This is a genomic window from Pseudomonas sp. LBUM1646, from assembly GCF_059716165.1.
Map to the genome: position 1 here is coordinate 4,919,766 of NZ_CP166810.1, position 57,671 is coordinate 4,977,436.

A 57,671-nucleotide genomic window follows, 5' to 3' on the forward strand; every position below is an offset into this window, starting at 1 on the left:
GCTTGCAAGCAAATTTCATTCTGTAATGAAATCAACCCTCCTAAGAAGACCGGCCCTGACAGGAAGTGCCGGCAACGCGGACAATTTTGCCGCCCTAGATAACCATTTTGGACTGGACTCCTCACTCCAGTTTGACCAACAAAATCTCCACCATCATTACATCTGCTACCTGCAAACGGACAAACGCCGTAATCTCGAAATAAAAAACCACCAGAGCCGCTCTTACTCAGACGAATAAGTGATTCTTCAGAATTTGAAACAAACTCATGTTGAATTTCGTCCACTCTATTCTGTTCAAGCATCGACTGAACCGTCATGGCCTTATTTTTAAGCGCCAACTTCTCCCCCTCATCAAAGCGCTTTCGCAACGATTCGGAATTAACCTTCACGTAATAAATACCCATAACAATAGAGGAGTGACCTGCGATTTTCATCACAATCGACATAGGTAACCCGAACTCCAGTATGTAAGCAGTAATTAGGCTTACCCTCATACTGTGGGGAGTATAGATACTAGAATATGACCCCAAAGCTCTTGGTGAACCAATACAACTAGCTAATTTAATCCCTCTCTGTTGAACATTAAACAAAGCAGCCGCCAGACGATTCGATATACGACTTGAGAAAAAACCACATTCCTCGGAGCCAACGTCTCGAAACAAAAAACAGTTCGCCCCTTTAGCCCTGCGTTGCTTTTCGTTCAGTGTTGTACGGTTACACTCAACCCAAGGCATTGCTCTGGTGATCGGATTATACTTCGATTGCCATTTTCGGAGTTGCACCAACCAATAAACCAACTCGACGGGTATCCATGGAACATCTAACCCGGCGTCGGAGGCACTCGTCTTGTTAGTGGTAAAGTGCATACCAAGTTCCTGCCCTGGATAACTTCTGATAAAACTTTGGTTGTTAGTTACACCTGATAATGCATGGTCATTTTTTATCCAAATGGCTTGGCCGTCTGATGAGATATCCAGTACTTGTTCATCTCCTTCCCCTGAATCATTGTAAGCAATTTGCCGCCCCCGAGCTGGTACTGCGGTACACACATAAGCGTGCATCCAATAGATCGGGCACCAAACTCTCACCTTCCCTGCATACTGGCGGATGACACAGTTAGGATCATTTAAATCAATGAGTTCCTCATCCACATCGACCCAGTCAGCATCAAACTCATGCAAATGCTTTAGATCTGAAAAGCTCTTTGCCTCAGGAGGCAACATCCAATTTTTGATCTCTGTCACAAAATGATAAGCCAGCGCAGGCTTGTTTGACTCATCAAGTGTTTTAGATGAACCCTCAAGTTCCAACTCAATTGTTAAAAATGGATTTTTCGCATTCAAAGCGACTACAAGCTCACCGGTTTCTTCATCTTCTTCAGTCAAATAACTCTTAATTACAAAATTCAAAAAACCATTTACAGAGGTTAACATCTTCCTTTCGCCGCCTGGCTTACATGCCTGCGCCATAAATAGCATAAATGGACGGCGGTCCGTATTCATACGAGTCAAAAACAGTTCTGGCGTATCACCCAAGTTTTGCTTCTGAACATAATCCCTGACAAACCTACACAGGGTATTTTCCTTACTACCCCCACCCCTCGCAATTTTTTTATACTCGACTATAAGTTCACCCCATCTCAAAAATGGCGTCCTAATATTCACTGAAATATAAGGCTCAGGCTTACCAAGAAAAATATGCCAACTAGTCCATTCGGAGATATATACTTCAGCCGGAGTTCGAGGCAACCGTCGATCTCCAGTTTTTTTAATATAAGCCACATAGTCTGCTTGTGTGGTTATACCTGCAAGCTGCGCCACTTCACTTGCGTCAACATAACTATAAAACGGCTCCACCCCTAGAAAATCACTCCACCCTATCCACTCATCAGAAAACACTCTTTCAGGATGGGCAGGCAATCTTGGGCACAATTTATATTTTTTCCGGTAATCGAGAGCGCTCTTAATGCCCAATACCTTTGCAGCATGTGCAATATGATCGAGACAATCCAATTTAAGCGGGATCAAATAAGAAATCCAGCCAGACCACTGATTTCTATAAAAACGGGATGGTGCCGACGGCAACGCTGGGTCAAACTTATGCGCATTACGGTATTGGTGCGAAGACGTAATGCCTAGTCGATAATTTGCACTCTGGGCATCTTCAATAACATGATACTTTGGGTTGGAAGTCGAAATTTGTAAAAAACGGTTCCAGCTTACCCAAACTTTTGAATAAACCTTGTCTGGCCTAACCGGCAACTTAGGATCTTGAGAGAAAAACTCAGTATATTGTGCACGCGTTTTAATTCCTATTTTCTGCACTGCCTCCTGCGCTTCTATAAGCGTTGAATATATCCTGATGCTACCCATTATTATAAAATGGATCCAGCCCTGCCATTCTGATTTATATGTTACTTCAGGAAACTCAGGCAACCATGGGTCCGCCGTATATTTTTCACGATAATCCGATTCGTTATGAATATTTAAAGAACGAACCGCGTCGCTTGCTTTACTTAATGTTTCATACACAACAACAGGAATCGTACCAGAAAGAAAATCACTCCATCCAACCCAATAATCACGGTAGTAAAGAGCCGGATAACACGGGAGCCCTGGATCCAAATAATAGTTTTTTTTGTAATCCTGGGCTCCCTTTATACCAAGCTTCTTTGCAGCATGGGATGCCTCATAAATAGTAAAATAATGATTACGATGCTTAGGCTTTTTTACATCTAAAAATTCATACCAGTCAGTCCAATCAGGGTAATATTCGTTTGGTCTACGATGCAGTCGCGGGTCTTCTTTATATATAGCCACATAAGCCTTTCGACTTTTTACACCTAACATTCTAACTGCTTTTGCGGCATCACTGAGCGATTCGTAATATCCCCTTCCGCAAAAATCCCTCCAACCTTTCCACTCTGCATAAACCATTTCCGGCTTAGAAGGCAATTTTACATCTTGCCTGTATCCTTTTTTATATGTTGGAGCATCGACTATACCTAAAGCAATTGCGGCCCGACTAGCATCTGCCAGAGTCGGATAAAATTCCTTAAAACCTCTCACAAGCCCACCCCCCTCATTTTATTTCTAATTTCTTCGGATGTGTTCTCAATATAAATCAAACAAGAGTCTGGGCTTTTGTGATGCATTGCCTTTTGAATTTCGATCTGACTAAATCCATGATCAGACAAACGATAACCATAACTATGTCGATGTCCGTGTTCAGTCGTACCGTGGTACTTCTTATGCTCTAAGCCAATTCGCTGCACCGCCGCAGTGTGAATTCGCTGATAATTCTTTAGAGTTTCAGGTGCTCCGTCACTATTTGTGAATGCATACGGGTGATCTGCCCATTCCGGCGGATCGACTCGTTGAAACATTAGATAGTTACGAAATGCAGCCAGAAATAATCGAGCTGCGCTGGGAGGGAAAAAATTCACCTGAAAACACCCTCTTGAGTCCGTTAGAAGAGGAGCTTTCCATCCTGCGTGCAAACGCTTGCTCTTAGGATACTCATTGCGAGGCAACAATCTGTATCGAGCGGCTAAAAATTCTCTCCTGGTTCGGTAAGCAGGGTCTGGCGACTCACCATCAGCTGGATGAAATACACGGACTATCGCTTCGTTCCGCAGATGATCTATCTCAATATCTGAGAGATACAACGGCGCAAATTCACTTTTCCTCAAACCACCATAATGAAGCAAAATAGCAATTGCTTGGCTTTTATAATCAGGTTGCGGTCCATCAAAATTACCCCTTGGGTTTTTTTTAACTACAAACCCATTAGAAAGGAGTCTCTGAATTTGAGACTCTGGAAACCGCTTAACCTCGACTATTTGTTTTTTAGACCCCAAAGAAATTTTAACTGCTCTCGTGTACACAGCTCTCTTGGCTGCCTCTTCGTCACTCATCAAGTGATTAAGAAACACGTTGTATTTTTTATGATAGTACGCGCACCAATTGAGGCGCTGCTCGACAGATGTGGCCTTACGAAAAGGGTTGATTCTAAAACCGGAGTACCCATCTTGATTAGTTAGCCAATCAGTATAAAAAGTCACCATCTTCAGAATATCTTCCGCGTCCTTGGACTTGCGTGGAGACCAGTACAGACCGCTAGGATCAAATGCATCCTCCAATCTAATTGATCCAGTGACGAGGCACGCTGAAAAATTCTCCAGCAATGTAGTTGCGTTCACAAATCTTCCAACATTAGCGTTGATATACTCAATTAAAAGCCTGACGGAAAAAACGCACTTCTCGCGCCATGATTCACTCATTCGCTTGGAGGCCAAGTATCTCAGCAGTGAGATCAGAATCCCAGTTTCGGTAAATAACGCAGGCAGGCGTATATCACGACCAGTAGCATCGCTGCGGTAGCGCACCCGTAACTTGATCACATACGCCATAGCGTTCACCATGCGAGCTGTTACCTTCATTCCGCCAGAAGGCGCACAGCTTTTACAACATGGTTTTTAAGCAGTCACGGCAAATTATTAGCATATATCCCCACTTAGTATCCTCGACATACTATTCTTCGCAGCGCAGCGCGGGGGAATTGTCATAAATTTTTAGGTATTTTTCCTAGGAACTACCTTTCATCGGAAAACTTTACTTCCCCTCGGAGCCTAACTGCTTATCCAAGCTCATTCTTCCAGTCAGCAACCTCTATACCTACCGATAGAAACTACAACCGGAACATATCTTGCGTATCAGACATAGGATTAAAATAGTATTGATGGCATGGGGTGCTAATACACCTACGGCAAAAAAATGCTGCGCGAAATCGACAGCCGCGTGCGTTTTCTCACCAAGCGACTGGAAGCCCTGAAAGTCGTCAGCGAAAAACCCAGCGATCCGAACAAGGTGTATTTCGGTGCCTGGGTCACCATTGAAGATGAAGAGGGCAAGGAATCGCGCTATCGCATCGTTGGCCCGGATGAGCTGGACCTGAAACTGGGATTGATCAGCATTGATTCGCCATTGGCGCGGGCACTGATCGGCAAGGCGCTGGACGCTGAAGTTCGGGTCCAGACGCCTACCGGCGAGCAATGCGTATATATCGTGGCGATCGAGTATCCCTAAGCCTCAGCGGCGAGTAATCAGCCCCTGCCGAGCGACACGGGTTAATTGTTTGATCACTTCGGGCGCGTCTTCGAGGCTCGGCGATTGAATCACCGCCAGGTCAAAACAGTCGTTGGCAAATCGCGTCAGGGACTCGCCGTCTTCGACAAACTGGATCAGGAACGCGGCAGGACCGCCGGTGCGACGTGGCCAGCCATCGAGATAACGCAGGAGCGTCGGCTGATGATTGCCGCCAAGCAGGATTTTTGGATTGCGCTGGGTGAGGTGTGCCGTGATCGGCGCGGGGCGTACAACTGGGCTTAGTGCATTCATTGGGTCGTGTCTCTGCCTCAAAAGTCTGCATGGCAGGTGAGAGGCAACACCGAACCAGCGCTTTAGCGGTATTTCGAAGCCTGTTTCAGGCTTCTATCGGCAACTGAATGAGTCACCTGGCGCCCCGCAAGTAGCTGTTTAAATCGGCGCATGAGCAGCATCCTAGAGAACCTGACCGGACAGTGTCAAGAATGACGCGCAACAAAAAAGGCCCGCACAATGCGGGCCTTTTCGTTGAGCCAGAGCGGTCAGCCGGCGATGGCGCGGTCTATCGAAAGCTTGCCGGCACCTTCGATCAGCACCGCGAAGCTACCACCGAGCAGGGCCAGGGCGAACTCGTAACCGTTGTTGGCCATGAACAGACCGTTAGGCAGGTGCACGGTGAAGATCGCCACCAGCGAGAGGAAGATCAGCCCCAGCGCGGCTGGACGTACCAGCAGGCCGATGATCAACGCCAGGCCAGCGAAGAACTCCGTGCCACCGGCCAGGATCGCCATCAGGTGACCCGGCGCCAGGCCGAGGCTTTCCATGTACTGCGCGGTACCGGCGATGCCGTAACCACCGAACATACCGAAGAGTTTCTGCGAGCCGTGGGCTGCGAAAATGATGCCGACAAAGATCCGCAGAACAGTCAGGCCGTAGCCAGCGCGGGTAAACAGTACCTTGTTGATCAGTGTGCTCATGCTGTGTCATCCATTGAGTGTGTGTTGGTTGGCCGCTATATTAATCAGTAAATCGAATGTTAAAAGCGCAAAAATTCCGCTATAACAATCAGTTTAGTCGATCATTTCCGTGAGGCCACTTTTTGCCCCTGGGGCTCCAACGACTCTCGCTCCCGATCGAACGCCAAATAATACTTGTTCACGCTATTAACATAGCTGACGGCGCCCATCCCCACCTGCTCCATGGCAATGCGCTCGACCTGGAAGAACCATTGATTTGGATTCAAGCCCCGCCGCCGGGCTTCGGCGCGCATGCCTTGAACCCGCTCCGGGCCCATGTTGTAGGCCGCCAGCACGAACGCCATGCGCTCACGCTCATTGAGTTTGGGGCTGGAGAAGAACTTGCGGCGGATCATCGCCAGGTACTTGGCCCCGGCCTGCACATTGGCATCGAGGTTCTGAATATTGTTGACACCGACCCGCTGGGCCGCGGATGGGGTGATCTGCATCAAACCAGTCGGGCCACTGCCACTGCGGGCCCCGGGTTGCAACGCCGATTCCTTGAACGCTAGCGCCGCCAGGTTCAACCAGTCCATGCCTTGCGCATCCGCGTGCTTCTGCAGCACCGGGCGAAGTTTTTCCAGGCGCTGTCGATCAGCCTTGGCCAACGGATAGTGCACTTGGTACAAGCGTCGGTAGATACGCAGGAACGCCACGTCCTCATCCGAAGGCTTTTTGTAGGTGGTCAGGAACCGATCAATGCTCGCCCGCAGCATCGAGGCATCGCGGCGCACGAACCAGTATTCCTCACCGGGCTCGCTGATCAGCACTTGTCGATCAAAACGTAACTTGGGCAGGATCTTGCCCCAGCGCTCGGCGATCGGTTGCTCGACGATGGTCAGGTGGAAGATACCGCCCTGGACCATCTCCAGAACATCTTCGACCGCCAGGCTCGGATCGACCCACTCGACTTTCACCGGCGCCAGTTTGTGCAGAGCGAGTTTTTGATTGATCTGACTGACCGCATCCCCGGCGGCGCTCCCCGTGGGCAGCGCCAGGGTTTTGCCGGAGAGTTGTTCGAGTTTCGTGTAGCGACGCTCACCCTTGATGCCGACCAGAATCAGCGGCACGTTGCTGGCAATCGGTTCACTGGTACTGACGGCGTGACCGGATTGCGGATCGAGCAATTCCCCCGGCGCCACCAGATCGCCCTCCCCGCGCTGTAACGCGCCGAGCAATTGATCCTTGGCTTTAGGGATGATCTTGAGGGTGATTTCCTGGCCGTCGCGCGCATGGCCGTTGAGGTATTGCTCGAAGGCTCGCAGGCGATGGTATTCGACGCCGATGGCCTGGCCCTGGACTTCGCCGGAGCTGTTGCGGCTCTGGTTGACCAAGACCTTCAGCACGCGGCTGCTGCGGATTTCCGCCAGGTCGCGCACTTTGGTGGACGGCACGGCTTGCAGCGGTCCGGCCAGACGCGCAACCGCCGGCATCGGCAGCAGCAACGAACAACACAGCAGTAGCAAAACCGAGGGACGTGTCATCCACTCTCCGGAAAGAATACTGGCCGACCTCACGAAAATTCATGACATCGAACGACAGAAACAGAGCGCCTTGAGCGCTGGCAAAGTGCGAAAGACTGGCACAGTGATGGCAGTTTCACCAACCCGACCTGTCTCGCGGCATCAAGAGACAGCTTTAACTCGTTGTAGTTCTTGGCTTTTCTTATAAATCTACAGCTCTGATATGCTTTCCGGCCTTTGGTCCGAGGTAGCACCATGCAACTCATCGATATCGGCGTCAACCTGACCAACCCCAGTTTTGCCGAAAAACACCAGGCTGTACTTGATCGCGCGTACGCCGCCGGGGTCTGCCAATTGGTGCTCACCGGCACCAGCGTCGAGGGCAGCGAACAGGCTCTGGAGCTGTGTCGACAACTGGACGAAGGCGCGCAACGACTGTTCGCCACCGCCGGCATTCACCCCCACTCCGCCAGCGACTGGAACGCCGACAGCGAGCGAAGCCTGCGCAGTTTGCTCAAGGAGCCGAACATGGTGGCCGTGGGCGAATGCGGGCTGGATTTCAATCGCGACTTCTCGCCGCGTCCGCAGCAGGAAAAGGTCCTTGAGCAACATCTGGCCATGGCGGTGGAGTTGCAATTGCCGGTATTCCTCCACGAGCGCGATGCCAGTCAGCGCTTGCTGGAAATCCTGCGTGACTACCGCGATCAGTTGCCCGCCGCCGTGGTGCATTGCTTCACAGGTGAAAAGAAAGCGCTGTTCAGTTACCTCGATCTGGATTTACACATCGGCATCACCGGCTGGATTTGCGACGAGCGTCGGGGCACGCATTTGCATCCGCTGGTGAAAGAAATCAAACGCGGCCGCTTGATGCTTGAAAGCGATGCGCCTTATCTGCTGCCGCGCAGCCTGCGGCCGAAACCGAAGAATGGCCGTAACGAGCCGGCGTATTTGACTGAGGTGTTGCGTGAAGTGGCGCTGCATCGCGGGGAGAGCGAGGAAGACCTCGCGGCGCACACCACTGCCTGTGCGCGAGCATTCTTTGGGCTGCCTTCAATCGATTGAAACCGTGCCGACGCTATCGCGGGCAAGCCTTGCTCCTACGGATTGATGTCGTCCGCCCGGTAGGAGCAAGGCTTGCCCGCGATGGCGTCCTTGCGCCAACCCCTCACTCAAACTTGACCCATATCAAAACCTCCTGACCTGCATAGCGGCACAATGCTGGCACCTTGCCAATGCTGTTTCCGCTATCAGAGAAGACCTTCCTATGGGTGCCTGGCTTAGCAACATCTCGCTGAAATACAAATTCTGGGCGGTCAACGCGGTCGCCTTCGTCACCACCCTGCTGTTGGTGTTGTACGCCGTGCAACTCGAACAACAGGCCCGCAGCCATGCATCCCAGGCATCGGCCCAGGCCCAGGCGCGTTTGCTTAACGCTTGGCCCGCCGGGCAACCGCTGCCCAAGGCCGACAACGTGCTGACCTTCAGCCACGGCCAGGCACCACGGTTGAACGAACAACCGGTGTTGGAGCTGACGGATACCAACAGCGGTTGGGTCGAGATCAACAACATGCCGCTGTTCGGCGACAACCCGTTGATGGGCGCCGAGGTGTTCAGCCGCGCCGACGGCCAGCAAGTCGCGGTCATCGCTTACGGCCCGAGCCTGAGCCAAGTGTTCGGCGAGCGTTTCTTCAACTATGCGATGGCGGTGGCGATCCTGATGCTGGCGATGCTCGGCGCTTCGCAATTGCTGATCCGCTTCTTGCTCAGCCAGCTCAACACCTTGAAAGACGTGATGCTGCACGTCGAGAAAACCGGCGACCTGTCAGCCCGCGTTCCTTTAGCTTGCAAAGATGAAGTCGGGCAAATGGCCAATGCCTTCAACGCCATGCAGGCCGGTTATCAGCGGGTGGTCAACACGGTTGCGAACACCGCCCGGCAACTGGATGTCGGTGCAGCTCGGCTGGCGGCGAGCATGAATGATGTGCGTCACGGCATGCTCGGCCAGCAAAGCGAAACCGACCAGGCCGCCACAGCGATCAATGAAATGACCGCCACGGTCTACCATATCGCCCAGCACGCCGGCGCCACCCGCGACCTGTCGCAAAGCGCCGACACCCTCGCCGGCAGCGGACAGGAAGTGGTCAGCCGGGTGCAAAAGTCGATTGCCGGGTTGTCCAGCGGCGTGCAGCAGACCGCCGAGATGATCCAGCGCCTGGCCGAAGACAGCCAGAAGATCAACGGCGTGGTCAGTGTGATTCACAGCATCGCCGAGCAAACCAACCTGCTGGCGCTCAATGCCGCCATCGAGGCCGCGCGGGCCGGTGAAATGGGCCGTGGTTTTGCGGTGGTCGCCGATGAAGTACGCAACCTGGCCAAGCGCGTGCAAGCCTCGACCGATGAAATCACCCTGATGGTGTCGGCGTTGCAGGCTGGGACCCGGGACGCGGTGGACTTCATGCAGGAAAGCTCGTTCAAGGCCGACGATTGCGTGCAGCAGGCGCAGGAAGCCGGCGCGGCGTTGGCGCAAATCACCAGCGCGGTGGCGCAGATGCGTGAAAGCAATACCCAGATCGCGGTGGCGGCGGAGCAGCAGAGCCATGTGGCAGAGGAAATGAATCGATCGGTGGTAAGCATTCGCGACGTGACCGAGAATACCGTGCAGCAAACCGTGGATTCAGCAAACACCAGCAATGAATTGGCGACGTTGGCCGGGGAGTTGAGCAAGGCGATCGGACAGTTGAAACTCTGAGGGCGCCATCGCCGCTATCACTCCGATAGCCAACCTCGATTCGCCGCCCGCCCGCGCCACGCCTATTCTTCAACCATTGTGTTCAACATGGATTTGAGGAGTTTCATCATGGGCAAACGTCACCCCAACCTTCCGGCCTGGCAATGGAAGTCCTACCCGCAGAATCACCAGCACCCGACCAATCTGGCATTGCACCTGATTGCCGTGCCGCTGTTCATCATCGGGTTTCTGTTAATTGTTTCCGGGGTGTTCAGCCTGAATCTGCTGAATATCGTGATTGGCGTCATCGGCGTGATTGCCGGCCTGGGCCTGCAGCGCCACGGTCACAGCCTGGAGGCACAAGCCTCCGAGCCGTTCAGTGATCGCAAAGATGCAATGTCGCGCTTGCTGGTCGAGCAATTCCTGACCTTCCCGAGGTTCTTCCTCAGTGGCGGCTGGTGGCGCGCCTGGCGCAAGCGCCACCGGCGCTGAGTCAGGCGAAAATCGTCACGGTCTGCCGGCTCATGGCGATCAACTGACCCTCGGTGCTCCACAGCTTTGCCGCTGCGTGACCATAGCCGTCTGCGGCGTACTCGATGTCTACCAGGTATTTGCACCAGTCGAGGGTGCTCAGCGCCCGCAACGGCTGGACGAATTCGATGGTCCAGGTCAGCGTACTGCCCGCCGCCGGTTTGTTCAGGTGTGGCAACAGGGCCGGCGGCCAGGCGTCGACCAGCGCCAGGATATGCGCCTCGCTCAGCGCTTCCTCCTTCACATCCCCACGCAAGCGCACCCACCCGCCCATGTCCCGGGATTTGTTGCCGGTGAACGGCAACCCGCCGACACTCCAGCGCATCGCCAGGTGCTTCATGAATTCCGGGGTCACGCCTTTGATATAGGGCAGTTCCTGGCAGTCGTCCCAATGTTTCATTTCGGGAGCAGGCTCGGCCGCCACGGCCACTTCGGAAGGTCGCGAGGCACCGAAACTGCCTTGGACCAACGTCACCACCTGGCCTTTCTGCATCACCCGCCCCAGCACCTGGCTGACGGCTTTGCCTTCGCGCAACACATCAACCTCAAAACTGACCGGCACATCGGGCTCGACCGGGCCGACAAAAGTGATCGCCAGCGAACGCACCGGACGATCCGCCGGGACTTTTGCGCGCATGGCTTCGTACTGCAAAGCGGCGACCAGGCCACCGAAACTGGCACGGCCCTGACCCCATTCGGCGGGAATAGACAGTTCCTGCGGCTGGCTGCGGACAGCGTCGAGCAGATCGGAAAAGCGCATGAAAACCTCAAAGATGCAGGAAAAGGATGAAGGGATGTTAACCAGCCTGCGCGGGCGATACAGCGCTTATTCCGGCCAAAGAAACTGACAGATAGGACGTCCTGCTCCCGTAGGCGCTGCAGAAGGCTGCGATCTTGATCGTTCCCACGCTCTGCGTGGGAATGCCGCCATGGACGCTCTGCGTCCGCTTCAAAAGTGACGCGGAGCGTCACGGGATGCATTCCCACGCGGAGCGTGGGAACGATCAATCACAGGGAATTACTGCTGGATTCAGGATTTGAAGCAGGCAGCGCTGAGTTTATCGAGCACTCGGTCGGCCCGCCCTTCAGCCTTGGCCATGGTGGTTTTCCAGACGGCGACGCAGGGCAGCAGATCCGCTTCCTGTTCGGCCCGCAGCAGCCACTGCCAGCAGTCGTGCCAGTCACCCAGCGCGGCCTGGGCCGATTTGAGTCGTGGCATCGCCGCCTTGGGCAAACGGTCCAGCTCGGGGTAGGCCTCGATGCCATAGCGCACACGCTTGATCAACAGGCGTAAGCGATGGCGGTCATGAGCCGGGTCGTGCAGGGCTTCATCGAGTTTTTCCCATTGCTTGGCCAGGCGTTTTTCAATGCGCTTGCGCAGGCCCGTGAGCAACCCTTGACGCTGGGAAGCCCGCAGGAAGCGTGGGAAGGCGTCGAGGATCATCAGCAATTGAATGACTTCAGGGCTGGTCGCCACAGTCGGATACGCCACGTCCATTTGCGCCATGCGTCGCCGCGCCGCCTCCGGCTGACCGTGCTCAAGCAAATACGCCGCCAACACCTCGCGATCACGCAGCGGCGTGGTCAGTTGACCGACCCCGGACGCCGCCACTTCCAGTTGCTCAACCCCGGGCAAGCCCCGCAGCGGCCGCAACAGGCTACGCAAACGGCGAACCGTGGTGCGCAGATCGTGCAGCGCTTCCGGGTCGGTGCGGGCGCTCAAGCGTGCCTGACAGGCCAGCAATCGAACTTCAATGCTCAAAACCTGAGCCACCAAACGGTCAACCAAGGCAGACATCACTTGCTCCCTGAATCAAATATGAGTGATCCGCTCGATGCCATCATGCCCGCATCGAAACGCGCAGTCCTTGCGCTACATCATGCGCTTATCGACCCGCGCGGGACTCACGAATATAGAAACGCGCCTTCTCGGCCTTGCTGGTGCAGCCCTCGTAGGCTTCGAATTGCTGCTGGGTCTTGGCGCCAGTCAGCAGCGACAAGGCCTTGGAGTAACTGACGGTGCCGGCGAAACCTTCGGCCTTGGCCAGGTCCAGCTCATGCCAGGCCCCGTCGATCTGGCTGCCGCAGCTTTCACGGTACGCGGTTTTCCCGGCACAACCAGCCAGTGCCAACGCAATCAAAGGCACACAGATCCAGGCTTTCATCGATAACACCTCAAAGATAGGTAAACAGTCGTGCAGGTAAGACGGTGCGGCGCGCAAAAAGTGCCTTGTCCCGTCTCTACAAACTATAGCGCTGGCGAGCATACCCATCTGTCGCCACGCAGTGTCGAAAAAACGACGCTCCTGTCCCGGCAAACGACCTTAGCGATTGAAGCGCGACCCTCGATGGGTGCATTGTTGAACCTTGTCAGACGAGGGCGATTCATGAAAAAACGTGTCGCACTGGTGCTGGGCTCAGGTGGAGCCCGGGGCTATGCCCATATCGGTGTCATTGAAGAGATCGAACGGCGTGGCTACGACATCGCCTGCATCGCCGGTTGTTCCATGGGCGCCGTGGTCGGCGGGATTTATGCCGCCGGCAAACTCGACGAATATCGAAACTGGATCGAAAGCCTGGACTACCTCGACGTGTTGCGTTTGGTGGACGTCAGTTTTCGCTTGGGCGCCATTCGCGGCGAGAAGGTCTTCGGCCAGATCCGCAAGATCGTCGGCGAGATCAACATCGAAGACCTGCGCATTCCCTATACGGCGGTGGCCACCGACCTGACCAACCAACAGGAAATCTGGTTCCAGGCCGGCTGCCTGCACCAGGCCATTCGCGCCTCGGCAGCGATCCCCAGCTTGTTCACCCCAGTGATGCAGGGCAATCGCATGCTGGTCGATGGCGGCTTGTTGAACCCGTTGCCGATCGTTCCGGTGGTGTCGAGCCATTGTGATTTGATCATTGCGGTCAACCTCAACTCGACCAACCAGCGGCATTACCAACTGCCGGTGATCCAGCGTCCGGCGGCGTTCAAGTCGCGGTTCAACAGCCTGATCAACTCGCTTGGCTCGAAGATGCCGTTCCGGCGTAAACAGGCCGAACAATTGCTGCTGCTGGAACAGGAAGCGCTGAAGGCCGAGGCGGCGGAAATCAATCCGTGGATCGAATCCGCCGAACCTGAAGCCCAGCAACCCGCCGCGGCTCCGCAGGGCGAAGGCGCTCCAAAGTCGGCGACCGGTTCGTTCATCATCGACAACGTCGGGCCGGCATCCTTGCTGGATTTGATCAACCAGAGTTTCGAGGTCATGCAGACCTCGTTGGCGCAGTACAAGATTGCCGGGTATCCGCCGGACATCCTGATCAACGTGCCAAAGCGCGTGTGCCGGTTTTTCGAGTTTTACAAGGCACCGGAATTGATCGCGTTGGGGCGAGAGATTGCGCGGGACACGATGGATCGGTATGAGAATGAGCAGAACTGAGGGGCTGCGTACCTGATCATTCCCACGCTCCGCGTGGGAATGCCGCCATGGACGCTCTGCGTCCGCTGTTAAGGTCGTGACGCGGAGCGTCACAGGATGCATTCCCACGAGGAGCGTGGGAACGATCAAAGACTACCCTCACTCAACAACCGGTACCCCACCCCCGCCTCGGTCACGATAAACCGCGGCTGAGTCGGATCATCCGCGAGTTTCTGCCGCAGATGCCCGACCACGATCCGCAGATAATGACTGTCCTCGGTATGGGTCGGCCCCCAAATGTCCTTGAGCAATTGCTGCTGGGTGATCACTCGCCCCGGATGCCGTGCCAGTTGCGCCAGCACCGCGTATTCCTTGCGGGTCAGCGCGACTTCGGCGCCGTCGAGCAGCACCCGGCGATACGCCAGGTCCACAGTCAGCGGGCCGAACGTGAGGGCTGCTTGCTGGGCTTCACCGGCCGGCGCCTGGCGCAACAAGGCGCGAACCCGAGCCAAAAACTCCTGAATGCCGAACGGCTTGGTCACGTAGTCGTTGGCCCCGCCGTCCAGCGCTTCGACCTTCTGTCCTTCACTGGCCCGCACCGACAGCACCAGCACCGGCACCGTCGACCATTCACGAAACTCGCGCAGCACTTGCTGGCCGTCCATGTCCGGCAGGCCGAGGTCGAGCACCAGCAGATCGGGTTTGTTCAGCGCCGCTTGCGCCAAGCCTTCGTTGCCGGTGCCGGCCTCCAGCACTTTGTAGCCTTGGGAGGCGAGGCTGATGCGCAGGAATTTGCGGATCTGCGGTTCGTCGTCGATGACCAAAATGGTCGTGGTCTGGCTCATGGGTTCACATCAACAAATAGAAGTGGCAAGAGAGTAGCGCAAGCGCGGTCAGGCTTCACTTTCGAAGCCCGGTTGCGCCTGCAACGGCAGGTGCAAGGTGATGCAGGTGCCGCGTCCTTCGATGCCATCGGCAACGCTGATCCTCCCGCCATGGGCGCCGACCATGCCCTGACAGATCGCCAGCCCCAGCCCGGTGCCCTGCCCGCCACGATCACCGCGGGCGGCGGTATAGAACATATCGAAAATCTTCGCCCGCTCATCCTCCGGAATCCCCGGCCCTTCATCGCTGACAGAAAAAAACAACTCGCTGTCGTCCGCTCCGGCGCGCACTTGCAAACGTCCGTGAGCCGGAGAAAATCGCGCGGCGTTTTCGATCACGTTGACCAGTGCCTGTTCGATCAACGCCGCATGGACGTACAGCAGCGGCAGCTCGGCCGGCACTTCGGTACTGACCTGCAACGGCGCCAGCACCGCGCGCAGGCGATTGAGCGAACTGCCGACGATGTCGGCCGGTGACACCCAGTCCCGGGCCAGTTTCAGGGCGCCGTGACCGAGGCGGGTCATGTCCAGCAGGTTTTGAATGTAGCGATCGAGGCGTTCCGCTTCATCGCGGGTGCCTTCGAGCAGCTCGCGGCGATCCTCCAGCGGAATCGCTTCGCCGAGGGCCAGCAGGCTGTCGATGCTGCCGCGCATGGACGTCAGCGGCGTGCGCAAATCATGGGACACAGAGGCCAGCAGCGCACTGCGCAACTGCTCGGTTTCACCGTGCAGCCGCGCCGCTTCCAGGTCTTCGGCCAGTTGTGCACGAGCCAGGGCCTGGGCCAACGGCTGGCTCAGCGCAGTCAACAAGCGTCGACGCTGGCCGCTCAACGTCTGGCCTTCTTTGGCGCACACGCCGAGCAATGCAAGTGGCCCGTCTTCGACCGACAACGGCCACCACCACCAACGCCCGAACGGCAAAGTACCGGTGCCCGCGCCGGCCGGCTGATCGTGTTGCCAGGCCCAGTCGGCGGCGGCGCGTTCGGCTTCGGAGAACTCCAGCGGGCCGCCGGTTTCGACTTTCCAGCCGCCCTGCCCATCCTGATTGAGCAGGCACAATTGCAGATCGCTCCAGCCGTTCAGGTGCTGCGCGGCGGCGCTGACCACGGCTTGGCGGTCGGTGGCGGCGGTGAGTTTGCGCGACAGGTCGAGCAGTTCGGTGGTTTCTTCCTGGGTGTCGCGCAACGCCTGCAATTGCCGGCGTTGCCGCGCGGCGAGGTTACCGGTGAGCGCCGCCATCAGCAGAAAAAACAGCAAGGTCAGGACGTCTTCTTCGCGCTGGATGGCGAACGAGAAATTCGGCGGAATGAACAGAAAGTCATAGGTCAAAAATGACAGCGCCGCGCAGGCCAGCGCCGGGCCGAGACTGCTGCGCACCGCCACCAGCAACACGGCGGCGAGGAACACCAGGGAGATATTCGGCAGCGGCAGAACACTCGCCACTGCCCAGGCCAAAGCACTGGCCAAAACCGTTGCCACCAAGGCCAGCGCGTAGTCGAACCAGACCAGTGAATGCGCCGAACGCTGACGTGGCTGATGCTCTTCGTGATCGCTGTCGAGCACGTTGATTTCCAACCCACGAGCATCGCGCAACAAACGTGACGCCAGACCGCCGCCGAACAAGCGCCGGTGCAAGCGCTTCCGGGACTGTCCCACTAACACCAGACTGGCGCGGCGTTCGGCAGCATGCTGGATCAAGGTTTTCGCCACTTCGCCAGCGCGCAGCAACACGACTTCGCCGCCGAGGCGTTCGGCCAGTTGCTGGGCACTTTGCAGGCGCAGGCGCGATTGCTCGTCGCGCACCCGGCCGTTGTCCACGTGCACCAGGCTCCACGGCAGATGCCGACGCTGGGCGACGCGGCTGGCGTGACGCACCAGACGCTCGGCCTGGGCATCGCCATCGACCCCGACCAACAAGCGACCGCGCACTGCCGGCGCGGCTTGGCCGAGTTTGCGATAACCCTGGGCCAGATCATCGTCGACCTGGGCCGCAGCGGTTTGCATGGCCATTTCACGCAGGGCGGTGAGGTTGGTCTGAGTGAAGAACGCATCGATGGCTGCCCGCGCCTGCTCCGGCACGTAGACCTTGCCATCGCGCAGACGCTCCAGCAATTCGCGCGGTGGCAAGTCGATCAGCAGCAGTTCGTAGGCCTCTTGCAGGACCCAATCCGGCAGGGTTTCGCGGACCTGGACACCGGTGATACCGCGCACTTTATCGTTGAGACTTTCCAGATGCTGGACGTTGACCGTGGTGTACACGTCGATGCCGGCGGCCAGCAGTTCCTGGATGTCTTGCCAGCGCTTGGTATGACGACTGTTGGGGGCGTTGCTGTGGGCCAGTTCATCAACCAGCACCAGTTTCGGCTTGGCGTGGAGCAGGCCGTCGAGGTCCATTTCTTCGAGCATCACGCCGCGGTATTCCGAGCGCACCAGCGGCTGTTGCGGCAGGCCGCCGAGCAGTGCTTCGGTTTCAGCGCGGCCATGGGTTTCCACGACGCCAGCGATGACTTTTACGCCTTGGCGCAGTTGGGTGTGGGCCGCTTGCAGCATGGCGTAGGTCTTGCCGACGCCGGGGGCGGCACCGAGGAAAACCTTGAGCCGGCCACGGCCGTCGCGGGGCAGGTCTGCTAACAGCGCGTCAGCGCGGCCGGAGTCACTCATGCTTGAAGCTCTCTTGATCGTTCCCACGCTCCGCGTGGGAATGCAGCCCGGGACGCTCTGCGTCCCAACAGCGGACGCAGAGCGTCCATTTGATGCATTCCCACGCAGAGCGTGGGAACGATCTCTTACTAAAGTTTTTCCAGCGCAATGTTCAATGCCAACACATTCACCACCGGTGGCCCCACCAGCGGCTGCTCGATGTTCGCGTTCAGCAATTGTTGAAGCGTAGACACCGGCAGATTGCGCGCCGCGGCAACACGCGCCAGTTGATAGGCAATCGCTGCCGGTGGCAAGTGTGGATCGAGGCCGCTGCCGGAGGTGGTCAGCATCGCCAAGGGCACCGGGCCCTGGCCAGGCACGATCAGTTTGTTGGCATCGTCAATCACTCGCGTGGCCAAGGCCGGGTTGCTTGGCGAGAGGTTGCTGGCGCTGCTCGATACGGTGGCAAACGCACCGGCCGATGGCCGTGGATGGAACCAGGCGTCACCGACGAAGTCCTGGGCAATCAGCGACGAGCCACGGACCTTGCCGTCGGCATCGCGCACCAGACTACCGTTGGCCTGGTCCGGGAACGCGACTTGCGCGACGCCGGTCACCACCAAGGGATAGGCGACGCCGGTGATCAGGGTCATCAGCACCAGCAGACTCAGGGCCGGACGTATCATTGTGGACATTTCAAAATCCTCGAATTCGGAGAGCAAATACAGCGTTCAGTCAGGTGAACCGTGTCGGGTTCTTCGCGAGCGGGCTCGCTCCCACAGGGCAATGCATTTCAAATTGTGGGAGCGAGCCTGCTCGCGAAAGGGTCAAACCAAATGCAACGCCGTCAACACCATGTCGATCGCCTTGATGCCCACGAACGGCACCAGAAGCCCGCCCAAGCCGTAGATCAGCAGGTTGCGGCGCAGCAACGCCGCCGCACTCGCCGCTTGTACACGAACACCGCGCAAGGCCAACGGAATCAGCACGACGATGATCAAGGCGTTGAACACAATCGCCGAGAGGATCGCGCTCTGTGGGCTGGTCAAATGCATGACGTTCAGCACGCCGAGTTGCGGGTAGATCGAGGCGAACAGTGCCGGCAGGATCGCGAAGTACTTGGCCACGTCGTTGGCGATGGAAAAGGTCGTCAACGCACCGCGCGTCACCAGCAATTCCTTGCCGATCTGCACCACGTCCAGCAGCTTGGTCGGATCGCTGTCGAGGTCGACCATGTTCGCCGCCTCGCGCGCCGCTTGTGTGCCGTCGTTCATTGCCATGCCGACGTCTGCCTGGGCCAGGGCCGGGGCATCGTTGGCGCCGTCGCCGCACATCGCGACCAGACGACCGTCGTTCTGCTCGTGGCGAATCCGCGCCAGTTTTTTCTCCGGGGTGGCTTCGGCCAGGACGTCATCGACGCCCGCTTCAGCAGCAATCGCCGCAGCGGTCAGCGGGTTGTCGCCGGTCACCATGACCGTGCGAATCCCCAGTTTGCGCAACTCGGCGAAACGCTCACGAATGCCAGGCTTGACCACATCCTTGAGGTGGATCGCACCGAGCAATTTACCGTCAGCACACACCAACAACGGGGTGCCGCCGCTCTGGGCAATCTTGTCGATTTCCCGGGACAGGGACGGTGCCAGGTCTGCACGTTTCAGGCCGACGAAAGCCAGCAGCGAATCCACCGCGCCTTTGCGGTACACGCGGCCCTGATAGTCGACACCGGACAGGCGTGTCTCGGCGCTGAATGGCACGGCGGTCAGCAGCTCAGGGCTTGGTTCTGGCTGCGGATGCAGGCCACGCAGGTACTCGACGATGGATTTGCCTTCAGCCGTGTCATCGGCCAGCGAAGCAAACAACGCGCCTTCAGACAGCTCTTTAGCGCTGACACCCGGTGCCGCATACACGGCGGTGCAGCGACGGTTACCGAAGGTAATGGTGCCGGTTTTGTCCAGCAGCAGGACGTGCACGTCCCCCGCCGCTTCCACGGCGCGACCGGATTTGGCGATCACGTTCAACCGCACCAGACGGTCCATCCCGGCGATACCGATGGCCGACAACAAACCGCCAATGGTGGTCGGAATCAGTGTGACCAACAGCGCCACCAGGAACACCAGCGGCAGGCTGCCGTTGGCGAAGTGAGCGAACGGTTGCAGGGTCACGACCACCAGCAGGAAGATCAGCGTCAGGCCGATCAGCAGGATATCGAGCGCCACTTCGTTCGGGGTTTTCTGGCGTTTGGCGCCTTCGACCAGGGCGATCATGCGGTCGAGAGTCGACTCGCCCGGGTTGGCCGTGATGCGCACCAACAGCCAGTCAGACACCAGTCGGGTGTTGCCGGTGACGGCCGAACGGTCGCCGCCGGACTCGCGAATCACTGGCGCGGACTCACCTGTGATCGCCGCTTCGTTGACTGCTGCGATGCCTTCAATCACCTCGCCGTCACCGGGGATCATTTCCCCAGCTTCGACGCGCACCACATCATCCCTGCGCAGGCTGGCGGCGGGCACCACTTGAAAGGTGCCATTGGAGGTTTTGCGGCGGGCGCTCAAGCCTTCGCTGCCGGCCTTGAGGCTGTCGGCGCGGGCCTTGCCGCGACCTTCAGCCAACGCTTCGGCGAAGTTGGCGAACAGCACCGTGAACCACAGCCACAGCGCAATTTGCGCCGCGACGAAGGTCGGCACGCTGCCGTCGGGAATGAAGCACAGCACGGTGGTCAGCACGGCGGTCAGTTCGACCACCAGCATCACCGGCGCACGCTGCAATTGCCGTGGGTCGAGCTTGACGAAGGCTTGCACCAGCGCCGGACGCCACAGGGCCGAGATCGCGGTTTTCGGTTGTTCCGGCGCCTTGGCGACGACGGGTTTAGTTACGGGCATATTCATCATCTGCTCCTCAGAAATACTTGGCTCAGAAGCCCATGCTCAGATGTTCAGCAATCGGGCCCAACGCGAGCGTTGGCAAGAAGGTCAAACCGCCCACGAGCAGAATGGTCACGGTCAACAGAGTCACGAACAGCGGGCCATGAGTCGGGAAGCTGTTCTGGCCAATCGGTGCGGTTTTCTTCATCGCCAGGCTGCCGGCCAAGGCCAGAACCGGGAGGATGTAACCGAAGCGACCGATCAACATGCCCAGCCCCAGCATCAGGTTGTGGAACGGGGTGTTGGCACCAAAACCGCCGAACGCCGAACCGTTGTTGGCACTGGCCGAGGTGTAGGCATAGAGCAACTGACTGAAACCGTGGGCACCCGGGTTACTTACCGCCGCGACCGGACCTGGCAGGCTGGCAGCAATCGCGCCCAGCACCAGCACGCCCACTGGCATTACCAGCAAGGTCACGACCAACAGTTGCACTTCCTTGGCTTGCAGCTTCTTGCCGAGGTATTCCGGAGTGCGGCCGATCATCAGGCCGGCGAGGAATACCGCGATCAACACGTTGAGCAACATGCCGTAGAGGCCGGCACCGACGCCGCCGAAGATCACTTCGCCGACCATCATGTTGACCAGCGCGACCATGCCGGTCAGCGGGTTGAGGCTGTCGTGCATGCCGTTGACCGAACCGTTGGACGCCGCAGTGGTGGTCACCGACCAGAGCACTGTCGCAGTCGTACCGAAACGCGCTTCCTTACCTTCCAGCGGCGCGGTCTGTTCGACGGCAGCATTGGTCAGCGCTGGGTTCGGTTGGTACTCGGCCCACAGCGACGTGGCGCCGCCGATCAGGAACAGGGCAAACATACAGGCCACAATCGCCCGGCTCTGACGCAGGTCCTTCACGTAGTGGCCGAAGGTGAACACCAGGGCCACCGGGATCAGGATGATCGAGCCCATCTCGAACAGGTTGCTCCAGGCCGTCGGGTTCTCGAACGGATGCGCCGAGTTGACACCGAAGAAGCCACCACCATTGGTGCCCAATTGCTTGATCGCAATCTGGCTGGCGGCCGGACCGAGCGGGATCACTTGATCGACGCCTTGCATCGTCACCGCATTCACGTACTGCGCGAAAGTTTGCGGCACGCCCTGCCAGACCAGGTACAGCGCCAGCAGCAGGCACAGTGGCAACAGGCCGTAGAGGGTGGCGCGAGTCATGTCGACCCAGAAGTTGCCCAGGGTCTTGGTGGACTTGCGACCGATACCACGGCACAAGGCAACCAGGACCGCGAGGCCGGTGGCGGCGCTGACGAAGTTCTGCACGGTGAGGCCGGCCATCTGACTCAGGTAGCTCAGGGACGCTTCACCGCTGTAGGCCTGCCAGTTGGTGTTGGTCATGAAACTGATGGCGGTGTTGAACGCCAGCGTCCACTCCTGGCCCGGCAGGTTTTGCGGGTTGAGCGGCAAGTGATCCTGGAACAACAGGATCGCGAACAACAGCAAGAAGCCCGCAAGGTTGAAGGCGAGCAAGGCCAGGGTATATTTCTGCCAGCTCTGTTCATCCTGCGGGTTGACGCCGGCCACCCGATAACAGCCACGCTCGACCGGGCCAAGGATCGGTGACAGCCAGGTGCGCTGGCCTTCCATGACCTTGTAGTAGAAACGCCCTAGAAACGGTGCCGGGATCAGCACCACGGCGAAGAAGGCCAGGATCAGCCAATAGTCATAACTGTGCATAGCCGCTCCTAGTTCCGATCCGCGCGCAACAGCGCAACCAACAGATAAATGAACAGCCCCACTGCCAGTAGCAGTGACACCCCGTCCAGAACGCTCATGGAAGTTCTCCGTGTTACGGCGTATTGCCGCTTGTGGAGTCATTGTCCGCAGGGAGGCTGTAAAGGAACGAGAGCGAGGGGTATGGCGGGGCATAAAGAAAGCGTAAAGAGTGGGTTTATGCCTTCGTTACAGCCGGGTCTTGCGGCGTCTGGGCGGGCGTCTTCGCGAGCAGGCTCGCTCCCACAAGGGATTTGTATTGTTTGTGCGAATGCATTTTAAATGTGGGAGCGAGCCTGCTCACGAAGGCGGCATAACAGGCGAAGCTGCTCCCAACTGGCGCACAAAAAACGCACATCCAGCAGCGATCATCCCCGATACGACAGCTTTCAGCCCTTTACGACGCGCCAATACAAAATGGCACGCCCGCTGCACGCGCCCTCCCCCGAGCTTTTCAAACCGTTCGGGGAGCAACGCATGAACACACAACTCAAACCCACGCTGGGCACGCTGCACCTATGGGGCATTGCGGTCGGGCTGGTGATTTCCGGTGAGTATTTCGGCTGGAGTTATGGCTGGGGCGTAGCAGGCACATTGGGCTTTCTGGTGACGTCCTTTATGGTCGCGACCATGTACACCTGCTTTATTTTCAGTTTCACCGAGCTGACCACGGCGATTCCCCATGCCGGCGGTCCCTTTGCCTACAGCCGCCGCGCCTTTGGCGAGAAAGGTGGACTGATCGCCGGGCTGGCGACGCTGATCGAATTCGTCTTCGCCCCGCCCGCCATCGCGTTGGCGATTGGCGCGTACCTGAATGTGCAGTTTCCGGCGCTTGATCCAAAGCACGCGGCCGTCGGCGCCTACATCGTGTTTATGGGCCTGAACATCCTCGGGGTGAAACTCGCTGCAACCTTCGAGTTGATCGTCTGCGTATTGGCCGTGGCCGAACTGCTCGTGTTCATGGGAGTCGTCGCGCCAGCGTTCAGCTTCAGCAACTTCGCCCTCAATGGCTGGGCCGGCTCCGATGTGTTCAGCATGCCGGCGATTGCCGGGATGTTTGCGGCGATCCCGTTTGCGATCTGGTTTTTCCTGGCCATCGAAGGCGCGGCCATGGCGGCCGAAGAAGCCAAGGACCCGAAGCGGACGATTCCGAAAGCCTATATCAGCGGCATTCTGACCCTAGTGCTGCTGGCCATGGGCGTGATGTTCTTTGCCGGTGGCGTGGGCGACTGGCGCACTCTGTCGAACATCAACGACCCATTGCCACAGGCGATGAAAGCCGTGGTTGGCGAAAGCTCCGGCTGGTTGCACATGCTGGTGTGGATCGGGCTGTTCGGTCTGGTGGCGAGTTTCCACGGCATTATTCTTGGCTACTCGCGGCAGTTCTTCGCCCTGGCCCGGGCCGGATACCTGCCTAAATCCCTGGCCAAGCTATCGCGCTTCCAGACGCCACACCGAGCAATCATTGCCGGTGGCTTGATCGGTATCGCGGCGATCTACAGCGATGGTTTGATCAACCTCGGTGGCATGACGCTGACAGCAGCGATGATCACCATGGCGGTGTTCGGCGCAATCGTGATGTACATCATGAGCATGCTCAGCCTGTTCAAACTGCGTAAAACCGAGCCGAACCTGGAACGGACTTTCCGCGCCCCGTGCTATCCGCTGGTGCCGATGATCGCGCTGGTGCTGGCGGTGGTATGCCTGGTGGCGATGGCTTGGTTCAATGCCTTGATCGGGGTGATCTTCCTTGGCTTCATGGCGGTGGGTTTCGTGTACTTCATGCTCACCGCGCAATTGCGTGCCGATGCACCGGCGGATGCGATGTTGACCGGGTTGTAACGACATAAGACCCGTAGAGGTGTTTCGGGCAACCGTGACACCGAGCAGGTGAACGAGGCGTAACAGGCATAGAATGGAACCACTGCGAAAACTAATCGCTCAAAGTGGTAGGCACGATCGGTTGGCGAAACCCGCGAACCGGCCTGCCCTCAAGGAGAGCCCTATGCCCTGGTATGCCTGGTTGATTCTGGTCGTTGCAATCGGCTCGATCGTTGGCGGTTTGATGATGTTGCGCGACACCGCCACCAAGGTCGATCTGACCGAAGAGCAACGTAAACGCGTCGCCGAACGCAATGCGGAAATGGATGCCAAGGAAGCGCAGGACCGCTAACCGAAAAACCCCATCATTCAACTCGAATGATGGGGTTTTGCGTTTCTACTTCTCCCAATCGGCCTTGGCGATGTGCAAGCCATGCTGGCCTTTGTACGCGGCACGCTCAGGCTGGCTCCAGCCCTCAAGTAACGAATCCTCCAATCGATAAATCTCCACCCCCAGCGGGCGACACACGCTCAGCGGATCCTGCGCATCCGGCCCCCACATGGCCAGCGACAAATCACCGCCCGGGCAGGTCGACAGCGCACACAACAAATCGATTTCGGCAAAGAACTCCAGGTAATCGCCCTTCTGCGCCGGGCAAGCCTTCATGAAGTACATGTCGTCATGGTTCAGGCCGGTGCACTGGAAGATGTTCAGCACATCATGCACGTCGAACTCGGTCAGGCCATGAGGCAGCACGGCGCGGGTCAGGTTCGAATGGCAGTGGTGATGAAAGTCCTCGCCAGTGAGCATTTTGTTCACATACGGATCGCAACGCGTGCCGAGCAGATCATGCAAACGACCGCCGTGCTCGTCGATGCCGTAACCCGCCAGGCTGTCATCGGTGATGGTCACCAGCGGGCGTAAAAACGGCAGGTTCGACCACAGACGGTCGTGGGTGCTGACATGGGCGCCCTGCAACTGCCGGGTGCGCGCGGCCCACAGGCGTTCCCGTGGGTCATGGGCATTCCAGACGTTGAAATCCCCGACCTGCGGGCCGACAGGGGTGGTGACTCGAAATACGTGCCCGGCCGGCACATGCCAGGCGCGGCCGGTACGGATCGGCACTTCGAACTGCTCGATCAACGTGCGCCCGTCCTTGCTGTCACGGACCCGTTCATAGAACGCCTTGTCCACCTGCAACGCCGAGCCTTTGCTGACTTGATAGGCCGCCGGATAGTCTTTGTACATGGCACGAGTCCTCGATCAGTGATGGGAAACAGGGGTCATTATCTGCAACAGCAGTTGCTCGGAATCGTCGAGATACAGGCTCATCGCATCCAATGCCATGGCCTTGTTCCCTTCGGCCAGCAGGTCGTGGATCAGCCGGTCGCGGGCCAGCCATGGCGCCTGGAAGCGCGCTTCATCAGGCGCGCTGCAAAACACCAGGCGCAGCTGCGCGACGACGTTGGTGAAGAACTCATCGAACAATGGGCTGCGCAGCAACCCGACGATATGTTGATGAAACGCCAGGCTGTGGGTGCCGACCGCGCGCCAGTCTTCACGATCCCGGGCCAGTTCCGTGGCCTCGAGGGCTTCGAGCATTCGGTCGGACTGGTATTCGCGCAGCGGCTGGCTGCTGCTGATGGCTTGCAATTCGAGCGTGCGGCGTACCTTGAACAAGTCGCGCACGTCATCGGCGCCGACCCTGCGCACCATCACGCCTTTGTTGCGCACATAGCGGGTCAGGCCTTCCTGCCCCAGCCGATGCAGCGCTTCGCGAATGGTGTTGCGCGAGGCGTTGTAGGCCGACACCAGATCGTTTTCCACCAGCGCCATGCCCGGCAACAAACGGCCGCCGATGATGTCGGCGCGCAACTCCAGGGTGATGTGATCGGCCAGGGACAATCCGCTACTCATATGTGTCGCCTCGTGATTGTTCAACAATCGTTAGCGAATGAGTAATCACTATTCATGCCAATCTCAAGGAACATCCCAACCGATGTTGGACGCATCTGCATGCTTTTTAGAAGTAGAAGTACAGTCACCATTCAACATTCATTGGTTAATATGGCGCATTGTCGCGGAGATTCGAGATGCGTTACTCGCAGGACCATAAAGCCCAGACCCACCAACGCATCATCAAGGAAGCGTCAGCACGTTTCCGCCGCGACGGAATCGGTGCTACCGGCTTGCAACCACTGATGAAAGCCCTGGGCCTGACCCACGGCGGCTTCTATTCTCACTTCAAGTCCAAGGATGAACTGGTGGAAAAGGCTCTGGTGGCCGCAGGCGAAGAAGTTGAAGGGTTGTGCGCCGAGCTGTTCGCTTCCGAGCATCCGCTGGACGCCTTCATCGATACCTACTTGTCCGAATGGCACCAGACGTCACCCCATCAAGGATGCCCACTGCCGACCATGTCGTCGGAACTGGGGCTGCGCGGGCAAGCGAGCCCCACCAGCGATGCGGTGCTAAACGCGCGTCTGGAACAGGTGCAAGGCACCCTGGAAGGCGAAAACGCTGCCGAGCGCAGCATCGTCATCATGTCGACGCTGGTCGGGGCGCTGCTGTTATCACGCAGTGTCGAGAACCCTGAGCTGGCCCAACGGATTCTCGACGTAACTCGCGATCATCTCAAACAGGACAACAACTAGTCCTGCCAGCGCTTGAACAGCACACTGGCATTGACCCCACCAAAGCCGAAGCCGTTGGACAAGGCGTATTCGATCGGCATCGACCGCGCCTGGCCGTGGACGATATCCACCCCTTGCGCCGCCGGGTCCGGTTTTTCGAAATTGAGGGTTGCGGGCACGATCTGATCGCGGATTGCCAACAGCGTGAAGATCGCCTCGATCCCGCCAGCGGCGCCGAGCAGATGCCCGGTGGCGGACTTGGTCGAGGTCACGGCAATCTTGTTATCCGTGCCAAACAACGACTTGATCGCCGCCAACTCCCCCAGGTCCCCAACCGGTGTCGAGGTCGCATGAGCGTTGAGGTGCTGGACCTGCGCCGGCGAAATCCCCGCCTGCGCCAACGCCAGCGACATCGCCCGACGTGCACCGCTACCATCTTCAGGCCCGGCCGTCAGGTGATAGGCGTCGGCGCTGGTGCCGTAGCCGACCAGCTCCGCAATAGGCTGAGCCCCACGGGCCAGCGCATGCTCCAGGGATTCGATCACCAGCAGACCCGAACCTTCACCCATTACGAATCCGTCGCGATCACTGTCGAATGGCCGCGAGGCGCGCTCCGGCGTTTCATTGAAACCGCTGGACAAGGCACGAGCAGCCGCAAACCCGGCCAGGCTGACGCGATCGATCGCCGCCTCCGCCCCGCCGCACACGGCAATATCGGCCTCGCCACAACGAATCAGTCGCGCCGCATCGCCGATGGCCTGAACGCCCGCCGCACACGCGGTAACTGGTGCACCCAACGGGCCTTTGAAGCCATGCTGGATCGACACATGGCCGGCCGCGAGATTGACCAGAAACGACGGAATGGTAAACGGCGACAAGCGTCGCGGCCCGCGAGTGTCAGTGGTGCGCACCGCATCGGCTATCGCACCAAAACCGCCTACACCTGAGCCGATGATGGTCGCTGTGCGTTCCTGGGCATTGGCGTCCTGCGCTTGCCAACCGGCCTGCTCCAGCGCCTGGCGTGCCGCCTCCATGGCAAACATGATGAAGCGGTCCATCTTCTTCTGTTCTTTGGGCGGGGTGGCCCGGTCCGGGTCGAAACCGGCTTCAGCGTCTTCAGCCAGGCTCGGCACGGCGCCACCGACCTTCGCCGGCAAATCGGCGACCACTTCGTCCGGCAACACGCGCAACCCGGAGCGCCCGGCCAGCAGGCGAGCCCAGACTGCCTCGACGCCACTGCCCAGCGGCGACACCAGGCCCATACCCGTTACAACGACTCGACGATCACTCATACCGCTTTCACCTCAAACCGATTCATGGCGCCTCACTTATAGCGTGCGGCGGCTTTGTCTCGAGACAAGTTCGGCGCCATCACATGACGGGCCGCAACAAAGGCTTCCCACTCGGACGCTTCCGGCAACGAAGGAATGGTGATCAGTTCACCCTGGTCCAGACCGGACAACGCCGCGTCGACCATGTCCCCTGTTTCCATGACCATTTCCGCCGGAATGCCACTGGTGTCGATGCCGGAACGCTCCCAGATCTCGGTGCGTGTCACCCCCGGCAACACCGCTTGCACCTGAACTCCGGTGCCATCCAATTCAGCATTCAGCGATTGGGTCAGACTCAGAACATACGCCTTGCTGGCGCTGTAAGTCGCGTTGAAACGTTCAGGGAACAGTGCCACCACGGACGCGATGTTAATGATCGTGCCGCGACCGGCCTTGGCAAAACTGGCTGCTGCCGCCGAAGCCAGCCGCGTGACGGTGGTGACGTTGAGCTGAATTAAACGCTCCAACTGATCCATATCGGCGTTGGCCAACAAACCATCGGCTGCGACGCCCGCATTGTTGAGCAACAAACTGATACTCGAATCGCTGCGCAGACGCTGCTCAAGCTTCAGCACTTCTTCTTTTTGCGTCAGGTCGGCCTTGAGCACCTCGACCCGAACACCATGCTCGGCGCGCAACTTGCTCGCCGCCGCCTCCAGTCGCTGCTCGTCGCGAGCAACCAACAACAAATCAAAACCACGGGCTGCCAACCGCTCCGCGTAAATCGCCCCGATACCGGAAGAAGCACCGGTGACGAGGGCCGTACCTTGGGACTGGGTGGAAGTCATGACTGTGCTCCTGGAATGCTTGAGGGAAGATGAGCGCCACAGCGCTTCGGCCTTTTATTATAGGCATAATCCAAACGCAATATGATAGACGTAATTTTTTACGGCCCGACCAAAGGCCGATCATCAACGCTGACGCCAGAATGCAAAAAGGCCGGTCAATGACCGGCCCCCTTGGCGTTGATCTACAAGCTTAGTTCACTTCGAGCTTTTCACGATTCCTGTCCAGAATCGCTTTGCCAATACCCTTCACTTCCAACAACTCGTCCACCGATGCAAACGGCCCATTCGTCTCACGATACGCAACAATCGCCTTGGCCTTGGCCTCACCGACACCCGCCAGTTCGCGCTGCAACGTCGTGGCATCGGCGCCGTTCAGATCGATTTTTTCGCCCTGTGCCTTGGCGGCGACATCCAGCACCAACGGTGCATTAACCGCTTCGGGCTTGGTTGCAGGTGCAGCAATGGCAGCGATAGAGGCGCTGGTGAGCAGGGCAAAAACCAGGGAGGAGAAATAACCTGTACGCATAAATGAAGCTCCATGACATCGATTGGGAAAGCAGCTTTTCCGAAGCTGCTCTCCAAACTTAGGCGATGGCGTGGAGCTGTCAAAAGTGTGTACGTTACAGAATGTGAAACAATCAGGGTTCGAGGCGGCGCTGCTGGTAGATCCAGTCGACGATCTCGCCGTCGGGGGTGTAGCCGCTGACGGTTTCGCGCAGGAGTTGGCGGACGCGGGAGTAGTCGTGTTTTTCAACCGCACTCACCAGCTCGGTCAGCTTCGCTTTCAGGTCATCCCACGGCAGATGATCTTCGTTGGCAGTCATGATCATCGGATGCTGGGTGACCGCTACGTTGTCACCGATCAGCAACTCTTCGTAAAGTTTTTCACCCGGCCGCAAACCAGTGAACTCGATAGAGATATCACCGTGCAGGTTTTTGTCCGAACGCACGCTCAGGCCTGACAAATGAATCATCTTCTCGGCCAGCTCGACGATTCGGACCGGCTCACCCATGTCCAGAACAAATACGTCTCCACCCTGCCCCATGGAGCCGGCCTGGATGACCAATTGGGCCGCTTCTGGAATGGTCATGAAGTAACGGGTGATTTTGGGATGCGTGACGGTCAATGGACCGCCTGACTTGATCTGCTTATAGAACAGCGGAATAACCGAACCTGACGAGCCCAGGACATTCCCGAATCGCACCATCGTGAAACGCGTTTTGTTGACTCGTGAAACATTTGAGCTGTCTCCAAAGAGCACTGGTGCAAGTTCACGACTAAGTGCCTGCAACGTCAGCTCCGCAAGGCGCTTGGTACTTCCCATCACATTGGTAGGTCGCACGGCCTTGTCCGTCGAAATAAGAACAAAGTTCGCTACCCCTGCGGTCAATGCTGCTTGCGCGGTGTTTAGAGTGCCGATGACATTATTCAAGACGCCTTCGGCGATATTGTGCTCGACCATTGGGACGTGCTTGTAGGCTGCCGCGTGATAAACCGTATCGACACGCCAGGTTTTCATAACGTCTAACAGCTTGTCCTGATTACGCACGGAACCCAGGATTGGCAATAGTCGCACCGAAAGGGACTCACGGGCGATACGCTGCTCGAGCTCCGAAAGGATCGAATACAGGTTGAATTCGCTGTGCTCAAACAGCAAAAGCGTCGTGGGATTCAAGGCCAGTATCTGTCGGCAGAGCTCAGATCCGATGGAACCACCCGCTCCCGTCACCAAGACCGATTGCCCCTTGATACAGTGTTCAAGGAGGTCGCCCTGGGCCGGGACCGCATCACGCCCCAGCAGGTCGGCGATGTCCACTTCCTGAATATCGTCGACCTTTACACGCCCGCTCGCCAGGTCCATGAAACCCGGGACACTGCGAACATGCAGCGGGAACTGCTCCAGAAAACCGAGGATCTCTCGGCGTCGACCGCGATTGGAGGAAGGGATGGCGAGGAGAATCTCCTGTACCCCCGTTGAATCAATCATCTGCTGTATATGCTTGGGCTTATAGACCTGCAGACCCGAGATGACTCTGTCGGCAATTCCGCTGTCATCGTCGATAAATGCCACCGGCCGCATGACCCGGCCCATGCGCAACGCAGCAACCAATTGATTGCCTGCCGCACCGGCACCATAGATCGCCACTCTTGGCAGACCATCGTCACGATTGGTGAACGGTACATGTTGGGCAGCTGCAAACCAGTCACCCAGAAAGTACTGGCGCATCGCCAGACGCAGCCCACCGATCATGATCAAGCTCAACCACCAGTAGTTGAAGATGATCGAGCGTGGAATCACATTCGCATGGTTGCTGTACCAATATACAATCACGCCGAGAATCAGCGCGGACAGACTGACCGCCTTGACGATGGCTATCAGTGCATCATTCCCGAAATAACGCATGACCGCGCGGTACATGCCAAAGCGGATGAACAAGGGGATGGCAACGAGCGGCGCGAAGACGAACAGCCAACGGTGGGTGGTAAACGGATTAACGATCTCATCCAGACCCAGTCGAACAACAAAAGAAAGCCAAAGTGAGAACCACACCAGCACGGTATCGGTCGCAACCTGTAAAAGGCGCTTATAGCGCCGAGGCAAAGCCAGCAGCCGGGTCCGTATCTGCTCCATAAATCCGTTCACCACTTCGTTCTGTTCCCCTGATTTCACGCTACAACTTTCCTGAGTTCTGAAGATGTGAATTTATGCCGTCAAACGACTCTCTCGAATTCTCCAGCCTTGAACTTCACGGCCAGTAGAATCAACGGAACATAAGCGACCGCCAATCCAGTGGCACCGTCCAATCCCAACAAGGTTACGCTGAGTGAGAGCGGAAGTAACCAAAGCAGGTTGATCAAGGTAACGGCGAGGGTGACCGGCAGGTGCTTGCCGTAAAGACGGGAGGCGTACTGATAAGCATGACTACGATGAGCCTCATACACTTTATCCCCCCGAACCAGTCGGCGTATCAATGTGAAAGTGGCATCAACGACAAATACCCCCAGCATGATCAGCCAGGCAAATAAGAACTCACTACCGATCCACGCCGCCTGAATGGAAAGCACGCCCAGAATGATCCCGAGAAAACCGCTGCCAGCGTCGCCCATGAAAATTCGCGCAGGAGGAAAATTCCAGTACAGGAATCCTATGACAGACATCGCCAATAAAAGCGGTGCCCATATCATCGACTCATGGCCCGTCAACCAATAGCTGAACGTCAGGCCGACGCAGGCACAGATGGCCTCCAGGCTGGCAATGCCGTCGATACCGTCCATGAAGTTGTAAAGATTAAGCATCCAGACCAGGTAGAACGCCGCTAGTGCGTGACCGAACCAACTCAAGTCGACACTCAAGCCAAAGAAATTCAGGGCAGGCAATCCTTCAAGCCAGAACAATGCCCACAATGCCGCCACAAAGTGCCCGAGCAGGCGCCAACGCGCAGCAATATGGCCATGATCGTCCATAAAACCAATCACCGCCACGAGAATGCCGGAGCCGAACAACGCCGTGATTTGCGCATAAGCTTGAAGTTGCAGACAGGCGAGCAGTACAAGTGAAAGCAGGAACGCAACGACAATCGCGACACCACCGCCACGAGGTGTAGGGATCGAATGAGAGCTGCGGGCATTGGGAATATCAATGATGCTTCTATTCAACGCATATCGACGTAGCACCGCCGTCAGAACCAAAGACGCCAATGCAGCTATCGGGAATACATACCAGTACGTCATCAATTTCGCTCGCTCAAAAAATATTCTGCGGTTTCGCGCAATCCTTGATCAACCGTTACAACCGGGCTCCAGCCCAACAAGGAGCAAGCCTTGGTGATATCGACCTGAAGTGAGCCGCAAAGTCGCTGAGACAATGCCGCTTTACCCACCAATCTGGCACTGGCCGTCAACACCCACTCGGGAACAGGCATTAAGCGCGCTGGAGCGTTCAACGCACGGGCGAGTTTCTGCAATAACTGCGTGGTAGAAACATCCTCGCCATCACTGACCAGGAATGTTTGATCAGCTGCTGCCGGATGCTGGGTACAGGTCAGCATAAAATCCACCAGATTATCCAAAGCGACCAGGCTGCGATGATTTCGGATCGCACCAAAAGGTAATGGAACCCCCTTGCTCAGCCACTTCATCATGCTTTCAAAGTTGGCTTTGACCCCGGGGCCATAAACGAGCACCGGTCTAATGATCACAACTTCCAGCCCAGTCTCGGACGCCAATAGACGCAAACCTTGCTCCGCCTCCATCTTGGAAACGCCGTAGGGATCTGTAGGAGTCGGCACATCTGTCTCACGATAAGGATGGCCGGGCATGGTCCCCTCACCGTTAACCTTGACCGAGCTGACGAAGATGAACCTCTTGACTCCGGCTTGCGCGGCACTGCGGGCGAGTTGCAACGTGTGTTCGACATTCACGCGACGGAACGCGGCGAGCGGATCGGCCTCCGTATCATTCATGACGTGCACCCGTGACGCCAAGTGAATAACCACGTCGACATCCTTCAGCGCATCGTGTTTGTCGGTGATCGTCGAAAAGTCGCTTAACTGGTGATAAACCGCGCACTCGCAAGGATGAGCGGGCACCCTGCGAACCAGCGCTCCTATCTTGTAATCCTCCAGTCCGGCCAACGTCCCAAGCAGGTGGCGTCCCACGAACCCGCTACTGCCAGTAATCAATAAGCTAGTCATTTTCTGTGTCTCAGAATAGCAAGCACGAAGCAAAGCGCCGAGAAGACCAGTTTGTCTCGGGTACGCCTACGACATTTGTAACCGGCCATCGACAGCCGCAACAGATCCAGGCGTCGTAACTTGATCCAGCTCCGTACGAAAGAACTGTCTGCAATACCGGTCAATCTGGAAATCAACGCTGCCTGGCTCAACCACCAACCATCAAACACCCGCGAAAGCCTTATTCGAAATGCCTTCAGACCGCTGTTCACCCCAACCTGATTGTTGTCGTGCTGGCGATATCGCATGTATGGCTGTTCATCTATTACCCACGTATAGCCGTGATTACGGCTGAAGGCATAGCAATACCAATCGTGAAGGGTAACGTTCTGGATCTCGGAGAAGCAATTGACGATATGACCCTGCAACTCTCGAAATAGTTGCCTTGAGAATACGTAAGTGCACCCGGGACCTGCGGCTTCGAATAAATGGTCGTACTGGACCTGAGGCTGGGATTTTACAATCAGGTTTTCCCGACCATCAGGCCAGAAAGCGGTGACATTCCCCGAATAACCATCTGCATGGGCCGAAGTCATAACACCGATGGCTTTGATCAGCTTATCAGGCAGCCAGATATCGTCCTGGTCGGCAAAGGAAAAATAGTCAAATCCCTCCAGCGGGGCTTCTTTGACCAGCCGGAAAAAATTCCGGGCCGCTCCGCCAAACTTCTCACCATGGGCAAGGTATTTGACTCGAGGGTCAGCCTCAGCCAACTTCGAGACCCATTCCTCAGTACCGTCACTGGAATTGTCGACACTAATCAAAAGCGTCACCGAGACCCCCTGCTGGCGGAGGATTGACTCCACCTGCTCGCATATCCATTGCATACCGTTATAAGCGGCGAGAAGCACAAGGTAATTAGGTTTCATAATAAATTCACTTCAAAACATTGAATAAATCAGGACAGCACGGAAGTATATACATCAACTAATTTCAATGATGAAATATAGAAAACCACCGCTATCCCAAAAAGCAGAAACCCGTAGATCAGTCTGCTTCGATAATTTAAAAACCTCATCAGCATGACAAAGCACGCCATATCAAAAAAACCAAAGATTTCAGCCGTTCTCAGCGAGAACGAATCATTCCATGAGAGCAGCATCTGAAACGCCAGTCCTGCCACTGACATACACAAAGTAAAATGCTCAATCCCGGACAGACGCTTGTAATAGAACGTCAGGATAGAAGAAATGAGCGCTAACCTAACCAGAAAATAAAAGGAAAATAGCGACAAAACGCCCGTATGGTACTCACCATTAAGATAGGGTGCCAATCGACTGAACCCCATCAATTGGGCAGAGAACCCGGCAATCAAACTGCTCAATGCAAAAGAGGCTATCAATAGCGCTACCAGTTGCACACGAGTGAAATGTCGAAACCCCAACGTAATAAGAATAATGAAAGGCAAAAACATGACCACTGACAGGTGAAAGCTTAGCCCCAAACAATAGAACAACAACCCTTTTGCAACTTGGCTCCTGTAGAAAAATATGACGCCACAAGATGCTAGCGCGACGGCCACACCTACTCGGACCTGAACCATGTCATGAACGATGTAAAATCTGGCAAAAATCAGGAAAAAGATAAAATACGCGAAATAACCCTGAAAGATTTCTTTTGAAAAAATCGCTTTCGCTTGAAGTGACAGAAAGGCAACCAGGGTAAAAAAAACAAAATCCGGCAGCCCTATCCAGTGAATAAAGCTGAACGTAAGCAGAAACCCCGGATCTTTAAACTCCTGCAAAATAGTATCAGTAGACAGACCGACGCTATAAAGCCAGTCAATGTAATTAAAATAATCCGGTGCTACTTCGGCCCCTCGTAGCCCCGCAAACATAACCAGAAAAAACAGTACAAAAGAAAATAAAACACCTGAAATAATCTTTGTACTATTCTCTTCGCGCACAAAAGGAAAAAGCCCACACAGGGCTGTTGAAAAAAATACGGCCAAGTACAACATTAAAAACGACCCTTGAACATTCTTTTGGTGACACCGTCGTAGAATGCAAGGCACAGCAACTTTGTAGAGTACAACTTACGCGTCGAGCATAGCGAATAACACACAATGTAATACGGTAATTTCCGGGCGAACTGGAACCGACTGCGTAATGCGATATTTCCCCAGAGGGCAAGATAGGTCGCATTCCTCACAATAAAATAGTTACGGAAATCACTATGAAGACTGATCTTCCTGCCAAACAAATACACAAACTCGTCACCGATACTATGACGCATGGTTACAAGGGGGGTGAGATAAGAAACATACCCTGCCATCAAGGCTCTCTCACACCATTCTATATCCACCCAGTCGATAAACAGGTCTTCCTGCATCCCACCGATATCGTTCAACACTTCGAGACGAATCAGCGAACCCGAAGCAATAATATAGTTACTGGACACCGGGAGTGTGGACTTCAAATCAATTGGGTTTTTCTTCGTCCCGAACAATGATGACGATAGTGCAGGTGCCGCATCGCCGGTTTTTTCATCGACAAAAACAGGTCCAATCGTCGCAACTTTTTTCCCTGCATCAAGCAGCTTACGCTCTTCAGCTAGCAATACTTCGACTGTCTGTGGCATCAACTCACTGTCTTGATCCATTAACAAGACGTGAGAACAACCTGATTGCTTTGCTAGCTTTATTCCAACATTATGGGCATGGGCAATCCCATAGTTTTCCCGCAAGGGATGATAAACCCATCCTTCGTTATCAAACTTTCGCTGATAGCTGCCCACGTCAGCACCTGGTGTATTATCGACTATGTAGACGAAATCCACCTGCCCACTGATGCTCTGAAGCAACCGATCCAAAGTCACCAAGTCCGGTTTGAATAGAACGACCACAGCGGCAACAGAGATTTTCATAGCGGCACTCTTAGAATATAAAGAACTCATTTACTCAGCCGCGCAAACGAATCAACCATCTTTTTAGCTATTTCTGACCAACCATACGCTCGCACGTCATTTTCCGCGTGATCTCGCATGCTTGTCAGATTAGTCTCGTCCATTTGAAGATAGCGCAAGATCTGATGCGCAATTTTTTGTTTTGTAACGCCACTAAAATAAAGGGAGTTTTCATCAGTGGCCGGGCCATAATTTGATATCACGATGCAACCAGAGGCCAGCGACTCAAGACATGGGTAATGAAAGGCGCCATCCTGAAGAAGACCTGTGGCGATGAATAAATCGACCTCCCTATAAAACGAGGCGAGGTTCTCATCACCGTGAGGACTGTACATCCTGACGAACTCATAGCTTGCCAGATCGATCGTTTTAGGAAGTTCAAATGCTACATTCAGAATCAGGTTCCTGCCCGTCGCCTCCCTTACCGATTTGACGGCCTCGATAATTTCGTATGTTCCCTTCCATGCCAATTCGCGACCTATACAGCCTAGAACAACTTCCGACTCATCCAATGTTTTCGGGGAAAACTTATAAACTTCAAGATCTATACCTGGTTCAACCACGTACTGCGAGTTCAACAGCTTGTAGTTCTTATATATGGCCCCGTTCACGATACGTTTGAGTGGCAAAAAATAAGAGGCTGATGCCATCAGATAGCTCAGGAAACCAATAACCGATTTTCTGTTGTAGAACTCAGGCTCGTACGCTTGCACGTAATAAAATCCTTTACCGCTCCCCAACGCCGCAAGCGAAACCGGGAACGCCGTCAAATTGTAATTTGCTAAGAATACGTCGTAGTCTTTCCGATGCCTTAGAATAAAAATAAATAATCCAATCAGGTTGAAAACACCTCTGACAATCGGAAGAAAATTAAAATGGTTTTTAAAGGTCCGCACCTTCGCCAAGGTTGGATAATAGGGCTCATTTATATCATGAGGCCCCAACAACTCGACCTGATGCCCCTGTTCGATCAGCGTGCTGGAAAGCTTCGACAGAACTCGCATTCCACCTGCGCTTGAAAAAGCAAGAACCGGTACCAAAATTTTCATTTTTTTCTCTTTTTCAGTCGGCCAGCTTCATCGGCGTTTTCACGACTCATTGCAAATTTAATGCTGCCCGCCATCACAACCCAGTATAGAAAATAATTAAATGCATAACCTTCGACGACGCCCTCAAAACCATGCCAGCGGGTAAAGAGCAGGACCAATGCGTACAATGATATGGCAAACAGAATTTCCGTCACGATATACAGCTTGTACATCGCCTTGCCCAACATCACGTATGCGAGTATCCAACTACCTATTTTCAGTACATCACCGACAAGTTGAAAAGCAAAAAGATCTCTCATCGGCAAGAATTGATTACTAAATAAAACCTGGATAACAAAGTCGCGTAACAAATAAACAACCAAGCAACATGCAACTGCGGCAGGCAGTATGAATTTGTAGCCCTCCACGACCTCTTTACGCACTGCCGGATAGCCCACTAACTCAGAAAGCCGGGGTAAGTAATAAACACCCAGCGTCGTCGTCACCAGCAACAGGTAGGCGCTGCTTAGCCTCCACATGGCTTCCCAATAACCAGCGTATTCAATACCATATTCGTTGATCAGATGGTTTCGAATCAATATTTGAGCAACGGGCAAGCAGGCAGCGGTAGTTAAAGCCATAGCCGCATACTTGCTTAGATCAAGAGCAATACCCTTGTCGATCCTTCCAAAGAAATACTCGACCTGGAACCAATCTGCTCGCCGGCATAAAAAAACGGTGGTGATAAAGGCCAACGCCTGATAAATCCCCAGGGACACCAAGGCGCCGTAAAGCCCTAGAAACCAAGAAAGCAACCCGGTGACAATCAAGGACAAAAAGCTGCCTGCAATATTGGCAATCACCAATGTCTTGACATCTTTCTTGCCGTTGATAATGGCGAGTAATAACGCATTGAACGTGAAAAATATCAGTGACAGCGCCACCCATAAAAACACGCTTCCAAAATCATCTCTTTTGAAAAAATACAACGATAAATTTTCGCTAAAAACAGCAACAACAATACCGACAGTGAGAGATCCCACTGCCGCCAGAGTCGATGATGTTTTCCATACGGCGTGTTGTCTGTCGGGTTCTTCAACATACTCAGCGGTGTACTTGGTAACCCCTGTATTGACCGCACCACTGGATAATGTAGTGATCATAGTCAAGGCATTCTGAAGCTGCCCCAGTGCAGCGTAACCAGATGGGCCGACATACAGAGCCAGAACTTTGTTAATCCCCAACAGCGTCAACATCTTAATGACAACAGCTATTCCATTAAATAAACTGGTTTTTATAAGGTTCATTTAATTTCTTTAGCGATAAAACTATTGCACGCTCGCACGACAGCTTCAGCTTCAACCAATGATAATGTTGGCCCCATCGGCAGACTCAGAATCTGGCTGTGGATTTTTTCCGAAACTGGAAACGAGTGGTTTGCCAATTCAGCGTAGGCTTGTTGATGATGTGGGGGGATCGGATAGTGGATCAACGTCTGGATGCCACTGTCCTTCAAATGCTGCTGTAAAGCCTCCCGCTGTTCGCACATAACGGTATAAACATGCCACACGTGGCTGCCGTTCTCAGACACCGCAAAGCTGTCCGTCACAGGCAATGTGATCGCTGGATTATTGATTGTCCGCGTGTAGAGTTCAGCTATATTGCGTCGGTGAGCGGTTTGCTCATCCAGATACTTGAGCTTAACGGACAGGCATGCAGCCTGAATCTCATCCAGTCGACTATTCACGCCACGGTAGAGGTTTTTGTATTTCTCATGGGAGCCGTAGTTGCGCAGCGCCCGCAAGGTGGTTGCCAGCAATTCATCGTTGGTTGTAATCGCACCAGCATCACCCAGCGCACCAAGGTTTTTGCCCGGATAAAAACTGAAGCCCGAAGCGTGCCCCCAGCTTCCTGCTTTTTTACCCTCGATGTTGGCGCCATGGGACTGGGCGGAATCTTCAAGGACCAACAAGCCACGACGCTCAGCGATGTCCATGATCGCTGGCATGTCAGCAATTCGACCATAAAGATGAACGGGAAGAATCGCTTTGGTTTTTTCCGTGATAGCCGCCTCTGCCTGCACAGGGCAGATATTAAACGTGGCGGGATTAGGCTCGACCAGCACTGGGACAAGGCCATTTTCCGATATTGCCAGAATGCTGGCGATATACGTATTGGAAGGCACAAGTATCTCATCACCTTCGTTTAAATAACCAAGTTCCTTCCAGGCGCGAATGACAAGAACCAATGCATCCAAACCGTTAGCCACACCAATGCAGTGCTGAGTACCACAGTATTCTGCATAGCTGGCTTCAAACTCTTGGAGTTCGGTTCCCCCGATATACCAACCGGAATCGATAACACGCGTGCAAGCGGCGACCAACTCTTCGCGGCAGGTCTGATTAACGGCTTTCAAGTCAAGGAAACTGATCATTTTGCGAGATACCTGATTACTTTTGCTGGATTACCTACTACAACTGCACGATCTGGAACATCCGAAACGACCACCGCACCAGCGCCGACCATAGCGTCTTCACCGATGGTCACGCCAGGTAACAGTGTCGCGTTCGCACCGATACTTGCACCTTGCTTGATGGTAATACCCGAGAAAGACTCTGGATAAACTTTAGAGCGTGGCATTGAATCGTTGGTAAATGTTGCATTGGGACCGATAAATACGTTATCGGCTACAACAGTGCCTTCCCAAAGATAAACACCAGACTTAACCGTGACGTTACTGCCAACGGTGACACCATTTTCGATGAGCGTGTGTGCGCAGATATTACAATTCTCACCAATAACGGCACCGTCAAAAACTACCGCAAATTGCCACACTCGAGTATCTTTTCCGATGCATTTACTTCTCACATCGGCGAGCGGATGAATTTTAGGCATTCTTCGTCAACTCCAGAAAAGCGTCATAGTTTCTGATGTAATCCTGCTCATCATAAAAATCACTGGCCAGGACAAGTAGTACGCAGTCAGCACTGAACTCATGCATTTCGTGCCAGATCATCTTGTGGATCAAAATCGCTTTATTGGCAGCATCCAGCCAGACCTCCTCCTGATGGACGCCATCATCCATCTTCATCAAACAGCGACCGGAGACACAAACAGCGACTTGAACAAGCTCTTTATGCGCATGAAACCCGCGCGGAACACCTTCCAGGGTGTCCGTCAGGTAGTAAACGCGCTTGATATCGAACGGTATATTTTTACTGTTTTCAAGGGCAATAAGATGCCCCCTCTCGTCGCCAAGTGTCTTGATGTCGAGAAAGTTGATCAGGCTCATTACTGTGCCACCAACCAACTAGCGGCCGTTGATACTTGGTTGAATTTCGAAAACCATGCTATCAAGTGACGATCATCACCGCCAATCAGGCATGCCATATCGGCAAAGTAGGTAATGCATGCGTCACCCAATCTCATACGCTGGCAGCCTCAACCAGAAGCTTTTGCAGGTACTGCCCATAACCGGTCTTCTTAAGCTTCTCAGCTTGCACCGCGAGTTGCTCTGGAGTGATCCAGCCGCTATGGAACGCAATCTCTTCGAGGCACGCCACTTTCAAACCTTGGCGATGTTCGATGGTATGGACAAAGTGACTAGCCTCGAGGAGCGACTCATGAGTACCCGTATCCAACCATGCAAAACCGCGACCGAGCATTTCCACGGTCAACGATTTATCGTCCAAATAAGCTCGGTTTACGTCAGTGATTTCGAGCTCCCCACGTGCAGAGGGCTTGATGTTTTTTGCGATTTCAACGACGTGATTATCGTAGAAATACAAACCTGTAACTGCATAATTGGACTTCGGATGAGCCGGCTTTTCTTCGATGCTCAAAGCCCGGCCCGTGCTGTCAAACTCGACGACACCAAAACGCTCTGGATCGGAGACGTGATAACCGAAAACGGTAGCCCCTGAAGTTTGGGACATGGCCGAGCGCAGATTGTCAGAAAAATGCTGTCCGTAGAAAATGTTGTCGCCCAGGATCAGGCAGCACGGATCATCACCGATGAACTCTTCGCCAATAATGAAAGCCTGAGCCAGCCCATCCGGGCTTGGTTGTTCGGCGTAAGTCAATTCGATACCGTACTGGCTCCCGTCTCCCAAAAGCTTCTTGAAGCAAGGTAGATCCTCAGGAGTGGAGATAATCAGGATTTCACGCATTCCGGCAAGCATGAGCACGGACAACGGATAGAAAATCATCGGCTTGTCAAAAATAGGAAGCATCTGCTTCGACACGCCCAACGTAAGGGGGTGAAGGCGCGTACCAGAACCGCCTGCCAGAATAATGCCTTTGCGTTTGATGACCGTCATTTCTCTAACACTTCCTTTAACATCCGGATCACTCCACTCCGCCAATCGGGCAAGTGGATGGAAAAAGTCCCGCGCAGTTTCTCGGTATTAAGCCGGGAATTCAATGGCCGACGCGCAGGTGTCGGAAACTGTGCGGTTGCAATGGGGTTGACGACTCGCGTTTCTATCGGAAGGCCTTTATCCCTACCGTAGTCGATGACCAGACTGGCGTACTCATACCAAGAGGTAAATCCACTGGCGGCCAGGTGATAGATACCTGCTACAGAGGGGTCAACCAGCGCCTTTCTAATTGCCACAACCGTAATATCAGCGATCAGGTCCGCACCTGTCGGCGCGCCGACCTGATCGGCGATGACATTCAATTCCGGGCGATCTTTCGCATGCCGCAGCATGGTTTTAGCGAAATTGTTGCCTCGCGCGCCGTATACCCAGCTCGTACGCAAGATCAAGTATTTACATCCCGATGCGGCAATAGCCTGTTCACCAATGAACTTGGTCATACCATAGTAGTTGGCTGGCGACGCCGAATCGCTTTCTTGCCATGCCGATTCTCCGGCACCATCGAACACATAATCTGTGGAATAGTGCACGAACCAGCTACCCAGTCGATGAGCCTCTTCAGCAATGACCTGGACCGCCGTGGCATTAACTTGCAAAGCCAACTCTTTATCGGACTCCGCCTTGTCCACGGCAGTATAGGCTGCGGCATTGACGATGACATCCGGCGCCACCCGCCGGATGGTTGCCCGCAATGATTCTATGTCAGCCAAATCCCCGCATAGAGCGTTTTCGGGGTAACGACCAAGGGCAACCACTTGGCCCAATGTCGCAAGTGAGCGCTGGAGCTCCCAACCGACCTGGCCATTTTTACCCAGTAGCAAAACTTTCATATCACGCTTGTCGATCGGCATAATTTTGATCAATCCACTGCTGGTAGCTACCGCTCTTGACGTGCTCTACCCATAGCTGGTTGTTCAAATACCACTCAACGGTCTTGCGAATACCGGATTCAAAAGTTTCCTCTGGCGTCCAGCCAAGCTCGCGTTGAATTTTGCTGGCATCGATCGCATAACGCTGATCATGACCAGGGCGATCTTGAACGTAGGTGATCAATTGCGCGTGTGGTCGGTGCACCGACTCGGGGCAGAGTTCGTCAAGCAACTCACAAACCGTGTGAACGACTTCGAGGTTTTTCTTCTCGTTGTGGCCACCGATGTTATAGGTCTCGTCGACTTCACCCTCGGTCACCACCTTATAAAGTGCACGTGCGTGATCTTCAACATACAGCCAGTCGCGTACCTGATCACCCTTGCCATAGATAGGCAGAGGCTTGCCTTCCAGCGCATTCAGAATCACCAGTGGAATGAGCTTTTCAGGGAAATGGCAGGGACCATAGTTGTTCGAACAGTTGGTTACGATCGCAGGGAGGCCATAAGTGCGACTCCAGGCCCGAACCAAATGATCGGAACTCGCCTTGCTAGCCGAGTACGGGGAGCTTGGCTGATAAGGTGTCTGTTCGGTAAACAGGTCTTCAGGCCCTTCAAGGTCGCCATAAACCTCGTCGGTAGAAATGTGATGGAAGCGAAATTGCTCCTGTGTCGTGGCGTCCAAACCTTTCCAGTATTGACGCACAGCTTCAAGCAAGGTGTAGGTGCCAACGATATTAGTCTGGATAAAATCCGAAGGACCGCTGATCGAGCGATCGACATGGGACTCTGCCGCGAGATGCATCACCGCGTCAGGGCGGTGCTCGTTAAATACCCGCTGCAACTGGGCGGCATCACAAATGTCAACACGCTCGAAAGCATAGCGGTCGCTTTTGGCGCTCTCACCCAATGATTCCAAATTACCGGCGTAGGTCAATTTATCCAGATTGACCACCGAGTCAGTGGTATTGGCGATGATGTGTCGAACAACTGCCGAACCAATAAATCCAGCGCCACCGGTCACTAATATCTTCAACTTTATCTCCCTCAAGCTCAAACGGCACTCCAATCGCGCCGTTTGCCGTTGATACTGTTACGTTGCAGCCCCTGCGCCGATTACGCTTCAAGGCTGGTGTCTTCAATTCTTACGCCGACCGCCGTCGGTATTTGTTCACGCCGGCTACGCAATCGTGTATTCGGCCTTGCAGGCGGACGGTTCTGCCCTAAGCGACTGCCACACGATTGCAGTTTACACCTACAGCCCGCGTGAAACGGTTCGCGTTTGTCGTCCCAGTGCTATTTTACGACAAGCCACCGGTAAAAACGGCGATCTAACTTGGACCACTCAGCAAAAGCGCTTGACATCAAAGAGACATCAAACCTCTCTACGATTAAGCACAAAGTGGCGAAGTAGAGCGAACCCAACGCCAAGCAGTCCTCCGATCATGAGACCAAGAACCAGAATAAGTAGTTTTTTAGGTTTAACCGGAGACAAAGGCTGGTAAAGGACACCGTCCTGACGGAACGCCGTGATATCAAATACCTCTACTGACAACTGTTTATAAAAATCATACTTTTCTTGGAGCTTTCGCAAACCCGGAGTAAACGGGTCCTCGGATTGACGATTTTCAAGATTTTTCAGCTCAGCCTCGAGAGCTTTGCTACCACGCATGTAGGTAGAGGCGCCAGACATACCTCCAGCCAGCTTCGCGGGACCATTACCTGAGAAAACAAGAGAGTTCTCCAGTCCGCTGGCCTTAGCGACAACTAACGCCTCGCGCAGTTTACTGATAGCGTCCTCACGAACTCTGGTGCCTGACTCCCGAAGCGTATCAATTCTCAATTTAACATTACGAGCCAGTACCGAAGCCTCTTTGGTGGCATTTTTTGTCAATTCGCGCTTAGTACTCTCGCCCACCTGGTTGACATATAACTCAACCCATTCCATGGCATGAGCCGCGTCAGGATCTTGCAGGGATACCGACCATCGACCTTCCTCATCCTTGCCGACCGGAGCAATGGTCATCATTGCCGAAAACCTGTCGTAAGAAGCACTGCGAGGTAGCTGCGCTCCCGATTCACCTAGGCTTGGCAGATAAACGCTCTCAAAAAAAGACCGACGTTGTGATTCAGACTGAAGATTGCGCAGGAAGCTTTTATAAACTTCAGCGACTGAAAAAGGTTGCAAACCAAACTCATCGGTCCGACCGTAATTTAGATTAGCGATATCGTTTACGGTAGGCGGTGCTATGTAGTATTTTGACTCATATATAGGCGTTGACAACCACGCATAGGCCGCAGCTATACATCCCACCACAAGCATCATTGAAAAAACCACCCACTTTTGTTGCCACACCGCAACAGCAATCTCCAGAAGATCTAACTCCCCTGAAGAATTGATAGCGTTATTATCATTTTGCATATGATTGCTCGCCCTTCACTTAATCTGCTTCAGCAAACCCAGTAACATAGTCATTGTCCAACCACCAGATCACTTGAAATTCAGTTTAAACCCATCACTTAAAACACAATGACATCGTTCTGAAATGGAAAATCGGGCGATAAAAAAGGGCTATCAAAGCCCTCGGCAGGACAAAATAATAACACACGACGCCAGTCCACCTCGTCGAAGACAATACGATACACTCTCCACCCTCCTCGGGCTCAAAGCCTGGCTTTGGTCCTACGTCCAACTATCAACCCCAGCATCGGCCCCAGCAGCATCCCCAGTAACAAAGCCAGGATGACATAAATAGAAACCGGCAACACCGTAGTAGAAAAGCCTAAAAAAAACAACGAGACCGGCTGATGGTTCTCTAGGACGAACACGACAGCTAGCAACACAAGCAGCAACATCAATGCAGCCATCGCAATGCGCTTGAACCCTTGCACGCTACTCCTCCTCCTGAAAACTAGAGATCATATGCTTCATCCTCTTCCTCGTTCACCCGATCACGCAGTTCCTTGCCCGGCTTGAAATGCGGAACGAACTTGCCATCAAGGCTGACGGACTGACCGGTTTTCGGATTGCGTCCTACGCGCGGCGCGCGGTAGTGCAGGGAGAAGCTGCCAAAACCACGGATCTCGATACGATCTCCTGTGGCCAGACATTGGGACATTTGCTCAAGCATGGTCTTGATGGCCAGCTCCACATCCTTGGATGAGAGCAGCCCTTGATGGGTGACAATTCGTTCGATCAACTCCGACTTCGTCATATTTTCCCCTTCTTTTTCAAGCAGCTAGATCAGCGCTTCAAAGGTTTTAGCATGCCAGAGAGCGTTTGAACAGCCCGCGCATTGACTTATCTGCGAGCCCCTACAGACGCCTTGTAGGAGTGCATTTCGCGACCGTCATTCTCATGAGACACACACGACGAGCATCGTTCTTGTGAAATACCCTGCCGGGTTCCAGCCGAATGGATAGTCCCCCTCTCCATCTTTGACATCATCGGATTTTGTCACCACCTTATAACCCTGCTGCTTGCACTTGCGTTCGGCATGCTTGTAGCACCTTTCCCAACTAGACCCGAACCCCGAGCAATCGATCTCGATACCTGTGACGCCATGCACTACATGGACCTTGCTATTGGTTGTGCAGCCCACCATCCCCAGAAGCAATCCCACCACAATCGTGACCACATACCTGCTCATCGCTATCCCTTGCCGGATGACGCACCGGCATCCTCATTCCGTCAGCTTAGTTTGACTTTCCAATCCTTCTGTACGGACTCAGACCACAGTCAATGGCGGTTGTTCACAAGAGATAATAAGGAGCAATGGCTGCCAACAGAGGAGCCATCCGCCCCCCCTTCACTACTCCCCCCCACAAAGCATAAAAGTGTGTCCAAATATTTTTTTACCTGAGAGCTTCCGAACCGGTCGAGCCTAGCTTCGCCTGCATCGCCCCACGCTTGCAGGTGCCGGGCCGAGTCGCAACGGATAAAAATGTGAACAAAATGTGAAACCGAAACGTTTCGAAGGCGAGTTGAAGATAGTTTTGTCGAACGACAATAGTTATTATGCCCGCACATTGTAGGAGCTTTCCTTTTCCGGTCGCAGAAAAAGCCCTGGGAAAACGCGTGGATGCCATTTTTTTGGCAATACGACCGGCTGTACACCGAGCTGGGGATGGGGATCTTTAATAGATGGTCCCGGCCTGCCCGCCGTCGAGGCTGTAGCTACCAGGCTTTGCGCCCCCTCTCTGTCCGACATTTGATAGGTGCTTTATGAACACCCAATTGGCAACACTACTGTTACCCCACACCTTCCCTCACCAGGGCATGGGCTCTTTCTAAAAAAAAACGCGCATACGGATCTATCCGATCAGCGTTGCTTTGCTTGTCCCGGCCTGGTTACAGGCCAACTGAAAAAAAACCGAGCTTAAGCATTGGCGTCATTCGCCGATAGCAAGCCACCTGCCCAACACTTGCACATCTACGTCAGCACGTCAGGCGCAGTTTATTTAACGCCCTGTTCCTGCTCACTTATAAGGACATAACCATGTCGATTCAGCTGTTCGTTCCAAAATTCCGTATTGATGAATGTCTAGCCGCGATTCGCGAATGCCTAGAAAAAGGCTGGACCGGCCTTGGCTTCAAAACAGCCACTATGGAAGAAGATTGGAAGGCCTATACCGGCCTGCCAAACGCCCACTTCTTGAGCTCCAACACCGTTGGCCTGCACTTGGCCATCGAGCTGTTCAAAAAGAAATTCGGCTGGTCTGACGACGATGAAGTTATCACCACACCGCTGACCTTCATCTCAACCAACCATGCCATCCTGTATGCGGGAATGACTCCTGTATTCGCAGACGTCGACGAATCCCTGTGCCTGGATCCTGAAAGCGTTCTCGAGCGCATCACCTCGAAAACAAAAGCACTGATTTTTGTGGGTATCGGCGGCAACATAGGTCAATATCAAAAAATTGTCGAAATCTGTAAAGAACGTGGAATCAAGCTGATTCTTGACGCTGCCCACATGGCAGGCACTCGCCTTCGTGGCAAGCACGTCGGACAAGAGGCTGACTGCGTAGTGTTCAGTTTTCAGGCCGTGAAGAATTTGCCGACTGCAGATTCGGGCATGATCTGCTTCAAGAACCGGGAAGACGATGAACGAGTACGCAAGCTAACCTGGCTGGGTATCAACAAGGACACCTTCGCACGCACCGCGGCACAAGGTGCTTACAAGTGGATGTATGACGTTGAGGAACTGGGTTACAAATACCACGGCAACTCAATCATGGCTGCAATGGGCCTGGTACAGCTGAAGTATCTGGATCAGGACAATTCCTACCGTCGCCAGCTTGCCAACTGGTACCGCGAAAACCTCGCCGGACATTCCGCTATCAAGATCGTCGATGTTGCTCCAGGCTGCGAGTCTTCAACTCACCTGCTGCAAATCCGGGTCAAGGATCGTGACACCGTCATGTTGGCGCTGAACGAACACCAGGTTTATCCAGGTGTTCATTATCGCGACAACACTGAATACGCCATGTACTCCTTCGGTGCCGGAACTTGTCCGAACGCCGCACAGGCAAGCCAAGAAGTCATGTCGCTACCGATGCACCTAAGCCTGACCCGTGCTGACGTTGACACTGTCTGCGATCTGCTGATTCGTTACGCAAAATGAAGCGCTCACTCCGTTCGTTCGGCGATGATGCCTTGCGTCTTCGCCTTATTGAAGAGAGTGACCTGCATGAGACCTTGTCCTGGAGAAATCGGGACGAGGCTCGCGTTTGGTTCAAGACTTCGACACCGCTGACCTACGAACAGCACTCCAACTGGTTTCGCCAGCGCTACCAGCAAAACGACAATGACTTTCTGTTCGTCGTTGAAGCCGAAGGCAAACTCGTGGGTCAAGCATCTGTCTATGACATTGATTGGCAAACACGTTGCGCCGAGGTAGGACGTTTCCTGGCAGCACCCGAAGGTGCTGGAAAGGGCTACATCAGCCGCGCCTGCGCCCAGTTGTTGCTTGTCTGCTGGAGCGAACTGAATCTTGACTACGTATTTCTCGAAGTCATCGAGTCTAATGATCGCGCTATCGGCCTCTACAGTAAACATGGCTTTTCTGAAGAACAACGTTACGACGGCCTGATTCGAATGGGCCTTCGCAAACCATTGGCGGGAACCGAATGACAAGTGTCGCAAGGTTATTGGGCGATAGCACACGCGCTCTGAAAATGTGGCGCGTGTGGACATACCTGGGCATTCAGGACATCAAGGCAAAATTTCACCGGTCATTTTTCGGTCCTCTATGGATTGTATTAACCACCGGTTTTTTCGTGACAGGTGTGGGACTCATTTACGGATTACTGTTTGGGCAGCCCGTGCATGAATTCCTGCCCTATCTCGCATGCGGTTTCGCTTTATGGGGCTTTATCGTCGCGTCGATAACCGATGCCAGTGCAAGCTTTGTTCGGGCCGAGGGCTATATAAAGCAGTTCTCCTATCCCAAGCAGATTTACCTGCTGAGGAGCCTGATTTCCAGTGTCATTGTGTTGATCATCGGGATTGCCGTAGTAATTCCTGTCCAAATCTTCTTCAATGAGTTCAGTGCAAAAGGTTGGTTGCTGGCAATTCCCGGACTGATATTACTGATCATGGCAGCGCTGGGGCATATTGCAGTCAGTGCTTATCTGGGGGCAAGATTCCGGGACTTTCCCCACGCCATGGCTGTCCTGCTGCAGATGATGTTCTTCATTACTCCCATCATGTTTCCAGTAAAACTACTGCATGAAAAAGGGGTAGGATTCATCTATCAGTTAAACCCGCTTTACTATCTTATCGACATCGTGCGTCATCCGATCATTCAGGGTGAACTTGCATTGCCCGAAAATTATCTATGCGCCGGCGTCTATGTTTTGATCTGTTGGTCGCTGGCTCTCCTGACGGCCCTGAAGCTTGACTCTCGCGTGGTTTTCCTTTTATGACTCATGCATCGCTCGTCCTGAAGAATGTCGGTATTACGTTCGAAGGAGCCCTGAGCAGTGAGGAAGGGCTGAAAAGCTGGTTCCGGCGCAAGCTGCTACGCGCCAATTCCTCTGTCGCCACCAACTACCGCATTGATGCATTGAAAACCATTAATCTGGAGATCAACCACGGTGAGCGCGTCGGGCTCATAGGGCTCAACGGAGCGGGGAAAAGTACGCTATTGAAGGTAATGGCCGATATTTATCCTCCGACATCGGGCTCTGTCACGATCAAAGGCCACGTCTGCCCGATGTTTGAATTTGCCACTGGATTCGAGATGAACCAGTCGGGCTGGGATAACATTCGTATCCGCGGGCTCCTGCTAGGTATGTCCGTGGAAGCCATCGAAGAAAAACTTCCGGAGATTGCTGAGTTCACTGAACTAGGTGAATTCCTGGACTACCCCGTCCGCACTTATTCCTCGGGCATGTTCATTCGCTTGGCATTTGCGGTATCGACCAGTATCAACCCGGAAATACTGCTGATTGATGAAGTCATGGGTGCTGGCGATATTTCCTTCGCGGAGAAAGCGAAGAGGCGGATGTTCGAATTCATGGAGCAAGGAAAAATACTGGTATTCACGACCCACAACTTCAACCTTCTGAATGACTTCTGCAACAGAACCATATGGCTACATAAAGGCCAGATCGTTGCAGATGGGCCAACCAACGAAATCGTAAAATTATACAACGATGCTCACACAGACAGCCTCTAAGTTGGCTCTATCAAGTAGCGTCAAGACATTAAGCAGGGAAGAAAAAAAATGGCTGGTACTCCCACATTAAAAAACATACAGGCACTCCGCTTGCTCGCCGCAGCGCTAGTGTTTCTACAACACGCCTATTTTTTTGCCAGCCAGGCGGTTGGCGACAACGCAATTGAGTTTCGAAAGTTTAACCTTGGCGGCTTGGGCGTTTATATTTTCTTTATCATTTCTGGCTTCGTCATAGCGCTCCAAACAGAGAAAAAGTTTGAAACGTTTGCTGGTCATCGCCTAGCAAGGATCTACCCGGCCTATTTTATTGCCCTGATTGTTTCGACAGCTATTTTCTACCTGTTCTCCGATTTTCGTCCTTCGTTTTCCGACGCGGCATCACTTTTGTTACTTCCAACCGGAACATTAAACAGCAGCTTTCAGATCCCGTACTGGACACTCATTTATGAAATGTACTTCTACACGTTGATCCTATTGCTGATGGCGCTTACTCGTGCACGTCCGTCGTTAATCAACGCAGCACTTCTGCTTTGGTTGGTTTCGATCCTCGCTGCAAGTCATAATGGCATCAAAGTCAACATGCCAAGCCCTGACTACCTTTCAATTTTCCTGTCCCCTCTTAATATCTATTTTATTACGGGATTCTTTCTCGCAAGATTTAGTCTTTCGGGCGACCAGACTGCTGCGCGTCTCGCCTTCCTGGTCATTGGCTTTGAGCTAGTGTTCTATGCCGAAATGAGATACATCCTGTCTATTTGCGTGCTTGGAGCGATGATTCTAATTTTCATCACCCAACTCAAGCCGTTACCCGCAGCGCTCAACCGTCTGGGTGATTACTCATACGGTATATATTTACTTCACCTGCCAATTATCTATTGCCTCTACCTGGCCCTGAAGCCCGCCGGTGCAAGTTTTACGACCTCGCTGTTGGTAATGACCGTAGTCGCGCTGCCGATCGCCATCGGTTTTGGAAAATTCGAATACTGGCTATATCAAAAGAAAATACGGCCCGCTGTTGATCGCTTTCTTTCCCGTAACGCCGCGCCTCAGTTAAATCAACCTTTGGAACAGCCATGAAATTTAGCGACTTTTCTACTGACCTGAAGATTCATGCCAGTACCAAGGCTCCGTCGGCCCCCAAAATTACGGTGATCCTGCCAACTTACTCACGTGGACATGGCCCGCTACAGGAATCGATCGACAGTGTACTTGCGCAGACCTATCGCAATTTTGAGTTAATCATCGTCGACGACGGCTCTCGTGATGGCTCAGCAGCAGTTCTGCAGGATTACCTGAAAAAGGACCCGCGTGTCATCATTCACTCGTACCACAAGAACAGCGGCCTACCGGCTCTGAGAGTCAATCAGGCGGCACTGCTTGCCAAAGGCAAATACATCGCCTACCAGTTTGATGATGATCTCTGGACAGAGCACAGCCTGGAATTACGCCTCGAACAACTGGAAAAATATACTAAGCCAACAGTTGTCTACGCCAACTCGAGCGTAGATATCGCTCTTGCCGACGGCACAATCACGACCCGAAAACTCGGCGGACCTTTTAATTACGGCTTGCTGATGAATGGTAACTACATCGCCAACAATACGGTGATGCACCATAAGTCCTTGTTCGAGCTGACAGGCATGTATGACACCCACGTCATGATGCGTCGCTACTCCGATTATGACCTTTGGCTACGCTTTGCCAAACATGCCGAGTTCATTTGGGTCGACGAAGTGACCTCGTACGTGCGGGCGAACCTCGCCGACTCGCTGGGTAAAGAAATCCCACTATTTTATACCCGGTATCGAAAAAGTCTCTCCTTGCAACGTGATCATCTTCTTAAACCATCAACCATCAATGACTACGACGTCATTGATCTTTCTCAGTTTGGAGATGCCTTTACAGACACGGAAATCAGCGAATATCAGCGAATGGAAGCGTCGCCCTTCCTGACGAAATTCAATGACTATTGCAGTGACACTGAAATGGCTGTCGCCGCCGGTGCGCGCGGACGCAAATTGCATCTGTTAACCGTCAAGCCGGACTACTCCACATCTATCGATGTGACGATTAATAACTTCACACTGCTACCGGGTCAGCGTGCAATTACCAGCACGTTCATTAAAGAAAATGATCTATCGGTCATCGACTTCACCGGCATTGATGCGGCGGTCCTCTACCGCACCGTCGGTGCCGCGGGCAGCCAGTTTCTTGATAGCAAAAAAGGCAAAGTCCCCATCGCCTACCTGATGGATGACAACATGTTGCATTTCCACGATGTGGGCCCTGCACATAGCTTTCTTGCTCCAGGTACTTTCGCTTATGAGCAGATCGTCAAGCAAATCTCCGGAGCTGATACGTGCATAGGCTACAGCGACGCAATCAATGAAGACCTGCAGGCGCTTAACAGCAAAACCGCTCGGCTTAACACTAATATCAATGCCCGCTTCGTTCAAAAGCGTCCATACACCCGGGGCAAGCGCCTGAAAGTAGCAATCATGTCCGGGGCAGTGCGTGAAGATATTTTGGAAAAGCTCTGGCCTGCCCTGTCAGACTTCGCCAGCGCGCATTCACATTCGGTAGAGTTTCACTTCTGGGGACTTGATCCCAAGAAATTCTCGCCGCTGGAATGCCCAGTATTTTTCAAATCCTTTACTCATGTTTATGAAAGCTATATTCGTGACCTGAGCGAGACTAGTTTTGATATAGCATTGGTACCGCTTGATTTCAGCACCCGAGCCGCTCGTAGCAAGAGCCCGGTAAAGTTGTTGGAGTCTGTGGCTTGCGGCGCGATTTGTATCTTCACCGATTCAGTCCCATATGCCGATTTGCCAGATGCATGCTGCATCAAGGTTGAAAACACCATTGACGCCTGGGCAAACGCACTGGAATTGGCTTATACGATGGGGCAAGACGCGCGCAATCGTATGCTGGAGAACGCCCGGGAACTGGTGCTTTCCCGATACACGACTGAATCGCAGTTCTACGATTTCCTGGCAACCTTCGAATCAGTCAAGTTGCACTCAAGATTAGGCGACAAGGCCATTGCTTTCGCGTTTCACGAAACCGCATTGGGTGGCGCCACGCTTCACCTGATGAGACATGCGAGCCTGGTTGCCTCTTTAGGCTTTCGCGTGGTTGGCATCGTGCCTAAGGATTCGACCTACTCAGAAACCTTCAAATCCCGCTGGGATGCCGCCACTCGACACTCGAGCCTGATCGAAGAAGAGTGGCCATCAGGCTACGTGGCGGGCGCCCTGCCCCAGCGTCCTTTCCAGCCCCAGGACGAACTAGCATCCATCCGTCTGGCCGCGAAACTCGCACACGAACAAATCGGCTTACTGCACTTCGCGGCTTGGTCTCCCACCATGAGTCTGCTTGCCCGACAGTTACGAGTTCCGTGCTCCGCCAGCGTCCATCAGTATTATGAGGGCGCCAGCAATTCGATCATTCGCTTTGCCGATTCGATTCACTGCTCCTCTCTGCGTTATGGTTTCAAATGGTCGGCTTTGTCCAAAAGCCCGGCCAGACGCATAGTCTGCCCTGTGGACACCGATTACTTTGCCAATTTCTCCGTCAATCGTGAACGAGTGGCAAAAACCGGAAACTCATTGCGCATACTGGTGTCCGGTACATTACAACCGCGCAAGAATCAACTTGGAGCAATAAGTGCCGTCGCGTTACTGAACGAGGCCGGTTTCGACGTGACGTTAGACCTCATCGGCTACTCCGTATTCCACGATCAGTATCTGCAAAAGTGCAAAGCGTTGATCGATGCCTGTGGCTTACAGGACAAATGCACGATCCACGGTTTTATCGACGATCCCAAATCGTTTTATAACGATGCAGATCTGTTGTTGATCTCCGCCACCGACGAGTCAATGCCCCAAACCATGCTGCAAGCGATGGCCATGGGTGTTCCAGTGGTGTCGACCAATGTCGGCGGAGTCAGCGAGATTATTAAACACCGCTACAGTGGGTTCCTGACTAAAGACGACAGCCCTGAAGCAATGGCTTCAGCGATTACTCAGTACCTGTTGCTATCACAGCCACAGCGCTTGGAAATGGTCGATCGTGCACACCGTTCGATGGAGTTTTTGGCTCGACCGACGTATGTTCGATTCGAGGTAATCGATTTGTACAACCAGGCCTTTGACGAATTTTTCAAGCAACAGACCCTTGGCGCGCTTTCTGCTGCTCCTGCTCTGCCACGGGGACACCTTCCTTCGCGTGACTCGCATGAACATATATTGTTTGAAACACTAACCAAAACACGTAGTCAGATCAGCCAGCTAAGCAGAGAGTTGGACATATGACCCTTGAAACAAAGCGGGTAAAAATTGACCTGGGCTGCGGTAAACGCAAGCAAGAAGGTTTTGTCGGCATTGATCGATTCCCCATGCCTGAAGTGGATATTCTCGCCGACATCGATAACGCTCTTCCCTTGGAAGATGATTCAGTCGATATCCTTTTTTCATCGCACTCGCTGGAACATGTAAAAGACCTGATGTTTACGATGCGCGAGATTTATCGCGTGTGCAAGCATGGCGCACAAGTGTGCATCATTGCCCCTTACAACGAACAAAAACTGAACATTGCCAACCCGTATCACATCACGGTTTTCAATGAACATACACCTCGATTCTGGACGGATTACACCCAGACGCCGGTGGATCCCGAGGACTACCTGGATTCAGTGAAACGTCCGTGGGGATTGTCCAAATCGGACAACTCCAATCCAGGGCTCGATATTCGTTTGATCAACATGGAGTTCTTTTACTTCCCCGAATATCAGTATTTGCCTCTAGATAAAAAAAGAAAATATCGTAACGAACGATTCAACGTATGTGAGCAAATCATGTATCAGCTAATCGTTTGGAAGGGTGACGAACATTCGTCCGATGTAAACTATTCGGACCATGTCAGCAAATTCGCGCCCTATGAACCTCATTACATCAGGCACCTCAAAATGCGCGAGCAAGAAGAAATTATTCAAAAATTCACTCAATCAGAAAATATGCTTCGTCAACGAATTGAAGACCTGAAAGCTCAACTCGCTGAAGCCAAGATCCTTCCTCCACCAGCACCAGCATCGATTGTACCCGTCGTGCCTTCCGCTGCTGATTTGAGCATGGAACGCCGCATCAGCGAGTTGACCGAAGACCGCACACTGACTGAGCGTGCATTGCACGACGCCCGCACCGAAAACCATCAGCTGCGCCTACAAATAATGGGCTTGTTCGAGAAGTCCGAAGCACTAAATGGCCAGTTGCACGACGCCAACATCCAGCAGATGAAGTCACAGTTGCACACGGGGCAGATCAGCGCGCAAATACTGGAGCTGACTGAACAGAGTGACCTGCTTGGCAGCGATTTAGCCCTCTCTTCAGAGCGGATCAAAGAACTGGAAAGCAATCTGCGCGAAGCACAATCAGCCTGCCAAGAGGTAAACGCTGCAATCCTGTTACTCCTCAGGGAAAACCAGGCGTTGCGCGATCAGCTTGAAACCGTTGCCACGATCAAAGCAAAAAATGCACTGATCAAGTCAGAACTCGTGGCCGCCAATGGCATCATCGACTGGTACCGTGCCTGCGAAATAACGTGGAACAACGAGAAAAACCATCTGAACCGCGAATTACTGAAAGTTGCACAGACTCCATCGCCGCTCGTACATGAAGTCAACAGCCTAAATCAGGCCCTAAACGACGCTCAACAACAAGCTGATCGCTCGCGCCATGAAGCTATGCATGTAATCGGCACCTTGCACACAGAGGTGAGTGCCTACCGCTCCTCACGTTCGCTGCGATTAGTCTCCCAATACAGGAGCACAGAATCCTTGTGGAACTTGGTCTCGCCAGCATTTGCTTCACTTAAGAGCTACAGCGAAGAACACCTTTTAAACACCTCCCGTCCGGTCCTTATTCTGGGAGGTGATCTACGTAACATGCCATATCGCGAGTACATGGTATCGGCCGGTCAGAACAACCTTTCGGTAGTGTCGCTGGCAGTGCGCCCCCTCATTCGTGGAACCCAGGGGTTGATTGGCATTGAGATTGTTTCCAGCAATAAGGAAGTCGTAGCTCAATCCGTGGTAGCGCTGAACGAGATCAATCCGGATCTACCAACCCGATTCGAACTACCTGCTCCTGTTGCATTGAAGAAAAACTGGTACCTGCGAATTTTTGTCAAGGAAGCGGACGTTCCAGTCGGTCTGTATGAGGTCTGCGAGTACTCCATCATGAAAAAACGAACCAAATACTCGCCGTTCGCTTTTCTGCAGTGATGGGTAAAAGATTGGGCGTTATGAAGTCTAAAATCGACATCCTGATGGTGATCGAGGGAGAGATTGCAACGACTCATTTGATTGAGCACGTGCTTTCTGCCTGTCTTCGCCACGGGATTGTCTATCGAAAGAAATTCCTCTCGGAACTTTTGATATCGGACATTCACAAATACACTATTCCGTTGTTCGTGCGCTGCGGTGATCCATCGCTCAGGCTTTGGATTGAGCGATTGCAGCATGCCAGACATCCGTACCTCTATTACATTGATGATAATTTCTGGAAAATCGAAGGCGATACACCGCTTGCCCTCTATTACCAGCATCCGCTAATCAGGCACAGCCTGGAAACTGCGGTCACGCATGCTTATAAAGTGCTGACCAACTCGGATCTTTTAGCCGAATTCCTTCGCCAACACAGTAGAACAGTTGAGGTCCTTCCCTCTTTCTTCGACTTCTCGCTTTTGCAATATCCGCCACAGCGACAACTCGATGAAATACGGGTGGGCTTCGCAGGTAGTTCGTCCAGGGAACAAGACCTCGAAATCATAAAACCGATAATTCAGCCGATTCTCGACAGTATCCCCAATGTGGTCTTCGAGTTTATCGGTGTGATGCCCGCAGATCTCAAGCCGAATGATCGAATCCGCTTTTTCCCTCACACGTCCGATTACGAAAACTTTATCCGCTTTAAAGAGGAGCGTCAGTGGTCAATTGGGCTGGCGCCACTTATTGACTCATATTCAAATCGCTGTAAGACGAATAATAAATACCGAGAATATTCGGCATGCCGAATAGCGGGAATCTATTCG

Annotated in this window: 52 protein-coding genes and 1 pseudogene (2 of these 53 cut by a window edge); 16 read left to right on the forward strand and 37 right to left on the reverse strand. The window is 54.1% G+C overall.

The window, feature by feature from the left end:
* A protein-coding gene (gene gmtZ, locus ACA071_RS22340; protein ID WP_497641135.1) for a gamma-mobile-trio integrase GmtZ crosses the window boundary here: on the reverse strand, positions 1-3,068 show its 5' portion. The gene continues 679 nt to the left of window position 1, outside the view; only the first 3,068 of its 3,747 coding nucleotides appear in the window; its start codon is at positions 3,066-3,068; the stop codon falls past the left edge of the window.
* On the reverse strand, positions 3,065-4,411 hold the full coding sequence (gene gmtY, locus ACA071_RS22345; RefSeq protein WP_497641137.1) for a gamma-mobile-trio recombinase GmtY: 1,347 nt from the start codon (positions 4,409-4,411) through the stop codon (positions 3,065-3,067). The genes gmtZ and gmtY overlap by 4 nt, the downstream gene beginning before the upstream one ends.
* A gap of 346 nt (positions 4,412-4,757) precedes the next feature.
* Between gmtY and ACA071_RS22350 the strand changes: the two are divergent.
* Positions 4,758-5,087 (forward strand): annotated as a pseudogene (locus tag ACA071_RS22350) (GreA/GreB family elongation factor); the annotation flags it as partial.
* Positions 5,088-5,090: 3 nt separating this feature from the next.
* Here the strand turns inward: ACA071_RS22350 and ACA071_RS22355 are convergent.
* The 3 genes from ACA071_RS22355 to ACA071_RS22365 all read right to left on the reverse strand — a co-directional run bounded on the left by ACA071_RS22355 (position 5,091) and on the right by ACA071_RS22365 (position 7,605).
* Positions 5,091-5,399 carry a class I SAM-dependent methyltransferase gene (locus tag ACA071_RS22355; RefSeq protein ID WP_497641139.1) on the reverse strand — a complete coding sequence of 103 codons (309 nt, stop codon included), beginning with the start codon at positions 5,397-5,399 and terminating at the stop codon, positions 5,091-5,093.
* 248 nt (positions 5,400-5,647) lie between these two features.
* Complete coding sequence (locus tag ACA071_RS22360) at positions 5,648-6,082, reverse strand: DoxX family protein (protein WP_497641140.1); 435 nt, start codon at positions 6,080-6,082, stop codon at positions 5,648-5,650.
* Positions 6,083-6,183: 101 nt separating this feature from the next.
* Positions 6,184-7,605 carry an MltF family protein gene (locus ACA071_RS22365; protein ID WP_497641141.1) on the reverse strand — a complete coding sequence of 474 codons (1,422 nt, stop codon included), beginning with the start codon at positions 7,603-7,605 and terminating at the stop codon, positions 6,184-6,186.
* Between the two features lie 234 nt (positions 7,606-7,839).
* On the opposite strand from ACA071_RS22365, the gene ACA071_RS22370 reads away from it, so the two are divergent.
* The 3 genes from ACA071_RS22370 (at position 7,840) to ACA071_RS22380 (ending at position 10,804) form a co-directional block, all read left to right on the forward strand.
* The gene (locus ACA071_RS22370; RefSeq protein ID WP_497641142.1) at positions 7,840-8,646 is read left to right on the forward strand and encodes a TatD family hydrolase; all 807 of its coding nucleotides are present in this window, start codon (positions 7,840-7,842) and stop codon (positions 8,644-8,646) included.
* Between the two features lie 202 nt (positions 8,647-8,848).
* Positions 8,849-10,333 (forward strand): methyl-accepting chemotaxis protein, encoded by a 1,485-nt coding sequence (locus ACA071_RS22375; RefSeq protein ID WP_497641143.1) that lies wholly within the window; start codon positions 8,849-8,851, stop codon positions 10,331-10,333.
* Between the two features lie 108 nt (positions 10,334-10,441).
* Positions 10,442-10,804: an Mpo1-like protein gene (locus ACA071_RS22380; RefSeq protein ID WP_497641145.1), complete on the forward strand. Its 363-nt coding sequence runs from the start codon at positions 10,442-10,444 to the stop codon at positions 10,802-10,804.
* A 1-nt stretch (position 10,805) separates the two neighbouring features.
* On the opposite strand, the gene ACA071_RS22385 is transcribed toward ACA071_RS22380, so the two are convergent.
* The 3 genes from ACA071_RS22385 to ACA071_RS22395 form a co-directional block, all read right to left on the reverse strand.
* A complete protein-coding gene (locus ACA071_RS22385) occupies positions 10,806-11,603 on the reverse strand; it encodes an acyl-CoA thioesterase (protein WP_497641146.1) in 798 nt (265 codons plus the stop codon).
* Between the two features lie 270 nt (positions 11,604-11,873).
* A complete protein-coding gene (locus ACA071_RS22390; protein ID WP_497641147.1) occupies positions 11,874-12,641 on the reverse strand; it encodes a CHAD domain-containing protein in 768 nt (255 codons plus the stop codon).
* An 88-nt stretch (positions 12,642-12,729) separates the two neighbouring features.
* Positions 12,730-13,008 (reverse strand): hypothetical protein, encoded by a 279-nt coding sequence (locus ACA071_RS22395; protein WP_497641149.1) that lies wholly within the window; start codon positions 13,006-13,008, stop codon positions 12,730-12,732.
* Positions 13,009-13,230: 222 nt separating this feature from the next.
* Here ACA071_RS22395 and ACA071_RS22400 point away from each other — a divergent pair, with 222 nt between their 5' ends.
* Positions 13,231-14,268 carry a patatin-like phospholipase family protein gene (locus ACA071_RS22400; protein ID WP_497641150.1) on the forward strand — a complete coding sequence of 346 codons (1,038 nt, stop codon included), beginning with the start codon at positions 13,231-13,233 and terminating at the stop codon, positions 14,266-14,268.
* Positions 14,269-14,393: 125 nt separating this feature from the next.
* Here the strand turns inward: ACA071_RS22400 and ACA071_RS22405 are convergent, their stop codons facing one another.
* The 6 genes from ACA071_RS22405 to kdpF form a co-directional block, all read right to left on the reverse strand.
* Complete coding sequence (locus tag ACA071_RS22405) at positions 14,394-15,092, reverse strand: response regulator (RefSeq protein ID WP_497641151.1); 699 nt, start codon at positions 15,090-15,092, stop codon at positions 14,394-14,396.
* A gap of 48 nt (positions 15,093-15,140) precedes the next feature.
* The gene (locus ACA071_RS22410; protein ID WP_497641152.1) at positions 15,141-17,792 is read right to left on the reverse strand and encodes a DUF4118 domain-containing protein; all 2,652 of its coding nucleotides are present in this window, start codon (positions 17,790-17,792) and stop codon (positions 15,141-15,143) included.
* 128 nt (positions 17,793-17,920) lie between these two features.
* A complete protein-coding gene (gene kdpC / locus ACA071_RS22415; protein WP_497641154.1) occupies positions 17,921-18,466 on the reverse strand; it encodes a potassium-transporting ATPase subunit KdpC in 546 nt (181 codons plus the stop codon).
* Between the two features lie 132 nt (positions 18,467-18,598).
* On the reverse strand, positions 18,599-20,656 hold the full coding sequence (gene kdpB / locus ACA071_RS22420; RefSeq protein WP_497641156.1) for a potassium-transporting ATPase subunit KdpB: 2,058 nt from the start codon (positions 20,654-20,656) through the stop codon (positions 18,599-18,601).
* 25 nt (positions 20,657-20,681) lie between these two features.
* A complete protein-coding gene (gene kdpA, locus ACA071_RS22425; RefSeq protein WP_497641157.1) occupies positions 20,682-22,376 on the reverse strand; it encodes a potassium-transporting ATPase subunit KdpA in 1,695 nt (564 codons plus the stop codon).
* A gap of 8 nt (positions 22,377-22,384) precedes the next feature.
* Positions 22,385-22,474, reverse strand: a complete 90-nt coding sequence (gene kdpF / locus ACA071_RS22430) for a K(+)-transporting ATPase subunit F (RefSeq protein WP_007899818.1) — start codon at positions 22,472-22,474, stop codon at positions 22,385-22,387.
* A gap of 415 nt (positions 22,475-22,889) precedes the next feature.
* On the opposite strand from kdpF, the gene eat reads away from it, so the two are divergent.
* Positions 22,890-24,254 (forward strand): ethanolamine permease, encoded by a 1,365-nt coding sequence (gene eat, locus ACA071_RS22435; protein ID WP_497641158.1) that lies wholly within the window; start codon positions 22,890-22,892, stop codon positions 24,252-24,254.
* A 163-nt stretch (positions 24,255-24,417) separates the two neighbouring features.
* Positions 24,418-24,585, forward strand: a complete 168-nt coding sequence (locus tag ACA071_RS22440) for a DUF2897 family protein (protein WP_081744012.1) — start codon at positions 24,418-24,420, stop codon at positions 24,583-24,585.
* Positions 24,586-24,630: 45 nt separating this feature from the next.
* Here the strand turns inward: ACA071_RS22440 and ACA071_RS22445 are convergent, their stop codons facing one another.
* Together ACA071_RS22445 and ACA071_RS22450 are read right to left on the reverse strand one after the other, a co-directional pair.
* Positions 24,631-25,482, reverse strand: a complete 852-nt coding sequence (locus ACA071_RS22445) for an urea carboxylase-associated family protein (RefSeq protein ID WP_497641160.1) — start codon at positions 25,480-25,482, stop codon at positions 24,631-24,633.
* 15 nt (positions 25,483-25,497) lie between these two features.
* Positions 25,498-26,151, reverse strand: a complete 654-nt coding sequence (locus ACA071_RS22450; protein ID WP_497641162.1) for a GntR family transcriptional regulator — start codon at positions 26,149-26,151, stop codon at positions 25,498-25,500.
* Between the two features lie 176 nt (positions 26,152-26,327).
* Here ACA071_RS22450 and ACA071_RS22455 point away from each other — a divergent pair, with 176 nt between their 5' ends.
* The gene (locus tag ACA071_RS22455; protein WP_497641163.1) at positions 26,328-26,885 is read left to right on the forward strand and encodes a TetR/AcrR family transcriptional regulator; all 558 of its coding nucleotides are present in this window, start codon (positions 26,328-26,330) and stop codon (positions 26,883-26,885) included.
* Here ACA071_RS22455 and fabF read toward each other — a convergent pair.
* The 21 genes from fabF to ACA071_RS22560 form a co-directional block, all read right to left on the reverse strand.
* On the reverse strand, positions 26,882-28,156 hold the full coding sequence (gene fabF / locus ACA071_RS22460) for a beta-ketoacyl-ACP synthase II (protein ID WP_497641164.1): 1,275 nt from the start codon (positions 28,154-28,156) through the stop codon (positions 26,882-26,884). The two genes, ACA071_RS22455 and fabF, sit on opposite strands and share 4 nt — an antisense overlap.
* Before the next feature lie 32 nt (positions 28,157-28,188).
* Positions 28,189-28,983, reverse strand: a complete 795-nt coding sequence (locus ACA071_RS22465; RefSeq protein WP_497641166.1) for an SDR family NAD(P)-dependent oxidoreductase — start codon at positions 28,981-28,983, stop codon at positions 28,189-28,191.
* 190 nt (positions 28,984-29,173) lie between these two features.
* On the reverse strand, positions 29,174-29,509 hold the full coding sequence (locus ACA071_RS22470; protein ID WP_497641168.1) for a ComEA family DNA-binding protein: 336 nt from the start codon (positions 29,507-29,509) through the stop codon (positions 29,174-29,176).
* A gap of 112 nt (positions 29,510-29,621) precedes the next feature.
* Positions 29,622-31,616, reverse strand: a complete 1,995-nt coding sequence (locus tag ACA071_RS22475; RefSeq protein ID WP_497645370.1) for a polysaccharide biosynthesis protein — start codon at positions 31,614-31,616, stop codon at positions 29,622-29,624.
* Positions 31,617-31,696: 80 nt separating this feature from the next.
* Positions 31,697-32,716 carry an MraY family glycosyltransferase gene (locus tag ACA071_RS22480; protein WP_497641170.1) on the reverse strand — a complete coding sequence of 340 codons (1,020 nt, stop codon included), beginning with the start codon at positions 32,714-32,716 and terminating at the stop codon, positions 31,697-31,699.
* Complete coding sequence (locus tag ACA071_RS22485; RefSeq protein ID WP_497641171.1) at positions 32,716-33,678, reverse strand: UDP-glucose 4-epimerase family protein; 963 nt, start codon at positions 33,676-33,678, stop codon at positions 32,716-32,718. Before ACA071_RS22485 ends, ACA071_RS22480 begins: the two co-directional genes overlap by 1 nt.
* Positions 33,675-34,586: a glycosyltransferase gene (locus tag ACA071_RS22490; RefSeq protein WP_497641173.1), complete on the reverse strand. Its 912-nt coding sequence runs from the start codon at positions 34,584-34,586 to the stop codon at positions 33,675-33,677. The genes ACA071_RS22485 and ACA071_RS22490 overlap by 4 nt, the downstream gene beginning before the upstream one ends.
* Before the next feature lie 29 nt (positions 34,587-34,615).
* On the reverse strand, positions 34,616-35,677 hold the full coding sequence (locus ACA071_RS22495) for an EpsG family protein (RefSeq protein ID WP_497641175.1): 1,062 nt from the start codon (positions 35,675-35,677) through the stop codon (positions 34,616-34,618).
* A complete protein-coding gene (locus tag ACA071_RS22500) occupies positions 35,677-36,582 on the reverse strand; it encodes a glycosyltransferase family 2 protein (RefSeq protein WP_497641176.1) in 906 nt (301 codons plus the stop codon). The genes ACA071_RS22495 and ACA071_RS22500 overlap by 1 nt, the downstream gene beginning before the upstream one ends.
* 26 nt (positions 36,583-36,608) lie before the next feature.
* Positions 36,609-37,670: a glycosyltransferase family 4 protein gene (locus ACA071_RS22505; protein ID WP_497641177.1), complete on the reverse strand. Its 1,062-nt coding sequence runs from the start codon at positions 37,668-37,670 to the stop codon at positions 36,609-36,611.
* Positions 37,667-38,956: an O-antigen translocase gene (locus tag ACA071_RS22510; RefSeq protein ID WP_497641179.1), complete on the reverse strand. Its 1,290-nt coding sequence runs from the start codon at positions 38,954-38,956 to the stop codon at positions 37,667-37,669. The genes ACA071_RS22505 and ACA071_RS22510 overlap by 4 nt, the downstream gene beginning before the upstream one ends.
* Entirely contained in the window at positions 38,953-40,083 is a 1,131-nt protein-coding gene (locus ACA071_RS22515; RefSeq protein ID WP_497641180.1) for a DegT/DnrJ/EryC1/StrS family aminotransferase, read from the reverse strand. Before ACA071_RS22515 ends, ACA071_RS22510 begins: the two co-directional genes overlap by 4 nt.
* Positions 40,080-40,544 (reverse strand): acyltransferase, encoded by a 465-nt coding sequence (locus ACA071_RS22520; protein ID WP_497641181.1) that lies wholly within the window; start codon positions 40,542-40,544, stop codon positions 40,080-40,082. The genes ACA071_RS22515 and ACA071_RS22520 overlap by 4 nt, the downstream gene beginning before the upstream one ends.
* Complete coding sequence (locus tag ACA071_RS22525) at positions 40,537-40,941, reverse strand: sugar 3,4-ketoisomerase (RefSeq protein ID WP_497641183.1); 405 nt, start codon at positions 40,939-40,941, stop codon at positions 40,537-40,539. The genes ACA071_RS22520 and ACA071_RS22525 overlap by 8 nt, the downstream gene beginning before the upstream one ends.
* Positions 40,942-41,074: 133 nt before the next feature.
* Entirely contained in the window at positions 41,075-41,968 is an 894-nt protein-coding gene (gene rfbA, locus ACA071_RS22530) for a glucose-1-phosphate thymidylyltransferase RfbA (RefSeq protein ID WP_497641185.1), read from the reverse strand.
* Positions 41,965-42,858 carry a dTDP-4-dehydrorhamnose reductase gene (rfbD, locus tag ACA071_RS22535; protein ID WP_497645371.1) on the reverse strand — a complete coding sequence of 298 codons (894 nt, stop codon included), beginning with the start codon at positions 42,856-42,858 and terminating at the stop codon, positions 41,965-41,967. The genes rfbA and rfbD overlap by 4 nt, the downstream gene beginning before the upstream one ends.
* A 1-nt stretch (position 42,859) precedes the next feature.
* The gene (gene rfbB, locus ACA071_RS22540; protein ID WP_497641186.1) at positions 42,860-43,930 is read right to left on the reverse strand and encodes a dTDP-glucose 4,6-dehydratase; all 1,071 of its coding nucleotides are present in this window, start codon (positions 43,928-43,930) and stop codon (positions 42,860-42,862) included.
* Between the two features lie 339 nt (positions 43,931-44,269).
* A complete protein-coding gene (locus tag ACA071_RS22545) occupies positions 44,270-45,316 on the reverse strand; it encodes an LPS O-antigen chain length determinant protein WzzB (RefSeq protein ID WP_497641187.1) in 1,047 nt (348 codons plus the stop codon).
* A gap of 242 nt (positions 45,317-45,558) precedes the next feature.
* Complete coding sequence (locus tag ACA071_RS22550) at positions 45,559-45,786, reverse strand: DUF1049 domain-containing protein (RefSeq protein WP_497641189.1); 228 nt, start codon at positions 45,784-45,786, stop codon at positions 45,559-45,561.
* A 20-nt stretch (positions 45,787-45,806) separates the two neighbouring features.
* A complete protein-coding gene (gene ihfB / locus ACA071_RS22555) occupies positions 45,807-46,109 on the reverse strand; it encodes an integration host factor subunit beta (RefSeq protein ID WP_497641191.1) in 303 nt (100 codons plus the stop codon).
* A 141-nt stretch (positions 46,110-46,250) separates the two neighbouring features.
* The gene (locus ACA071_RS22560; RefSeq protein WP_497641192.1) at positions 46,251-46,544 is read right to left on the reverse strand and encodes a hypothetical protein; all 294 of its coding nucleotides are present in this window, start codon (positions 46,542-46,544) and stop codon (positions 46,251-46,253) included.
* A gap of 849 nt (positions 46,545-47,393) precedes the next feature.
* Between ACA071_RS22560 and ACA071_RS22565 the strand changes: the two genes are divergently transcribed.
* The 8 genes in view from ACA071_RS22565 to ACA071_RS22600 are tightly spaced (at most 48 nt apart) and all read left to right on the forward strand, a layout consistent with a single transcriptional unit that may run on beyond the window.
* Positions 47,394-48,521, forward strand: coding sequence for a DegT/DnrJ/EryC1/StrS family aminotransferase (locus tag ACA071_RS22565; protein WP_497641194.1), 1,128 nt, complete (start codon positions 47,394-47,396; stop codon positions 48,519-48,521).
* Positions 48,518-49,030 carry a GNAT family N-acetyltransferase gene (locus ACA071_RS22570; RefSeq protein WP_497641195.1) on the forward strand — a complete coding sequence of 171 codons (513 nt, stop codon included), beginning with the start codon at positions 48,518-48,520 and terminating at the stop codon, positions 49,028-49,030. The genes ACA071_RS22565 and ACA071_RS22570 overlap by 4 nt, the downstream gene beginning before the upstream one ends.
* Positions 49,027-49,824, forward strand: a complete 798-nt coding sequence (locus ACA071_RS22575) for an ABC transporter permease (RefSeq protein ID WP_497641196.1) — start codon at positions 49,027-49,029, stop codon at positions 49,822-49,824. Before ACA071_RS22570 ends, ACA071_RS22575 begins: the two co-directional genes overlap by 4 nt.
* Positions 49,821-50,579 carry an ABC transporter ATP-binding protein gene (locus ACA071_RS22580; RefSeq protein WP_497641197.1) on the forward strand — a complete coding sequence of 253 codons (759 nt, stop codon included), beginning with the start codon at positions 49,821-49,823 and terminating at the stop codon, positions 50,577-50,579. The genes ACA071_RS22575 and ACA071_RS22580 overlap by 4 nt, the downstream gene beginning before the upstream one ends.
* Positions 50,580-50,627: 48 nt before the next feature.
* The gene (locus tag ACA071_RS22585; RefSeq protein ID WP_497641198.1) at positions 50,628-51,656 is read left to right on the forward strand and encodes an acyltransferase family protein; all 1,029 of its coding nucleotides are present in this window, start codon (positions 50,628-50,630) and stop codon (positions 51,654-51,656) included.
* On the forward strand, positions 51,653-54,895 hold the full coding sequence (locus tag ACA071_RS22590) for a glycosyltransferase (RefSeq protein WP_497641199.1): 3,243 nt from the start codon (positions 51,653-51,655) through the stop codon (positions 54,893-54,895). The genes ACA071_RS22585 and ACA071_RS22590 overlap by 4 nt, the downstream gene beginning before the upstream one ends.
* Positions 54,892-56,862, forward strand: coding sequence for a class I SAM-dependent methyltransferase (locus ACA071_RS22595; protein ID WP_497641200.1), 1,971 nt, complete (start codon positions 54,892-54,894; stop codon positions 56,860-56,862). The genes ACA071_RS22590 and ACA071_RS22595 overlap by 4 nt, the downstream gene beginning before the upstream one ends.
* A gap of 20 nt (positions 56,863-56,882) precedes the next feature.
* Positions 56,883-57,671 carry the 5' portion of a glycosyltransferase gene (locus ACA071_RS22600; RefSeq protein WP_497641201.1) on the forward strand. It continues 408 nt past the right edge of the window, so 789 of the gene's 1,197 nt are visible here — the first part of the coding sequence; it begins with the start codon at positions 56,883-56,885; its stop codon lies off the right edge, out of view.

Excerpts from the sequence above, each read along its gene's own strand:
- ACA071_RS22545 (WP_497641187.1), bottom strand. The coding sequence starts at position 45,316 with ATGCAAAATGATAATAACGCTATCAATTCTTCAGGGGAGTTAGATCTT.
- ACA071_RS22510 (WP_497641179.1), bottom strand. The coding sequence starts at position 38,956 with ATGAACCTTATAAAAACCAGTTTATTTAATGGAATAGCTGTTGTCATT.
- ACA071_RS22580 (WP_497641197.1), top strand. The coding sequence starts at position 49,821 with ATGACTCATGCATCGCTCGTCCTGAAGAATGTCGGTATTACGTTCGAA.
- ACA071_RS22565 (WP_497641194.1), top strand. The coding sequence starts at position 47,394 with ATGTCGATTCAGCTGTTCGTTCCAAAATTCCGTATTGATGAATGTCTA.
- fabF (WP_497641164.1), bottom strand. The coding sequence starts at position 28,156 with ATGAGTGATCGTCGAGTCGTTGTAACGGGTATGGGCCTGGTGTCGCCG.
- ACA071_RS22445 (WP_497641160.1), bottom strand. The coding sequence starts at position 25,482 with ATGTACAAAGACTATCCGGCGGCCTATCAAGTCAGCAAAGGCTCGGCG.
- ACA071_RS22365 (WP_497641141.1), bottom strand. The coding sequence starts at position 7,605 with ATGACACGTCCCTCGGTTTTGCTACTGCTGTGTTGTTCGTTGCTGCTG.
- gmtY (WP_497641137.1), bottom strand. The coding sequence starts at position 4,411 with ATGGCGTATGTGATCAAGTTACGGGTGCGCTACCGCAGCGATGCTACT.
- ACA071_RS22495 (WP_497641175.1), bottom strand. The coding sequence starts at position 35,677 with ATGTTGTACTTGGCCGTATTTTTTTCAACAGCCCTGTGTGGGCTTTTT.
- ACA071_RS22570 (WP_497641195.1), top strand. The coding sequence starts at position 48,518 with ATGAAGCGCTCACTCCGTTCGTTCGGCGATGATGCCTTGCGTCTTCGC.
- ACA071_RS22380 (WP_497641145.1), top strand. The coding sequence starts at position 10,442 with ATGGGCAAACGTCACCCCAACCTTCCGGCCTGGCAATGGAAGTCCTAC.
- ACA071_RS22465 (WP_497641166.1), bottom strand. The coding sequence starts at position 28,983 with ATGACTTCCACCCAGTCCCAAGGTACGGCCCTCGTCACCGGTGCTTCT.
- ihfB (WP_497641191.1), bottom strand. The coding sequence starts at position 46,109 with ATGACGAAGTCGGAGTTGATCGAACGAATTGTCACCCATCAAGGGCTG.
- ACA071_RS22590 (WP_497641199.1), top strand. The coding sequence starts at position 51,653 with ATGAAATTTAGCGACTTTTCTACTGACCTGAAGATTCATGCCAGTACC.
- ACA071_RS22490 (WP_497641173.1), bottom strand. The coding sequence starts at position 34,586 with ATGAAACCTAATTACCTTGTGCTTCTCGCCGCTTATAACGGTATGCAA.
- ACA071_RS22475 (WP_497645370.1), bottom strand. The coding sequence starts at position 31,616 with ATGGAGCAGATACGGACCCGGCTGCTGGCTTTGCCTCGGCGCTATAAG.
- ACA071_RS22375 (WP_497641143.1), top strand. The coding sequence starts at position 8,849 with ATGGGTGCCTGGCTTAGCAACATCTCGCTGAAATACAAATTCTGGGCG.
- ACA071_RS22505 (WP_497641177.1), bottom strand. The coding sequence starts at position 37,670 with ATGAAAATTTTGGTACCGGTTCTTGCTTTTTCAAGCGCAGGTGGAATG.
- rfbA (WP_497641185.1), bottom strand. The coding sequence starts at position 41,968 with ATGACGGTCATCAAACGCAAAGGCATTATTCTGGCAGGCGGTTCTGGT.
- ACA071_RS22485 (WP_497641171.1), bottom strand. The coding sequence starts at position 33,678 with ATGACTAGCTTATTGATTACTGGCAGTAGCGGGTTCGTGGGACGCCAC.
- ACA071_RS22525 (WP_497641183.1), bottom strand. The coding sequence starts at position 40,941 with ATGAGCCTGATCAACTTTCTCGACATCAAGACACTTGGCGACGAGAGG.
- ACA071_RS22575 (WP_497641196.1), top strand. The coding sequence starts at position 49,027 with ATGACAAGTGTCGCAAGGTTATTGGGCGATAGCACACGCGCTCTGAAA.
- kdpB (WP_497641156.1), bottom strand. The coding sequence starts at position 20,656 with ATGAATATGCCCGTAACTAAACCCGTCGTCGCCAAGGCGCCGGAACAA.
- eat (WP_497641158.1), top strand. The coding sequence starts at position 22,890 with ATGAACACACAACTCAAACCCACGCTGGGCACGCTGCACCTATGGGGC.
- kdpA (WP_497641157.1), bottom strand. The coding sequence starts at position 22,376 with ATGCACAGTTATGACTATTGGCTGATCCTGGCCTTCTTCGCCGTGGTG.
- ACA071_RS22440 (WP_081744012.1), top strand. The coding sequence starts at position 24,418 with ATGCCCTGGTATGCCTGGTTGATTCTGGTCGTTGCAATCGGCTCGATC.
- ACA071_RS22385 (WP_497641146.1), bottom strand. The coding sequence starts at position 11,603 with ATGCGCTTTTCCGATCTGCTCGACGCTGTCCGCAGCCAGCCGCAGGAA.
- ACA071_RS22400 (WP_497641150.1), top strand. The coding sequence starts at position 13,231 with ATGAAAAAACGTGTCGCACTGGTGCTGGGCTCAGGTGGAGCCCGGGGC.
- ACA071_RS22585 (WP_497641198.1), top strand. The coding sequence starts at position 50,628 with ATGGCTGGTACTCCCACATTAAAAAACATACAGGCACTCCGCTTGCTC.
- ACA071_RS22395 (WP_497641149.1), bottom strand. The coding sequence starts at position 13,008 with ATGAAAGCCTGGATCTGTGTGCCTTTGATTGCGTTGGCACTGGCTGGT.
- ACA071_RS22370 (WP_497641142.1), top strand. The coding sequence starts at position 7,840 with ATGCAACTCATCGATATCGGCGTCAACCTGACCAACCCCAGTTTTGCC.
- ACA071_RS22405 (WP_497641151.1), bottom strand. The coding sequence starts at position 15,092 with ATGAGCCAGACCACGACCATTTTGGTCATCGACGACGAACCGCAGATC.
- ACA071_RS22480 (WP_497641170.1), bottom strand. The coding sequence starts at position 32,716 with ATGACGTACTGGTATGTATTCCCGATAGCTGCATTGGCGTCTTTGGTT.
- ACA071_RS22410 (WP_497641152.1), bottom strand. The coding sequence starts at position 17,792 with ATGAGTGACTCCGGCCGCGCTGACGCGCTGTTAGCAGACCTGCCCCGC.
- ACA071_RS22500 (WP_497641176.1), bottom strand. The coding sequence starts at position 36,582 with ATGAAAATCTCTGTTGCCGCTGTGGTCGTTCTATTCAAACCGGACTTG.
- ACA071_RS22560 (WP_497641192.1), bottom strand. The coding sequence starts at position 46,544 with ATGAGCAGGTATGTGGTCACGATTGTGGTGGGATTGCTTCTGGGGATG.
- kdpF (WP_007899818.1), bottom strand. The coding sequence starts at position 22,474 with ATGAGCGTTCTGGACGGGGTGTCACTGCTACTGGCAGTGGGGCTGTTC.
- rfbD (WP_497645371.1), bottom strand. The coding sequence starts at position 42,858 with ATGAAAGTTTTGCTACTGGGTAAAAATGGCCAGGTCGGTTGGGAGCTC.
- ACA071_RS22470 (WP_497641168.1), bottom strand. The coding sequence starts at position 29,509 with ATGCGTACAGGTTATTTCTCCTCCCTGGTTTTTGCCCTGCTCACCAGC.
- ACA071_RS22450 (WP_497641162.1), bottom strand. The coding sequence starts at position 26,151 with ATGAGTAGCGGATTGTCCCTGGCCGATCACATCACCCTGGAGTTGCGC.
- ACA071_RS22515 (WP_497641180.1), bottom strand. The coding sequence starts at position 40,083 with ATGATCAGTTTCCTTGACTTGAAAGCCGTTAATCAGACCTGCCGCGAA.
- ACA071_RS22390 (WP_497641147.1), bottom strand. The coding sequence starts at position 12,641 with ATGTCTGCCTTGGTTGACCGTTTGGTGGCTCAGGTTTTGAGCATTGAA.
- ACA071_RS22355 (WP_497641139.1), bottom strand. The coding sequence starts at position 5,399 with ATGAATGCACTAAGCCCAGTTGTACGCCCCGCGCCGATCACGGCACAC.
- ACA071_RS22520 (WP_497641181.1), bottom strand. The coding sequence starts at position 40,544 with ATGCCTAAAATTCATCCGCTCGCCGATGTGAGAAGTAAATGCATCGGA.
- ACA071_RS22360 (WP_497641140.1), bottom strand. The coding sequence starts at position 6,082 with ATGAGCACACTGATCAACAAGGTACTGTTTACCCGCGCTGGCTACGGC.
- kdpC (WP_497641154.1), bottom strand. The coding sequence starts at position 18,466 with ATGTCCACAATGATACGTCCGGCCCTGAGTCTGCTGGTGCTGATGACC.
- ACA071_RS22455 (WP_497641163.1), top strand. The coding sequence starts at position 26,328 with ATGCGTTACTCGCAGGACCATAAAGCCCAGACCCACCAACGCATCATC.
- ACA071_RS22595 (WP_497641200.1), top strand. The coding sequence starts at position 54,892 with ATGACCCTTGAAACAAAGCGGGTAAAAATTGACCTGGGCTGCGGTAAA.